Genomic DNA, 44,267 nt, shown 5'->3' on the forward strand with positions numbered 1-44,267 from the left:
TGTCGGGGTCCCCGGCGGAGCACTCGTCCCCGTCCTCGGCCCAGCCGGCCTTGCCGGCGCTGCCGTCGTCGGCGTTCGCGGGGTCGGAATCGAAGAGGGATCCCTGGCCCGGGCCGCCGTCCCCGAAGGCGGTTCCGGGCGGGTCCTCGCCGGTGGCGTCCAGCAGGATCTCCAGCAGCGCGTTCAACGCGCGTTCGGCGGCGACCAAATCCATGCGGGTCGCTTCGAAGCCGAGCTGCTGGGCGGTGGTCGCCAGTTCCAGGGCCAGGCGGGGATCGGTGGTATCGGAGAGGGTTTCGCGCAGGGCGGCGAAGGTGTCCAGCAGGCTGGTGCGCAAATCCCGCAGCTGGGTGCCCGATAGTTCGGGCAGGGCGGCACCGGGCGCGGGACGTACCTGGGTCAGTACGTGGTGCAGGCTGGTGAGGCCTTGGGCCAGTGCGGTGGTGTTCATGGCTCCAGTGAACGCCGACTGATCGTGCGGCGGTTGGGGGTGGGGTGCGGATTGTGGAGAAGTGCCGGAAAATTTTTTTGCGGGTTCCGGACATGCCACGCGGCACCATGGCGTGTGGGACACGGCACTGGACGCTGTCCGGCGCGGATGCGGCGGGTCGACGGAGCGGTCGAACATCGATAGAACACTCTGTGACCTGTAGATACCGTGTGCGGCGGAAGCGCCGGGAGGCGGGGGAGGAGCGGGCGATGTGGACAAGCTCCCATGCCTGTGCGCCCCATGAAAGCGTCGTACGTACTAGACTGGATGGCATGGTGGAACAGTCTGAAGAAACCCGCGGTGGCACGGCCACGATCGAACGCACCGAGACGACCCAGAGCGTCGAGGCCGGCGATCACGAGCGTTTTGCGCACTATGTGCAGAAGGACAAGATCATGGAGTCGGCGCTGTCCGGCGAGCCGGTGATCGCCCTGTGCGGCAAGGTCTGGACCCCTGGCCGCGACCCGAAGAAGTTCCCGGTATGCCCGGAGTGCAAGGAAATCTACGAATCCTTGATGGGGTAGTGCGGCGTTTCAAGCACGCACTTCCTACAACTTCTGCACGCGGCCGGGAAAAGGGTAAATGACGCAGGCACTTTTTGACTTTGGTGACAAGCTTCCTCTGGAAGACAAGCTACCGGTAGCGTATCCGGAGCGAGCGGCCTGGGGCACCGGGCCGAAGCTCCGCGCCTGGCAGGCCGAGGCGCTGGCCAAGTACTTCGAGGCGGAGCCCAAGGACTACATGGCCGTGGCGACCCCCGGAGCGGGCAAAACCACGTTCGCGCTGCGCTTGGCCAAGGTGCTGATCGACTCCGGCAAGATCAACCGAATGATCGTCGTCGCGCCTACCGACCACCTGAAGAAGCAGTGGGCGGACGCGGCGGCGCGCGTGGGCATCGCGCTGGATCCGAACTACAAGAATTCCGACGGGCGCCACGGCTCGCACTACATGGGCGTCGTCGTGACCTACGCCCAGGTGGCGCTCAAGCCCGCGGTGCACCGCGCGAAAACCGAGAACGCGCGCACCCTGGTGATCATGGACGAGGTCCACCACGCAGGCGACGCACTCAGCTGGGGCGATGGCATCCGCGAGGCCTTCGAGCCCGCCGCCCGGCGCCTGGCGCTGACCGGCACCCCGTTCCGTTCCGACGCGGCCCCGATTCCCTTTGTGCAGTACGTCGACGAGGGCGACGGCATCCGCCGCTCCAAGGCCGACTACACCTACGGCTACGGCAGCGCGCTGGCGGACCACGTCGTGCGCCCGGTGCTGTTCATGGCCTATTCGGGCAACATGCGCTGGCGCACCGCCGGCGGGGAGGAGATGGAGGCTAACCTCGGCGAGGGCTTCACCAAGGACGTCACCGCGCACGCCTGGCGCACCGCGCTTGACCCGCACGGCGACTGGATCCCCTCGGTGCTGCAGGCGGCCGACCGCCGCCTGTCCGAGGTGCGCCGCACCGTGAAGGACGCCGGTGGCCTGGTGATCGCCACCGACCACGAGGATGCGCGCGGCTACGCGGCCCAGCTGGAGGCGATCTGCGGGGAGAAGGTCACTACGATCCTCTCCGACGACCCGAAGGCCTCGGAAAAGATCGACGAATTCTCCGCGTCCGATTCGCGCTGGATGGTCGCTGTGCGCATGGTCTCCGAAGGCGTCGACGTGCCCCGGCTGTGCGTGGGCGTGTACGCCACCTCCACCTCCACCCCGCTGTTCTTCGCGCAGGCCGTGGGCCGCTTCGTGCGAAGCCGCAAGCGCGGCGAAGTCGCCAGCGTGTTCCTGCCCTCCGTGCCGGTGCTCATGGCGCTGGCCAACGAGATGGAGGTCGAGCGCGACCACGCGCTGGATCGCGAGGGCGACAAGGTCGAGGACGGCCTGGACGATGCGCTGCTGGAAGAAGCCAACAAGGAGGACAAGGCCAGCGACGAGCTGACGCGCAACAAGTTCGAGGCGCTGAACTCGCAAGCCTCCTTCGACCGCGTCTTGTTCGACGGCGGCGAGTTCGGCACCGGCGCCGACATCGGCAGCGACGAGGAGCTGGGCTTCTTGGGCATCCCCGGGCTGCTGGACACCGAGCAGGTCTCCGAGCTGTTGCGCGCGCAGCAGAACAAGCAGATCAGCCGCGGCGCCTCCAAGCCCGCCCCGGTCTCCGACCACCGCCGGATGATGGACCTGCGCACCAAGCTGTCCAAGAACGTGTCGGCCTGGTCCGCGCGCACCGGAACCCCGCACGCGCAGATCCACACCAAGCTGCGCACCGTGTGCGGCGGGCCGGCCGTGCCGCAGGCGACGGCCGAGCAGCTGCAGGCCCGGCTGGACAAGCTCTCCGACTGGTTCGTCGGCCGCAAATAAGCCGCCGGAACCGGGCGCACGCCGCCCGGCTTAAGTGGCATACTTCCTGCTATGACCAGCAGGAATCCCTCCATCGCCGTCCGGGTGCAGCGGCGCGACCGCTCCCGGGCGGCGTCCGCGTACCTGGGCATCGGACTCGGGCTGCTCAGCCTGCTCTCCGCGCTGCTGCGCCCGCTGCACTCGTGGCTGCACGGGCCGCTGGCGGTGCTGCCCGAATTCCTCATCCAGGTCTCCGCGATCTACGTGGTGTTCGGCTCCTTCGGCCTGTTCGTCCTCGCGCGCTACCTGCGCTCGGGCAACCGGGTGGCCTGGGCCGGATCGGTGCTGCTGCTGGCGTTGATCGCGGTGCTGCACGCGGGCAAGCGCGCTGACTGGCCGCTGGCGGCGCTCTGCGCGGCGGCCGCGCTCTGGCTGGGGCTGCAATACCGCGCCTTCCCGGTCTGGCCCGGGCGGCTGGCCTTGAAGCGCGCGCTGCTGGTGGCCGGGGCGGCGCTGGCGCTGGCGAGCCTGCTGGTCGGCGCGCTGGTGCTGCGCCTGGCCCTGGCCACCGACCAGGACCTGGGCTCCGGCGCCCGGCAGTTCGCCGCGGTGCTGGACGCCGAACTGCATGAACACCACCTGGCGCTGAGCTTCGCGCTGGTCGCCGCGGTGCTGCTGGGCCTGGCCGGGCTGCTGTGCTGGTACCAGTACACCGGCTCGCACACCGCCCCCGCCGATGCCGCCGCGCACCTGGCCGACCGCGAACGGGCACGGGAGATCGTCGCCCGCCACGGCGGCGGCACCCTTGACTATTTCGCGCTGCGCGACGACAAGCGCTGGTTCTTCCTGGGGCAGAGCGTGATCGCCTACGCGGTGCGCGGCTCGGTCTGCCTGGTCTCCCCGGATCCCATCGGGCCGGCCGCCGAGCGCGGGGAAACCTGGGCCGAATTCATGGTGTTCGCCGAGCAGCGCGGCTGGTCGGTCAGCGTGCTGGGAGCCGCGGAAAACTGGCTGGAGACCTACGAGCGCTCGGGCCTGCGCACGGTGTACCTGGGCGACGAGGCGATCGTGGACAGCGCAAGCTTCAGCTTGGCGGGCAAGAAATCCAAGTCGCTGCGCCAATCCCACGCCCGGCTGCTGCGCGCGGGCTACCGCGTCGAGCACGTGGACCCGCTGCGGCTGGATCCGGCGGTGCGCGCCCGGCTGGCCGACCTGGCCGGCGAGAGCCGGCGCGGGGAGGCTGAGCGCGGCTTCTCCATGACGCTCTCGCGCCTGTTCGACCCGGCGGACACCGGCCTGCTGCTGTCCATCGCCTACGACGGGGCCGGCACCCCGCAGGCGTTCATCCAGTGGGTGCCGGCCCCCGCGCTGCGCGGCTGGTCGCTGGATGTGATGCGGCGCAGCACCTCCGGGCAGCTGCCCGGCGGCCTGATGGACTTGTTGATCATCGAGATGCTCGGCAAGCTGGCGGGCGAGGGTGGCGGCGAGCTGGGGCTGAACTTCGCGGTGCTGCGCGAGGCGGTGGCCGGCGGGCAACAGGCAGCCGGCGGCTGGTTCGAACGCCTGGTCGCCAAGCAGGCTTCCAAGCACGCCCAGGTGGAGTCGCTGTACCGCTTCAATACGAAGTACGATCCGCGCTGGCAGCCACGCTACGCCGCGGTGGGCACCGTGGATTTGTGGCTCTCCCAGGGCCTGCGCATGGCCCAGGCCGAGGGGCTGGCCGAGCTGCCGGCGCTGCCCAGGCTGCGTCCGGAGCGTGCCTGATGCTGCCGGGGCTCACCGCGGCGCTGGCCGCCAGCATCGGCTACGGCACCGCCTCGGTGCTGGAAGCCGTGGCGGCGCGCCGGGTCGGCGGGGCGAAAGTCTACGCCCACCCGCTCTACCTCGCCGGGATCGGCCTGGACCTGTTGGCCTGGCTGTGCTCGCTGGTGGCCCTGCAGCATCTGACCCTGTTCACGGTGCAGGCGTTGCTGGCTGGATCGCTGGTGGTCACCATGCTGCTGGCGCGCTGGGTGTTCGCCAGCGAGCTGAGCCGCGCGCAGCTTCTCGCCATGGGCCTGCTGATCGCAGGGCTGGCGGTGCTCGCCCTGTCCACCGGAACCCAGCCAGCGCAGCCCGCCGCCCAGCCGCTGGTCTGGACGCTGGCCGGAGCGCTGCCGGTGCTCGCTGCGGCTCTGGCAGTGCTCTACCGCAAGCGGGCGCCGATGCCGACCGCGGTGCTCGCCGGGCTGGCCGCCTCCGGCGCTGCGCTGGGCGCCCGCGGGCTGGTGCTGGACGGCGGGGTGATCCAGCTGCTGCGCGAGCCGATGCTCTGGCTGGTGCTCGGCTTCGGGGTGGTGGCGATGGCCGGCTACACCCGGGCGCTGGAATTCGGCCACGTGGGACCGGCGACAGCGGTGTTCACCGTGATCGAGGTGGTGGTGCCGGGCATTGCAGGCATGCTGCTGCTGGGCGATGCGGCCCGCGAGGGCTGGGAGCTGGCCAAGTACGGCGCCATCGCGTTGAGCCTTGGATCCTGCCTGTGGCTGACCCTGGGCAGCCCGGGCGCAGGACTGCCGGCCGAGCCGGCGCTGAAGGCGGGCGGCTCCGAGAGGGAGCACGACGCAGCGGAGCACGGCGAAGGGAGCGCAGGAGAATGAACGAAATCCAAGACCCTGGCGGGGGCGCGGAACTGCGGCGTGCGAGGATCCGGGCGGCGGCGCTGGGCGCGGGCGCCGCGGCCTACTCGCTGGGCATCCTGGGGGAGGCGGTGCTTGGCTGGCCGCTGGATCCGCGCACCGCCATGCTCTCCGAGCTGGCGGCCCGGGACCGCTGGCATCGGGGGCTCTTCCAATGGACAGATATGGCCTCGGCCGGGTGCTACCTGGTGGCGGCCTGCGCCTCGCGGCCGGGGGACTCGGATCCGCCCGGGCTGCTGAGCGCGTCGCTGGCCGCCTTCGGGGCCGCGACCATCGGCGATGCGCTCAGCCCGCTGGACTACCCGGTGTCCTTCGACGATCCAGGATCCCCGCGGCGCGCCGAGCGCCCGGACGGTTCCGGAACCAGCGCCAGCCACGGGCGCCACTATGTAACCACGGCGCTGGCCTCGGCCGCTTCGATGGGGCTGGTGGCGAGCTACTGGCGGGAGTTCGGCCGGCAGCCAGGGGCCTCGGCGCGCCGCCGGCTGGCGGCTCCCGCGCTGCTGGGCCTGCTGGCGGCCAGCGCGGCGAGCCTGGTTTCCCCGAAGCTGCACCCGGGCACCGTGCAGCGCCTCTACACCCTGGGATTCAGCGCGCTGTGCGTGGACTTCGCCCGCCGGGACCTTGCCCGCAGCAATCCGGCCAGCAGCGACCCGGCCCACGCCGTCGCACCGCGCTAGGCGGTACCAGTCAGCGCAACGCAACAGGCCGCCGGAAAACCGGCGGCGGACTGCCGCAGGAGCGTGGAGGGAAAGCTAGCCCAGGGTCAGCACCGTGACCCCGGCGGCGCGCAGCTGGTCGTTCACCGCCGGCATGTTCTCCGGGGAAACCGCGGCGGTCAGTGGGGCGAGCACGGTGGTGGCGAAGCCCGCCGCGGCCGCGTCCAGGGCGGTGGCGCGCACACAGTGGTCGGCGGCCAGGCCCACCACGTCCACGGCGGTGATGCCGCGTTCGGTGAGCCAGTCGCCCAGCAGCGCACCGGACTCGTCGGCGGGGTCGGCGGCCGGGTCGAGCCGGCGCGCCTCGAAGCCCGAGTAGGCGGCGGCGAAGCGGCCCTTGGCGAAATGCGCGTCGACCTGGAGCCCGGCGATCTGCGGGTGCAGGGCCGCCCCGTCGCTCCCTGCCACGCAGTGCACCGGCCAGGAGTCGATGAAGTCCGGCTCCTGCGAGAAGTGCGCCCCGGGATCGATGTGCCAGTCCTGGGTGGTGGCGATCGCGGCGTAGCTTGCGCGGCGCGAGCGCACGTCCCCGGCGATGCCCGCGGCGACCAGGTTGCCCCCGGCCACGGCCAGCGCACCTCCTTCGCAGAAGTCCGGTTGCACGTCGATGATCAGCAGGGCGCGGTTCATGGCAGCCTCCTTGGGGCGTGGCGGTATAACGCTCGGGTGGATGGATCATAACGCCCGCCGCTGTGCGCGTGGTGGGCGTCGGGTGCGGGTTAGCTGCGCACCATGACGGTGGGGATGACCGGTTCGCCGCGCTGCAGCTTGCGGGCCTCGCCGGGCATTTCCTGGATCGAGGCGCGGTGCCGCGCGGCGGCCTTGGCCACGCCCTGCGCGCCGATGAACGAAGCATCGATCTCGCCGTTGACCACCAGCGGGACCATCAGGTCGCGCTCGGGTCCGCCGGTGGTGTACTCGGAGGTGGAGACGACCTCGGCGACGGCGCGGCCGCGCTCGTTCAGCTCACGCATCGCGTACTTGCGTCCGCCCACGCTGGCCTTGTTCGCGGCGGCCTTGGCCACCGGGATCCAGTCGCCGGCGTCGTTCTGCCGGGAGACCAGCTTGTAGACCATGGAGGCGGTCGGGTGGCCGGAACCGGTGACCAGGGCGGTGCCCACGCCGTAGGAGTCCACCGGGGCGCTGGCCAGCGCGGCGATGGCGTATTCGTCCAGGTCCGAGGTGACGGTGATCTTGGTGTTCCAGTTGCCCAGATCGTCCAGCAGGGCGCGCACCCAGCCGGCCTGCTGGACCAGGTCTCCAGAGTCCAGGCGCACGCCGCCCAGCTCGGGACCGGCCACCTCCACCGCGGTGCGCACGCCGGTTTCCACGTCGTAGGTGTCCACCAGCAGGATGGTGTCGCGGCCCAGCGAGGCGACCTGCGCTTCGAAAGCCGCGCGCTCGGTGTCGTGCAGCAGGGTGAAAGAGTGCGCGGAGGTGCCCACGGTCTTCAAGCCGTAGCGGGCCCCGGCCTCCAGATTGGAGGTGGAGTCGAAGCCGGCGATGATCGCGGCGCGGGCCGCGGCGACCGCGGATTCCTCGTGGGTGCGGCGCGAGCCCATCTCGATGCACGGGCGGTTCGCGGCGGAGGCGATCATGCGCGAGGCGGCGGAGGCGATGGCCGAGTCGTGGTTCATCACCGAGAGCAGGTAGGTCTCGATCACGCAGGCTTCGGCAAAGGTGGACTCGACCATGAGCAGCGGCGAGTTCGGGAAGTACAGCTCGCCCTCCGCGTAGCCGGTGATGGTGCCGGTGAAGGTGAAGTTCTCCAGGTACTTCAGGGTCTCGGCATTCACGACCTTGTTGTCCGAGAGGAACTTCAACTCGTCATCGCCGAAGTGGAAGTCGGCCAGTCCTTCGAGCAGGCGGCCGGTTCCGCCGACCACGCCGTAGCGCCGTCCCTCGGGCAGCCGGCGGGAGAAGGCTTCAAACACGCTCGGGCGGTGCGCCGCGCCGGAGGCCAGGGCGGCCTGCAGCATGGTCAGCTCGTAGTGGTCGGTGAAGAGGCTGGTGCGCATGAACGCTCCTGAATCGTGTGTGTGCTCTGGACTCTGCCGCCTCCCAGGAGGCGAACCAGCTTTTACTGTATAACGGCTGACCGCATTGCCGTGATTCGGGCCGGACGGCGCCGCGCTCAGGAAGCGGGCGTAAAATGGTTGGCATGACCGCAATGCCCGATGTACTTTCCTCCCCTGAAATCCGGGAATCCACCGAGAAGGCCTGGCGCCTGATCGTGTGGAACGACCCCGTCAACCTGATGAGCTACGTGTCCTACGTGTTCCGCTCGTACTTTGGTTTCAGCCCGGAAAAAGCCGAAAAGCTGATGCTCCAGGTGCATCACGACGGCTTCTGCACCGTGCGCAGCGGCGCGCGCGAGGCGATCGAGTCCGACGTGCACGCCATGCACGGTTTCGGACTGCAGGCCACCATGACCCAGGAGGCCTAGGCGTGGCGAAAGCCTTCAAGTACGGCTCGCGGGGCATCACCGGCTCGCTGCATTCGGCCGAGCGCAAGCTGCTGCGCGACCTCTTTTCCGACATCATCCACATGCTCGAAGAGCGCGCCGAGATGCACCGCCTGCCCGAGGACATCGATCCGCTGTACGCGCTGACCGGCATGCGCCCGGCGGACTTGAAGCTGCCGCCGATCAGCGACCCGGCGCTGGCCCGGCTGCTGCCCGACGCGAGCGATGACCCGCAGGTTGCCGAGGAGCACCGCCGGCTGACCGAATCGGATCTGATCGGTGAGAAGATCGGCCGGCTGCGCGAGGCGCAATTCCTGCTGGAAACCGACAAGATCGTGCTCGACCCGGCCGGGGCCCGGCGTTTCGCCCAGGCGCTGAACGACGTGCGCCTGGTGCTCTCCGAGCGGCTGGAAATCCGCAGCGAGGCGGACTCCGAGCGCATCTCGCAGATCAACGACGCTAAGGACGTGACCACCTCGGAGGAATACCTGGGCCTGGTCTACAACCTGGTTTCCTGGGTGCAGGACACCTTGATGCACGCGCTGATGAATGCGGAGTACTAGGACACGTGAACTCATTTTTCGCCACCGGACAGGTTTCCGCACCGGACGCCGACACCCCCATCGGCATCTTCGACTCGGGCGTGGGCGGGCTGACCGTCGCGCGCGCCATCATCGACCAGCTGCCGGGGGAGTCGCTGATCTACGTCGGGGACACCAAGAACTCTCCCTACGGCCCGCTGCCCATCGCCCAGGTGCGCGCGAACGCGCTGGGCGTGATGGACGAACTGGTGGACGCCGGGGTGAAGCTGCTGGTCATCGCCTGCAACTCGGCCTCCGCCGCGGTGCTGCGCGACGCCCGTGAACGCTACACCGCCCGCTACGGCATCCCCGTGGTCGAGGTCATCCAGCCGGCCGTGCGCCGCGCGGTGGCAGGCACCAAGAACGGCAAGATCGGCATCATCGGCACCCAGGCCACCGTGGGCTCGCGCGCCTACGAGGACGCCTTCGCCGCCGCCCCGAACCTGGAAGTGACCTCCGTGGCGTGCCCGCGGTTCGTGGAGTTCGTCGAATCCGGCATCACCGCCGGACCGGAGCTGCTGGGCATCGCCGAGGAGTACCTGGCCCCGCTGCAGGCCAAGGGCGTGGACACGCTGATCCTGGGCTGCACCCACTACCCGCTGCTCACCGGCGTGATCTCCTACGTGATGGGGGATTCGGTGACCCTGGTGTCCTCCGCGGAGGAGACCGCCAAGGACGCGTTCAGGGCGCTGACCAAGCATTCCCTGGTCCGCGAGGACGGGGCGACGGCGCGTCACGAATTCCTTGCGACGGGCAACGCTGATAGCTTTGGGATACTGGCACGCCGCTTCCTCGGCCCCGAGGTATTGCAGGTGCGCCATGTGGACCATGTGGCCGCCCACTATCCGACAGGAGCCATCGCGCGGATTACCCCGCAGATGATCGCCGCGTCGAAAGCGAGAACCGAATGAAGTTGACCATCATTGGATGCACCGGGTCGTTCCCGGGGCCGGGCTCTCCCGCGTCCTGCTACCTGGTGTCGGCCTTTGATGGCACGCGTGACTGGAAGATCCTGCTGGATCTGGGCTCCGGCGCGCTCGGCGTCCTGCAGCGCTACACCGATCTGAAGGACATCGACGGGATCATGATCTCGCACCTTCATCCGGATCACTGCATGGACTTGTGCGGCCTGCACGTGGCGATCCGCTGGGATCCCACCGGCTGGGGCCGCGAGAAGATGCTGGTGCACGGCCCGGCCGACACGGCCAACCGCATCGAGACCGCCTACGGGCTGCCCGAGGGCGACACCATGCACCAGGACTACAACTTCCAGGTCTGGGAGCCGCTGACGCCGGTGCACCTTGGACCGTTCACGATCACCCCGTACCCGGTGCGCCACCCGATCGAGGAGGCCTACGCCCTGCGCGTGGAGGCCCGCGAACCGACCCCCGAGGGCGAGATCATGACCAGCGTGCTTACCTACTCGGGAGACACCGACACCTGCCAGGGCCTGGTCGATGCAGCCCACAAGGCGGACATGTTCCTGTGCGAGGCAGCCTTCGAGGAAGGCCGCGACGACGCGATCGACGGCGTGCACCTGACTGGCAAGCGTGCCGGCGAAATGGCGACCGCCGCACAGGCCGAACGCATGCTGCTGACCCACATCCCGGTGTGGACCGACATCAACAAGGTGGTCGAAGAGGCTCGGGAAACCTACGACCGCGGCATCGCCGTGGCGGTTTCCGGTGTCACCTACGGCGTGTACTCGGGCAGCCTGAAGGACGGCAAGGATCCGGAGCTGTTCAAGGGCGACCGCGGCACCGACTACATCGTCTCGGAAACCGGTACACTGCCGGTGGTCAAGTACGAGAAGACCCGCAAGTTCCCGCTGCTCAAGCGCAAGAAGTAGCAGCGCGGCAACGCGCATCAGGCCCGGAACCGGTATCACCGGTTTCGGGCCTGATGAGTTAATGCGCAGGTGGTGAGCTTGATTACCAGTTAATGCCCCGGTGTTTCCTTGGTGCTAGCGTTAAATCAGCAGGGCAGGCAGGATTACCGCCGCCTTGCCGGTTTATTCACTGACCATGGACGCGAAACCTCATCGAGGACTTCCTGTGGCATCAACGTATTGGGAGAGATTTTCGTGTCCGCCACGCTTCGCCGGGTTGTTTACGTGGTCAGCTATGAGCTCATCGCCATAGTCGCGACCACCTTCGGCCTTTCGCTTCTCGGGTTTTCCGGATCGCATTCATCCACCGTCGCAGTCGTTTCCTCGGCGGTCGCGCTGATCTGGAACTACCTCTTCAACATGATGTTCGACGCGTGGGAGCAGCGGCAGGACAACACCCAGCGCACGCTGCGCCGCCGCATTGCCCACGCGCTGGGCTTCGAGGGCGGACTGGTGGTCATCCTGGTCCCCATCCTTGCGCTCATCCTCGGCGTCACGATTCTTGAGGCGCTGATGCTGGAAGCAGGCCTGCTGGTCTTCTTCCTGATCTACACCTTCGTTTTTGCCTGGGTCTTCGACAAGATCGTCCCGCGCGCCAAGCAGAAGGCAGCCGCGCCGTCCACGGAGCACTGCGCGAGCATGTAGCCGCTGGCTGGCGGCCAAGGCAATCGGCCATCCGGGACTTCCCAGAAGGGAGGTTCCGGATGGCCGACTGCTTTAACCAGATGGTGCCTGACCGGATCTCCTAGAACAGATCGCCCAGGGGAACTGACGGATCGGCGAGCTTGGCCGGATCAACGCCCTTCCGGGACAGGATCAGCGCCTTGAAGTCGTCCATGACATCCCAGATGTTCACGTTCATGCAGGCGAGCACCTGGTTCTGGGCATTGACCCAGAACGCCATGAATTCGCGCACCGACGGATCCCCGCGCACGATGATGCGGTCGTAGGACCCGTTGGGTGCGTGCCCGATGTATTCCATACCCAGGTCGTACTGGTCGCTGAAGAAGTAGGGCAGCTCCGTGTATTCGGTGCGTGTGCCGGTGATGCTCGCCGCCACGGCGGCCGGCTGGTTCAGCGCCGTGGCCCAGTGCTCCACGCGCACCCGGCGTTCGAGGGCCGGATGGTTGTGGTTCGCGATGTCGCCCACCGCGTAGATGTCCGGATTGCTGCTCTGCAGCGCGGAATCCACCAGCACGCCGTTCTTGGTTTTCAGCCCGGCGGCCTGCGCCAGCTCGATCTGCGGGGCGACGCCGATGCCGATGACCACCGCATCGGCCGGCACCACCTCGCCGTCGGCCAGCAGGACCCCGGCGGCCCTGCCGTTCTGGGTGGCGACCTCGGTGATCTTCACGCTGCAGCGCAGGTTGACCCCGTGGTCGGTGTGCAGCTTGGCGAAGTGCGGGGAGATCTCCGGGCCGAGCACCGCCAGCAGCGGCTGCGCGGCTCCCTCCAGGATGGTCACCTCGGTTCCTGCCCGTTGCGCTGCGGCGGCGACCTCGAGTCCGATCCAGCCGCCGCCGATGAGCACCAGCCGCCGGCCGGGCCCGAAGTGCTCGCGGATCGCGGTGGAGTCCTCGACGGTGCGCAGGTAGTAGACGTTCTGAGCGTCGGTGCCGGGCAGCGGCAGGCGGCGCGGGGCGGAACCGGTGGCGAGGATCAGGGTGTCCCAGTCCACTGTGTCCCCGGCCGAGGTCCGCAGCTTCTTGTCCACCGGGTCGAGCGCCACGACGCTGGTTGCCTGCCGGACGTTGACGTGGTTGACCGCGTACCACTGCTTGGGGTGCACCAGCGCCTGGTCGAACTCAGACTTGCCCTGCAGGTAGTCCTTGGAAAACGGCGGGCGCTCGTAGGGCAGGTGGTCCTCGCCGGCGAAGATCGTGACCGGCCCCGTGTAGCCCTGCAGCCGCAGGTGCTCTGCGCTCTTTGCCGCGGCCAACCCGCCGCCGACGATCACCAGATGTCCATCGGTGCTCATTGGATGTTCCTTTCACTAGGCGTACAGCCCGGGCAAAGCGCTGTCGAGCCGGAATCTCAGTTGTTCATCAGGCCGGAGAAGGACAGGAATTCCTGGCGTGCGCCGGCGTTGTCCCGCAGGTGCCCGAGCAGGGCGGAGGTCACCGTGCTGGTGCCCGGGATGTTGGCCCCGCGCAGGCTCATGCACGAATGCTCGGCTGAAATCACCACTCCGACCGCCCGCGGGCTCAGCACCTTGCGCAGCCAATCGGCGAACTGCTGGGTCAGCCGTTCCTGGGTCCGCGGACGGCAGGCGAAGTGCTCGACGATGCGCGCCAGCTTCGACAGGCCCACGCTGCGCTCGCCGGGCAGGTAGCCCACGCCGGCCCGCCCGGTGAAGGGGAGCAGGTGGTGCCCGCACACCGGGCGAACCGGATTATCGCGCAGCACCACCAGCTCGTCGTAGTGCTCCTCGTTGGGGAATGTCGTGAAGGTGAAGTCGCGCGGGGTCAGCATCTGCGCCCAGGCTTGCGCCATGCGGGCGGGGGTGCGCTGCAGATGCACCGCGCCCAGGTCCATGCCCAGTGCACGCAGGAATTCGCCGGCGGCGTGTTCGGCGCCCGCGAGGTCCATTTCCCCGGCCTGCTGAGGAGACAGCACCCGGGCGGGCAGGCCGGGAGCCTGCCCGCCGAGTTCCTCCACCTCGGCCAAGGCCTCGCCGAGTTGGTCGAGTGGATTCATGAGGTCCGTGCCTTCCGCTGGCGCGCACCGAAGGGCGGATCGAATTCCGCGGCGAGGCGGGAGAGCGCCAGCGCCGCGACGAGCAGCCCGACATCGCGCAGGGCGACATCCAGCACGCCGCCGAGCAGCAACAGGTTCACGATGATGCCAAGCAGCCAGAGGGCAACGATGTAGCTGGCATAGCGCGGCTTGATCGCGATCGCGATGCCTGCGATGATCTCCACCGCCCCGACCAGGTACATCGCCGTGGCCGCCGAGAACGGCAGCAGCGAGAGAACCCACGGGGCCAGGTAGTCCGGCCAGTAGGTCATGACGTTGAAGAACTTGTCCACGCCCATCAGCAGCGGCAGGAGGACAAAACCGATACGCAAGATCCAGAATGCACCGAACGACGGATCACTGAAGATCCGTGTACCAAAAGTTGCCGGGGCCAGGGACGCAGGGAGACGCCCGCTGTAGGCAGCATTCATGATCACCACCCTCTAAAACTAATGTATGTGCATCTTAGAATTCTCCGCTTAACCCTATTTGTCAAGATCTATTGTTGATAGAATTCGGTCATGTCGAAGATGCAGAAACCCACGTCCCAGCAAATGCTCAAAACGCTGACGGATCCGGTGCGCCGCCGCCTCTTCGACTACGTCCTTTCCCGCAGCGAGCCGGTTAGCCGGGACGAGGCGGCGGCCGCGGCCGGGATCAGCCGCACGCTGGCCGCCTACCACCTGGACAACCTGAGCGAGGCCGGGCTGCTCGCGACCACCTATGCCCGGCTGCAGGGGAAAACCGGGCCCGGCGCCGGCCGTCCGGCCAAGCTCTACGAGCCTGCGCAGCAGGAGATCTCGCTGACCGTGCCGCCGCGCAACTACCGGCTGCTCGGAAGCCTGCTGGCCACCGCTGCCGCGAGCGATAGCAGCGGCGTCGTGATGGGTGCGCTGCTGGCCGCCGCGCGCAGCGAGGGGATCGAGCTGGGGGAGTCGGGCGAGGACTTGATGCAGCTGCTGCGCGAGCTGGGCTACGAGCCGGTGCAGGAGGAGAACGGCGGCATCACCATGGCCAACTGCCCCTTCCACCTGGTGGCCCAGCACCAGACCCAGATGGTCTGCTCGATGAACCAGGAGCTGATCTCCGGGGTGCTCGCCGGATGCCGCTGCGATGCGCGGCGCGCCGAGCTCAGCCCCGCCGAGGGGCGCTGCTGTGTGGTGATCCACCCCGAAGCGTAGGCCCGATGTGCGCGGCGGAGCCCGGCCAGTGGATAGGATGGAAGCATGACTTTACGTGCCGACGGCCGAGGCGCCGCGCAACTTCGAGACATTACCATCACCCGCGGCTGGTCCGCCCAGGCCGAAGGCTCGGCCCTGATTGAATTCGGCAACACCCGCGTGCTGTGCACCGCCTCCTTCACCCAAGGGGTGCCGCGCTGGCTCAAGGGCGAGGGCACCGGCTGGGTCACCGCCGAATACGCCATGCTGCCGCGCGCCACCAACACCCGCAACTCCCGCGAATCCGTCAAGGGCAAGCTCTCCGGGCGCACCCATGAGATCTCCCGCCTCATCGGCCGCTCGCTGCGCGCCGTGGTGGACACCAAGCAGCTGGGTGAGAACACCATCGTGCTGGACTGCGACGTTCTGCAGGCCGACGGTGGTACCCGCACCGCCGCCATCACCGGTGCCTACGTGGCGCTGGCCGAAGCCATCGAGTGGGCGCGCGCCCAGGGCATCCTCAAGTCCGGTGCCACGGTGCTGACCGACTCGGTGGCAGCGATCTCGGTGGGCATCATCGACGGCACCCCGATGCTTGATCTGCCCTACGAGGAGGATGTGCGCGCGGAGACCGACATGAACGTCGTGGTCACCGGCTCCGGCGACTTCGTCGAGGTGCAGGGCACCGCCGAGGGCGCGCCGTTCAAGCGCGCCGAGCTGGACGCGCTGCTGGACCTCGCCCTGGGCGGCACCAACGAGCTCGCGCAGATCCAGCGGGAGACCCTGCGGGCCGCCCAGTGAGCGCGCCCGTGCTGGTCCTGGCCTCGCACAACGCCGGCAAGCTGCGCGAACTGCGCGAGCTGCTGCGCGGCAAGGTGCCGGGGCTGGACGTCGACACCCAAGTGATCGACGCGGCCGCCGCCGGGGCCAGCGACCCGGTCGAGGACCAGGTCACCTTCGCCGGCAACGCGCTGAAGAAGGCCCGCGAGGTCGCCGCCTCCAGCGGGCTGATCGCGCTGGCCGACGACTCCGGGCTGAGCGTCGACGTGCTGGGCGGCGCCCCGGGCATCTTCTCCGCCCGCTGGTCGGGCGTGCACGGCGACGACGAGGCGAACATCGACCTGCTGCTCGCTCAGCTGGGGGATATCGGCGCAGAGCACCGCGCCGCGCAGTTCGTCTGCGCCGCCGCGCTGGCCACCCCGGCCGGTGCCGAGCACGTGGAACTGGGCACCTCGGCCGGAGTGCTGCGCACCCAGCGCGCCGGATCCCACGGCTTCGGCTACGACCCGATCTTCGAACCCGAGGGCTCCGGCAAGACCATGGCCGAGCACACCCCCGAGGAGAAGAACGCCATCTCGCACCGCGCCCGCGCGTTCGCCGCGCTGCTGCCGGTGATCATCGACGAGGTGACCAGGGCGCTCGCCGCCCGCTAGCAGCCGGCCGCAACATCACAATCCGGCATCCTTCCGCCTCGCAGTGGCGGGATGCCGGATTTTTTCCTGCCCCTGGATGGTTCAGGACTGGCCGGAGTCGGGGTCCGCCGTGTTTTACGTCGCCTCGTCCTGCCGGGAACCGCGCTGCGGAGCCTGCCCCGGAACCAGACCCGGCGCCTGGCCCGCGCCCGAGCCGGTGTCCTTGGTGAAGTAGGCGCTGATCGCTTCCGCCTCCGATGCCACCGTATCCGCGTCGACCAGGTCGTCTGCCTGGCTGGTGAGCAGCGCGCTCCAGGTGTCCAGGATCTGCTGCGCCGCCCCCGAATCGTAGAGCTTCGCGGTCAGTTCGGTTTTCGCCTGTTCGACCTTGGCACTGAAGTCCGTGTTGGCCAGGAACCGGGTGACCAGCGGATTGTCGTTCGCTGCGCGCGGGCGCCCTGCCTGGAGATCGCCCTGCCCGTCGCCCTGCGCCCCGGGGTCGGCAGATCCGCCTGCGTCCTGCTGCCCGGGGCCCTGCCCGTCCTGCGGTGACAGGCCGGCGGGCATCTCGCCCTTGGCCAGCTGCTGCAGCACCTGCAGCAAGGTGGTGTCCCCGGTGAGCTTCATGCCTTCGGGCAGGGCCGCGCCCTCGGGCAAGATTCCCTGCGTGATCTGCGCCGTCGCCGCCTGCACATCCGCGCCGGCGGGAAGGAAGCGTTCGAGCATCGCGTCGGTCCCCGGGCCGCTCCCGACTGGGCCGTCGGCGTCGCCGCGAGCACCGCCCATGCCACCCATGCCGCCGAAGGACAGGTTCTGGTCCCACGCGACCACGGTCATCGTGCCGCTGGAGGTGTCGTAGCGCAGGAACGAGTTGTTGCCCGGCCCGTCGATGTCATCGGAATTCGCGACCAGGTCCTGCATCGCAAGATAGGTCGCGAACTGGTCGACGTCCAGGTGCTCGGCCAGCTGCGCGGCGAAGTCCGCGTCGGAGGAGTTGTTCACGAAGTCTAGGAACTCGGCGATCGGCGTCAGGTCCTCGGCCCCTGACTCCACGCTGAAGGCGCTGTCGTAGTCGCTGCCGCTGGCGCCTCGGTAGGAGTAGTCGCCGCTGGAATCGGCCTTGTAGGTGATGCCTTCGCCGGTGAACACCGCCGCGCTGTACAACTCATCGGAGGGATTGTCGATGACCAGTCGGAGCTGGGCCGCGGAGCCGTTCAGCGTGAACCGGGTGGCCGCCGCCTGCTCGGTGGCCAGCCCCGCCTCGCCGAGCAACGCCAGCGCCACTGCCTCGTTCAGCGAGGTCTGCGAGGTGTTGGTGCGCACCACGAACTGCGTGCGGCCCGCGTAGCTCTGGCCGTCGACGAATTTGTCCAGCCGGATCTGCCAGGGCAGGTCCTGCGGGTCCGAACCGGTGTCCGCCTGGCGCAGCGTGGAATTGCCCTTCAGCCGCAGGCCGGCGTTCAGGAATACGGTGCCGTCGATGGTGACGGTTGCGCTGATCCATTCCTTGGACTGCTCCGACTCATAGGCCTCCAGCGCTGCGGCCACGTCCTGCTCGTCGGCCTCGACGTTGATCTCGTGCACCGAGTCGCTGTTGAAGAAGCTCGCGGTCTCGGCGCTGACCTGGGTGTTGACGATGCCGTCGGAGGCCTGGGCGCCGGGGACCGGGCTGCATCCGGCCAGCGCCATGGCGGCGATGGACAGCGTCGCGGCCATGGTCATCAGGTTGCGGGCGCCGCGCCGGGGACCGTCGGGGGCGGAATGCGTGAATTTGTCGCGGGGATACATGTTCCGTGCTCCTAGTCCTGGAGGGAAAACTCGGTGGTGATCTTGTATTTGGTGCTCTGGTGCCAGCGGTTCGCCGGGAGCCCTGCGTGCAGCAGGCCCATTCCGGTGGCGAACTTGGAGATGCGCGAGGGGCGCACCCCGTGGCGCCACAGCAGCCGGTCGACCTCCCCGGCATTCAGCGCCGACTTGGTCTCCAGCACCACCTCGTTGCAGCGCAGCAGGCCGCGCCCGAGCGGATCGGCCCAGCGCAGCTGCTCGTCGATCGTGACGCGGCTGCCGGATTCGGCCCGGTAGAGCGTGGTGCGCCGGTAGGAGGACTCGATGACCGGTGCGAGCAGTTCCACGTCGATTCGGCAGTCGCCCAGTTCGTGCTCCAGCGTCTGCCGGACGTAGTCGCGGGCTTCGGCGTCCAAATTGCTGCGTTCAGCCGGGTTGTGTTCGATGCGCTCCTTGACCGTCTGCTCCCGTGCGCCTTCGGTCTTGACTTCCAGGAAACAGGCTCCGGTGTCCAGATAGCTTCGGGTGCGGACCTTGAAGCGCCGCCGCCGCGGGTGGGCCGCGAGGTGGAAGCTGGCCAATTCGGGGGTGTCGAAGTAGACCGACGAGTACCTGAAACTGCGCAGCTGGTCGATCTGCAGCACCTGGGCCCCGGCGGCCAGCACCGGGAGCAGCTGACCTGCTTGCGCTGCGGTGAGGATGTACTTGCGGTCGACACGGGTTTGCAGGGCCGCGTTGTCGTTGAGCTCCTCCAAGGTGATGGAGGGAAGCTGATGGACCCAATCCGTGACGATTTCCCGGTTCATCGCGACTCCTGGGAGATGACTTCGTGGTTTTCGGCGGTCAGTGCGGTGCCGGCCGGCTTCGTGCGCGGCAGCGGCGGAACGGGTCTGGCCGAAGCAGGGCCGCCAAGCCCGCTGGACGGCGCGGCGGCGGAGAAGCGGACCTTGACGATCGTTTTGTCATTGACCAGGTCCACCTGCTGCACCGTGCACTGGTGGATCCGGGCACCGGGAAGCACCGAGGACAGATAGGCGTGCAGCTCCTCGTCGCCGCCCACGGCCCGGTCCAGGACGATTTCCTGGTGTCGGTAGCGGGGCAGCACCTTGGAGCCGTCGGCGGCGAACATGACCAGCAGGATCAGCGTGATCAGCGCGATCGGCAGCCACAGCGGATCCGGGGCCATGCCCGCAATCAGGCCGATGGCCAGGGCACAGAAGTAGTAGGCGATCTCATGCTGCTCAAGCTCGGTGGAACGCAGGCGGATGATCGACAGAACGCCGAACAGGCCGAGTCCCATGCCGATGCCGACGGAACTGCCGGATAGGGCCGCGGCCACGGCGAAAACGCCGATGTTGATGCCGAAGTAGGACACCACCAGATCGCGTCGTCGATGCCGGGGCAGGTAGAGGCCGATGGCCAGCACCGCGATGGCTACCAGGTCCACGGCGGCGAAAAGCAGGATATTCATGGGGTTTCTTCCTTGGATGGGACGTTGGGGAGGGGCGCTTTCAGCTTTGTACCAGTGACTGTGTGCTTTCTTTGGCTGCCTCCTGAAACACCTAAGGCGCAGGTCAGATTCGGGTCAACGGGCTTCCGGCGGAGCTCTTTGCTGTGAATGGAATCGCTGGATTTTTGCGGGAATCCGGGCGTTGGACGACTTTGCTTGAGCAAGCAGTTTAAGAATTCTTAGAATCCATTCGCCCCGAGGTATTGCGTCACCATTGCCAAGGTCCTATGGTTAGTTACATGAGTAACGAACCCACTAAGTGAGGTGTGGGATCGGGCGTGGAGAGGAGCAAAGATGATCGATGATTCCAAGCCGATCTTCATGCAGATTTCCGAACTGATCGAAAACGACATCATTTCCGGAACCCTGCCCGAAGAGTCGCAGGTTCCATCCACCAACGAGTTCGCCGCCTTCTACCGGATCAACCCGGCAACCGCCGCCAAGGGCATCAACAGGCTGGTGGAAGAGGGGCTTTTGTACAAGAAAAGGGGCATCGGAATGTTCGTCGCCCAGGGCGCGCCGGCCAAGCTGCGCAGCAGCCGCCGGGAACACTTCGCCAAACAGTTCGTCACCCCCTTGACCGCCGAAGCGGCCAAGCTCGGGATCGAAATGGATGAACTGATTGCCATGATCAAATCAACCTCGGCCGGTTAACACCGCCGGACTTAGAAGCACAGGCAGGAATGAGCCATGAGTGAAACACCAGCCATCACCACCCGGGACCTGGCCAAGACCTACAAGGATGTCAGGGCGCTGGATGGGGTCAGCCTCAATCTCGCGCCGAACCGGATCTACGGGCTGCTCGGACGCAACGGAGCGGGCAAAACCACGTTGATGTCCATCCTCACCGGGCAGAACTTCGCGGACCGGGGCACGGCTGAAATTTTCGGGCACACACCCTTTGAGCATGACCCCACCTTGGCGCGGCTGTGCTTCATCCGCGAATCGCAGAAGTACCCTGACGATTTCAAGGTCCGACAGGCATTCAGCGCCGCGGCTATCTTCTTCGAGAACTGGAACGAGCAGCTCGCCCAGGACCTGGTGAAGGCCTTCAACCTTCCGCTCAATCGGCGGATCAAGAAACTCTCGCGCGGCCAGCTTTCCGCGGTGGGCGTGATCATCGGGATGGCCTCGCGTGCCGAGATCACCTTTTTCGACGAGCCCTACCTGGGACTGGACGCCGTGGCCCGGCAGATCTTCTACGACCGCCTGGTCGAGGACTTCGCGCAGCACCCGCGCACCATCGTGCTCTCCAGCCACCTGATCGACGAGGTCGCCAACCTGCTGGAGCACGTGATCGTGATCGACCAGGGCAGGATCATCATCGATTCCGAGGCCGAGGATCTGCAGGGCGCGGCCGTCACCGTCACCGGCAGCGCCCAGAAGGTCGAGGAATTCATCGCCGGCTACCCGGTCATCCACCGCGATGCACTGGGCTCGCTGGCCAGTATTTCCATCCGCGCCCGGCTCACCGCCGAACAGCGCGCACGGGCGCAGATCCTGGGGCTGGAACTCAGCCCCGTATCGCTGCAGCAGCTGGTGGTCCGCAGCACGCTGAGCTCCCAATCGGACCGGGAACAGACTACCGAGAGGCAGGCCATCAAATGAGCCGCATCATGAAAGTCGCACGCATGCAACTGATCAACAAGTGGACGTTCATCGGCATCCCCCTGATCGTGCTGGCCGGATCGTTCCTGTTCACCTTGGCCGTCTGGTACCTGGTACGCCGCGGCGGAGGCGAAGGAACCCTCTACGGCGGAGGTGCCCAGGCGCCCATGTGGTACTTCCTGGCCCTCGGCATCCAGGCCCTGACGCTCACCTTCCCGTTCGCGATGGCCATGAGCGTCTCGCGGCGCAGCTTCTACCTGGGAACTCTCGCGCTGTTCGGCGGCTGCGCCATGGTGCTGGCAGTCTTCTACTACCTGATGGGCCTGCTGGAGGAGGCCACCGGTGGCTGGGGAGTGGACGGCCGGTTCTTCGCCCTGCAGTGGATCGCCGAGAACAACTGGCTGACGCAGATCCTGTTCTACTTCATGCTCACGGTGCTGCTGTTCATGGTCGGCTTCTACGCCGCGACGCTGTACATGCGCTGGCGGACCACCGGAGTGCTGGTCTTCACCATCGGACTGGGGCTTGCCCTGCTGGGAACGGTTGCGCTGATCACGCTGACCGAAAGCTGGCCCGAGGTCGGCCGCTGGCTGGCAGGCTGGACCGCGGCGGGGGTCACGGCACTCGGCGCAGGACTGGCCGTCCTGCTGGCGGGATCGTCCTACCTGACCCTGCGCAAGGCCACCATCTAGGGCACGGGAGACGAAGTCCTGGAGATACGGCGGACCGGGAAGCCTGTGCGGAATGCGGCAGGACCCCGGTCCGCCGTTGCCATGCCCGCTCGTCGTGCGGCCATGTGAGACGCCTTGCGGGGTGGATGCGGAAACCAGAAAGTAGTCGCGGTCCGGCAGGCCGTCCGAATACCGATGAAAACACTGGTCACCACGAAGATGCGGGGATCTGGAGCGGCACCTTGGCAACTCGGCCCGCAACCCGCCCGCCCACGAGAAGGTGCCGCCGGGAGCGCGCCCCACCGGGCCTGCGTCACAGCCAGGAGCTGCAAAGCAGAGTAAACTGTGTGGCGTGGCTTTGGACTTCACTGCAGTAGATTTTGAGACAGCAAACGGTTTTATCGGCTCGGCCTGCTCGGTCGGCCTGGTCAAGGTACGCTCCGGGCGCATCGTTGAAACCGAGCAATGGCTCATGAAGCCGCCGGCAGGGTTCGACCATTTCGACCCGCGCAACGTCTCCATCCACCACATCACCGCAGACATGGTCGCCGACGCTCCGCGCGTGGATACGAAGCTGCCTGACCTGCTGGACTTCGTCGGCTCCGACGTGCTCGTGGCGCACAATTCCGCCTTCGACTCCGGGGTGATCCGCGCGGCTTCCGAGGCCAGCGAGCGCCCGGTGCCGCAGATCGCGCACCTGTGCACCGTCAAGCTCTCCCGCAAGGCCTACGACCTGCCCAGCTACTCGCTGCCGTTCGTGGCCGAAGAAGCCGGCCATCCCATCGAGAACCACCACGAGGCGCTCGCCGACTCCGTGGCCTGCGCCTGGGCGATGATCGACATGGCCGAGCGCAGTGGCACCAGCTCGGTGCTGCAGACCGCCGACCACTACCGCGTGGGGCTTGGCCTGACCCAGGCCTGGAACCCGGGCGACGCGCTTTCCCGTGCCACCCGCGACGCGCAGGGCTGGCTTGCCTCCGGCAACCCGCTGCCCCCGCAGGGTGAGTTCGGCAACTGGCCGCAGGAAGGCCCCAACCCGCAGCCGAACCTGGATTCGGATCCCAGCCACCCGCTCTACGGCCAGGTCATCGTGTTCACCGGCAACCTGAGCCTGCCGCGGCCCAAGGCCAAGGAAATGGCGGCCGAGCACGGCGCCCAGTCGGCATCCCGCGTCACCCGCGCCACCACCGCACTGGTGGTCGGCGACGGCTTCGTCCCGCAGGATCTGGCCACCGGCCGGCTGACCAACAAGGCCAAACACGTGCTGCGCCTGCGCGAAAAGGGCCAGCGCGTGTCCATCATCTCCGAGGGCGAATTCCTGCAGATGGTCGGCGGTTTCGGGCTGACCGCCTAGGTGCCAGTTCACTGGGAATACCGCTGGTGTTCACCTCCGGCACGCCGCGCAGCTGATAGGTTTGCACTGAACTAGCCGCCGAACGAAGCACTGTGCATGATCGATTTTCTTTCCGAACCGCCGGCAGGTTTTGTCCTGTCGCTGGCGGGACTGCTTTTCGCCGCCTGCCTGGCCATCTTCCTGGCCCGGCGCACCCGCATGGCCCGTTGCGGCGCCTGCATCGCCGGGGCCGCGGTCCTGCTGACCGGCGCTGCAGCGCTGGCCATGCTGTGTCCGCTCTCCTTCCAGGGGGCCGCCTGCGGCATGCCCGCCGGGGCACTGGATCTGGGCGCCGCGGCCGGCGAATGCGGGATCGTCGCCAAAACCGTGTTCGACACCGCGCTGTGGCTGGGCCTGGCCGGAGCCGCCGCAGCGTTCCTCAGCTTCGCCCCGGGACTGCGCACCACGCAGCCGGGAAGCGCCGACCCGCACGGCACGCACGCATAGCAGGCCACCTAAAACAGAACGCCGCACACCCCGAAGGGTGCGCGGCGTTTTTTATCCGGGCTTGGTGCGGGCTAGACGAGCAGCGCCATCCAGCGGTCGTGCAGCTCGGAGATGATGTCATCCAGCGCGCTGGCTGGGCGTTCGCCCACCGCATCCGAGCCGTGGATGGCCGACAGCAGGGCCACCGCGTAGGCGTCGACCTCCGGATCGCGGACCACCTCGGCCTGGGAGGAAGCTGCCGGCATGGCGGCGATGTCCGAGTCCTCCTCGGCCTGCTCCTGCTCGTCCTCGGCGAAGTAGGCGTTGTAGGCGTCGACCGGCGACTGGCCGAGCCCCTCGCCGACGCGGGACACGATCTCGCGCAGCGCCTGCGCGGCGGTGCCTTGAAGCGGCTCCAGCAGCTGCTGCCACTCGGCGGCGGCGTCCTCGCCGCGTTCCATGGCGGAGCGGATGATCTTCGCGGCGGCGATGCAGGTCTCGGCGGCCTGGGCGTCGTGGGTGAGGTACGCGGCAGCGCGGGCCAGGGTCGCGGTGGTGCTCACCGGCACGCGCCCGAGCAGCGCGGCGATCGCGGCGCGCGGCAGCACGCCGGTGGAGTCGGCGCCGGGACCTGTCGGGCGCCCGGGCTGGCCCATGTCCTTGGAGTCCAGGCCGGCAAGGTTCAGCGGGTCGCCGGGGTGGATCGTCTCGAAGATCTCCACGCGGGAGAATTCCTCGTCGATCCAGCGGTTCAGCGGCTGCGGGGCGTTGTCCGGGAAGGACCCGGCCAGCTTGTTGTAGCCGCGCAGCGCGGCGAGCCACATGCAGGCGGCTTCGTCGCTGGCCACCCCGTCGTTGGCCCATTCGAGGGCTTCGAGCAGGCCGTCGGCCAGGTAGAGCGGGAGGATTTCGGTGGCACCGGGATCGATGTCGTCGCGGGCGTGGGTTGCGCCGTCGGCCAAGCCGAGCAGGATGGCGAACACCTTGTCTGAGTAGTTCTCTGGCAGGAGTGCAATTTCACCGGTTTCATTCACATCTCCCAGTCTAATGTCCTTTGTGTCGGTGGTTTTGCATAAGGTGGGTTTTATGCGATTGCTTCACACCTCAGACTGGCATTTGGGCCGCACCTTCCACGGCGCTTCTCTGCTTGAATCCCAACGGGCGGTCCTCCAGGAGATCATCGACATCACCCGCGAGCGGAACATCGACGCGGTGCTGATTGCCGGGGACATCTACGACCGGGCGCTGCCCCACGTGGATGCGGTGAAGCTGTGCAACTGGGCGCTGCGCGAGCTGGCCGGCACCGGGGCGCGGATCATCATGACCAGCGGCAACCACGACTCCGCCTCGCGGCTGAACTTCGGCGCGGACCTGCTGGACGCCGCCGGGGTGCACATCATCGCGGATCTCGAGCGCATGCTGCAGCCGGCGGTGCTCGACGCGCCGGACCACCGGGTGGCGATCTACGGCATTCCGTACCTGGAGCCGCGGATGGTCATGGACCAGCTGGGCGTGCAGAAGGCCACCCACCAGGCGGTGGTGGCCGCTGCCATCACCCGCATCGACGAGCACCTCGAACAGCTGCGCGCCGAGGGCACCGCGGTGGTCTGCGTGTCGCTGGCCCACCTGTTCGCCGCCGGGGGAGTCGGCAGCGATTCGGAACGCGAACTGAGCACCGGCAACCTGGACGTGGTCCAGGTGGAGCTGTTCGAGCACTTCGACTATTCGGCCCTGGGCCACCTGCACGGCCGCCAGCAGGTGCGCGAGCATGTGCGCTACTCGGGCTCGCCGCTGGCCTATTCCTTTTCCGAGGCGAACCACAAGAAGGGCGTGTGGATTATCGAAACCGGCCCGCAGGGGATTGCCGGCATCGAGGAGGTGCTGCTGGGTGTCCCGAAGCAGCTGGTGATCCTGCGCGGCGAGCTGCAGCAGCTGCTGGCGGACCCCGAGCTGGAATACGCGGTGGACGCCTGGTGCCAGGTCACGCTCACCGACCCGGAACGCCCTGCCGACGCCATGCAGGCGGTCCGCGGCCGCTTCCCGGACACCGTGGTGCTGAACTTCGACCCGCAGGGAATCGAGGACAAGGACAAGCCGACCAGCTACGCCGAACGGCTGGCCAAGGCAGCCAGCACCGAGGAGGTTGTTCAGGACTTCATCGAGCACGTACGCGAACGCGCCGCCGATGAAGCCGAACGCGACATCCTCCAGTCAGTCATCCAGCGCACCCGAGAGGCACAGGTCAGCCGATGAGAATCCACAAGCTGCAGATCCAGGCGTTCGGCCCGTTCGCCGAAACCGAGGTGGTCGACTTCGACGAGCTCGCCGAGGGCGGGCTGTTCCTGCTCGACGGACCCACCGGCGCCGGCAAGTCCAGCATCCTGGATGCCATCTGCTATGCGCTCTACGGCTCGCTGCCCGGCAACCGCACCGGCAGCCGCCAGATCCGCTCGGACCACGCCGCCGCCGGGCTTGAACCGCAGGTGGTCTGCGAACTGACCATTGGCAACCGCCGCTTCGAGGTGACCCGCTCCCCGGCGTGGATGCGCCCGGCCAAGCGCGGCAAGAACAAGGTCACCGAGCAGAAGGCAGTGAGCCTGCTGCGCGAATTCACCGGCGGCGCCTGGGAACAGCTCTCCACCCGCAACGACGAGGTCGGGCAGGTGCTCGGCGGGCTGCTGGGACTTGACCGCGACCAGTTCACCAAGGTCGTGATGCTGCCGCAGGGCGGCTTCGCAGATTTCCTGCGCGCGAAGGCCAAGGACCGCGAGGACCTGCTGGCCAACCTCTTCGACACCAGCGACTATGCCGCCATCGAGGTCGAATTCGCCGCACGCCTGGCCGCCGAGCGTCAGAAGACCGAGGCGCTGGAATCGACGCTGGCCGCCAGCGAGAATGCGATCCGCGCCGACGCCACTGGCTTCCTGGCCGTCCATGAGGTTCTCGAACCGGTTGCACAAACGGGTGGCGGCGCCGAGCCCGCCGTGGACATCGCGGAGGAAATCGGGGACGACCCGGCCGCCGAGGCAATCGGCGTGGAGCAGGAATTCGAGGCCTACCAGCAGCGGATCGTGCGAACCCACCACCGGCTCGCCGACGCCGCAGGCCAGCTGCGCACCAAGCTGTCCGCCGCGCGGGAGCGTTCGGCCAACCTGGCCGAGCAGGTCCGGGTGTTCGCCCGCCGGCAGGAGCTGGCGCAGCTGAAGGCGGCCTATGCCGAACAGCATCCGGCCGCGGAAGCCGCCGGGGAGAAACTCGACCGCGATGCCCGGGCCGTTGCCGTCAAGGCCTACAAGGAGCAGGCCGACCAGGCCGCGCAGAAGCACCGGGCCACGGCCGCTGCCTGGCGCGAGATCCAGGCCAAGCTTGCCAAGGAATGGGATGTCACCGGCCAGGCCGACGCCGACACCCAGCAGCGGCTGGCCAAGCTGCTCAAGAACAACGAAGCGGAGCTGACCCGGGCTAAGGACGCGGCCGCTGAGGAGGCCGGCCGTGCCGGGCTCGTGTCCAAGCTCGACGCGCTCACCGCCCAGGTCGCCGCCCAGCAGAGCGCCAAAACCGCAGCCGATCAGCAGCTTGCCGTCTTGCGCGCCGAACGCTCAGCTCTGGAAGAACAGGATTTGGACCAGGAATCCGCGGCCGCGCTGGTGCAGCAGCTGCGCGAATCCACCCAGCTGCTGGCCAGCCGTCTGGAGCATGCGAAGACCCGCGACAAGCTGGAAAAGACCGTGGCAACGGCCGAATCGGACTTCGCCGCACAAAGCCTGAAAGTTGTCGAGGCTGAAAAGTCGCTGGTTGCGCTGCAGCGCCAGCAGCTGGAACAGAGTGCCCTGCGCTTGGCCGCGGCGTTGGAAGACGGCCAGGCCTGCCTGGTCTGCGGCGCCACCGAGCATCCGAACCCCGCCCAGGCCGATGCCGGGGCGGAGCTGGTCGACGACGAGCAGATCCAGCGGCTGGACGACGCAGTCCGCGCCGAACGCGCCACACTGGATGCGGCCACCAGCAAACGAGACATCGCCGTCACCAAGTTCGAGGCCGCCAGCGAAGCGGCCGCCGGGCAGCCCGTCGACGTGCTCGGCGAGCAACTGGCCGCCGGCGCCAAGCAGCTGGAGACCGCCGAGCAGGAACAGGCCCGGATCGCCGCGGTGATCAAAAAAATCGATCAGCTGCGCACCCGGATCGAATCGGAAGCGGAGCGCGCCACGCAGGCAGCGGTGGAGCATGCAGCCGCGGTGAAGGCCGCCGAGGCGCTGGCCGAGAAGCTTGCGGACCTGGATGCCAAGCTGGAGAAGGTCCGCCAGGGCCAAGACAGCCTGGAGCAGCTGGTCGACAAGCTGCAGCGGGCCGTGGCCGACTACACCCGGGGGCACAACGCCGTCTACCACTATCGCGAGGCCGATGCGGCGGCGCTGAAGGCGGAGAACACCTGGCACACCGAGCGCAAGGCCGCAGGCTTCCCGGATCAGGCCGCCCACGAGGCCGCGCTGCTTCCTCAGGCCGAGCGCGCACAGCTGCGCGCGCTGGCCGCAGCGGATGCCGACCGGGCCAGCTCCATCACCACCCTGGAAGCCTCGGAGGACTGCCGTCGCGCCGCGAAGCTGGCCGCCGAGGGCATCGAGCCTCCCACCGAACTGGATCTCGAACTGGCCGCCGAGTCGGTGGCCCAGGCGGATGCCGATTTCGAGCAGGCCCGCGAGCGCGAAGTGCTGGCGCAGAGCACCGCCACCCGGCACGAGCAGTCGGTGGCGGCGCTGGAGGCGCTGAGGGCGGATTCAGGGCCGGTGATCGAGGCCTACCGGCGGCTTCGCGGGCTGGCCGACGTCATCCGCGGCGGGGGAGAAAACCTCTACAAGATGACGCTGAGCACCTACGTGCTCGCCGCGCGCCTGGAGGAGGTAGCAGTGGCCGCCTCCCAGCGCCTGGATGTCATGTCCGGCGGGCGCTACTCGCTGCACCACGACGACTCCAAGCAGGGCAACAACAAGTCGGGGCTCGGCCTGCGCGTGCTGGATGCCTGGACCGGCAAGCACCGCGAAACCCAGACGCTCTCGGGCGGCGAGACCTTCATGGCCTCGCTGGCCCTCGCCCTGGGGCTGGCCGACGTCATCTCGCACCACTCCGGCGCGGTTGACATGCAGACCTTGTTCGTGGACGAGGGCTTCGGCTCGCTGGACGCCGAGACCCTGGAGCAGGTCATGAGCGCGCTGGAGAACCTGCGCGCCGGCGGGCGGACCATCGGCCTGGTCTCGCACGTGGCGGAGATGAAGCAGCGGATCACCAACCGGGTGACGGTGGTGAAGACCCAGCATGGTTCGCGCATCGAACGCGAGGTGCAGCCGCTGGTGTCCATCTAGAACTGGACATGTCCGGTGGGGCTGGCTATGTTGAGGATAGTGCCAATCGGCATATTTGGGCAGATTGTGCGTCGGGGGGTGTGGGACGACGCACGCTTCGTCATGGAGTTGTGTTGTCTCAACATATCTTGTCGCGCGAAAATGCTGAGGAATCCGCGATGAAATCCGGATATTCGGCGCTGGTCCCCATGGTGGGACTGCCATACATTCCGCTGACCTTCCTGGCCCGCCTTCCGCTGGCCATGCTCACCATCGGTTCGATGACCTTGGTCACCGCCAACACCGGTTCCTACGGCCTCGGCGGCCTGGCCGCTGCGATGGTCGGGCTCGGCTCGGCCGTGGGCGGGCCGAGCATCGGCTACCTGGCCGACCGGCGCGGACAGCGTCCGGTGCTGCTGGCCGCCGCGGTGCTGCACACCATCTTGCTGGTCACCTTCACGTTGTTCGCCAATTCCGGCTCCGAGCTCGCGGTCGGAACCCTGGTCGCCCTGAGCCTGCTGGCCGGAGCCACCGGTCCGCAGGTCGGCCCGATGTCCAGGGTCCGCTGGATCGCCATGTCCCGCAGGCAGAACCAGAAACCCAAGACGCTGACCGCCGCCTTGAGCCTGGAATCCATGCTCGACGAGCTCGGCTTCGTGTTCGGACCGGTGGCGGTCGGCCTGCTGGCCTCGCTGGTCTCCCCGGTGCTTCCGCTGTATCTGGCCGCCGCGCTGACCATCGTGCTCGTGCCGCTGTTCGCCATGCACCGCACCGCCGGGGGTCTGCAGCCGGGAGCCGCCGCCCATTCCGCCGCCAAGGTGAAGATCACCGCGGGACAGGTGGCCGCGATCGGTTCGCTGGTGCTGAGCATGATCGCGCTGGGCACCGTCTTCGGTTCAACCGCCGCCGGCACCCTGGCCTTCGCCGGGGCGCAGGGCGACTCGAACCAGGGCGGCCTGCTCTACGGCGCCATGGGCGTCTCCAGCGCCATCGCCGCGATTTCCGTCGCCGCCTGGCCGCAGGGCTTCAGCCAGATCAGCCGTTGGATCGCCTGCGGCGCCGCGCTGAGCGTGCTCAGCTTCGGGCTGCACGTGGCCGATTCGACCCCCTGGATGCTGGCCGCGTTGTTCGTGGCAGGCTTCGCGGTGGGCCCGGTGATCGTGACCGTGATGACCCTTGGCGGCGAGGTCGCGCCGCCGCAGCGACTGTCCACCGTGATGACCATGCTCTCGGCGGGCATCGTCGTGGGCACCGCCATCGGCAACGGACTGGCAGGCCTGCTGGCCGACTCGCTGGGCTACCTCGGAGCATTCTGGGTCGCCACCGGGGGAGCCTTCGTGATCCTGCTGGCCGGCGTGATCATGAAGGTCCTCGCCTCCCGGGCCGCCTCCCTGAAGCGCGTCCGCTAGGACCTGCAGCTTCACGCACGAACCCGCCGATGGAATTTCCGGATTCCATCGGCGGGTTTGTTTTTCGCGCTCGTATTTCAGCCAGCGTGTCCAGCCGGCTGGCGCTTAGCTGCCCAGCTCCTCGGCGATGTTCAGCGCTGCTTCCTTCAGTGCGCGGATCACGCTGTTCCGGTCGGTGACGGTGCTGGCCGCGAATACCACTGCGAGCGACGCCGGGGTGGTGAGCGGGCTGGGGATCGGCACGGCGATGGACGCAACGCCTTGGATGACCTCGTTCTCGCTCGTGGCGTATCCGTCGATCCGGGCTTCGCGCGCCTGCGCCCGGTATTCGATCTTTGTATCCAGCGCCTGCCACTGTTCCTTGGTGTACATAGACTGGATGGCGATGCCTGCGGCGCCGACGTCCATGCCGTGCACGGATCCGGGCCGGTGCACGATGGCGCTGTGCGAATGCAGCGGTTCCACGGATTGCAGCGTGGTGCACAAATCGTGTTCCCACACCGCGAGGAACGCGGTCATGGAGAGCTTGTTGGCCAGCGTGGTCAGTTCGGGCGTCGCCGCGGCCTGCAGATCGCGCTGCACCGAACGAGCCAGCACGGCAAGTCCGGAGGCGGGTCGGATAAGCCCGGCCTCGTCCCGGCTCAGCAACCGGTGGTTTTCCAGCGTCCGGATAATGCGGTAGGCGATCGAGCGGTGCACTTCGAGCTCGGCGGCGACCTCGGCGATGGACAGGTAGGTCGATGAGGCGGCGACGATTTCCAGCACGCGAATGCCTCGGGAAAGTGTCTGTGAAGTTGGCATGTCGATAGTCATTCTGGCGCGGGGCGGACCAGGGACAGGGCCGGGCACCGTTGGTTCGAGCGAATGGGGATTCTGGTCCTCGTGTTCTCTATTAGAACAGATTGTCCGGACGGTGCGGTAATTTCGCGGGTAACCCGGGGATTTATCGTGACCCGGACCTCGCTGCCATGAAATATGCATCACTCCATGTTGTGAGGTGATTCACTTGTCGTTTATAGTGTTGTCTACGTAACTGTCCGAACGGTCGGTAACTTAATTCGCATCAAGGGATCATTCACTATGTCTCAGAACGTTTCGCGCACTCAGGAGGAGCGCCGGGTCCTTGCCGGCACCCTGGTGGGCACCACGATCGAGTGGTACGACTTCTTCATCTTCGCCCAGCTGACGGCAACGCTGCTGACTCCGCTGTTCCTCGCCCCGCTGGGCGAATCGAACCCGGGTCTGGCACAGATTCTCTCCTTCGCCATGATCGGCATTTCCTTCTTCTTCCGCCCGCTGGGCGCCATCGTCGCCGGACACCTCGGTGACCGCTACGGACGCAAGCGCATTCTGGTCCTGACACTGATCCTGATGGGTGTAGCCACCGCGTTGATCGGTGTGCTGCCGACCTACGCTGCCGTGGGCATCGCGGCACCGATCATGCTCGTGGCGCTGCGCATCATCCAGGGCTTCTCGGCCGGCGGCGAGTGGGGCGGCGCGGCCCTGATGGCCGTTGAGCACGCCCCGAATAACCGTCGTGGCTACTTCGGTGCCTTCCCGCAGATCGGTGTGCCCCTGGGCATGATCCTGGCGACCGGTCTGCTGTACGTCCTGCGCATTTCGATGACTCCCGAGCAGTTCCAGGCATGGGGCTGGCGCATCCCGTTCCTGATGTCCGTCGTGCTGATCATCGTCGGCTACATGATCCGCCGCGCGGTGGAGGAATCCCCGATCTTCAAGCAGATGGCACTGCGCAAGGCTTCGGAGCACACCCCGCTGAAGGAGCTCATGCGGAGCAACTTCAAGCAGGTGATCCAGGCCGCACTGATCTTCATCTCGAACAACGCCGCCGGCTACCTGGTGATCGCGTTCTTCATCTCCTACACCACGTCCGTGCTGAAGATGCCGGTCGCGCCGGTCCTGCTTGCGACCACCATCGGCTCGTTCGGCTGGCTGATCTTCACCTTGGTTGGCGGTTGGCTGTCCGACGTCATCGGCCGCCGCGCGACATTTGTGATCGGCTACGCGCTGGTGTTCGTCTGGATGATCCCGATGTTCCTGCTCGTGAATACCGGCAACATCATGCTCTACGGCGTGGCGGTCTTCGTATTGACCATCGGTCTGGGCCTGTCCTACGGGCCGCAGTCGGCCATGTACGCCGAGATGTTCCCGGCGCACATCCGCTACTCGGGCATCTCCATTGGCTACGCGCTGGGTGCGATCCTCGGCGGCGCGTTCGCTGCCACCGTGGCGCAGATCCTGCTCGAAGCCACCGGCAACTCGATCTCCATCGCCATCTACATCATGGTGCTGACCATCATCTCGGTGGCGGCTGTGCTGTGGGTCGGCGAGACCCGCGGGCGCAACCTGCACGTGGAGGACATCGACGAGGAGCTGGCGGCCGCGGCCGCCCACGAGGCAGAGGTCGAGCGCAAGCACCACTCGAACTAGTCTCAGCCGCCGATGCCGGCGCAGCTATCCAAGGCCCAGGCGGCCCGCGTTCGACGCGGGCCGCCTGGCCCTTTTCGGGACGTAAACCTGGGAGCAGATAGGGCTGCTTCCAGGAGTGGCTAATGGTCGGCCGGCGGCCGGCTGGTGGAGTTGCGTACGATCAGTTCGTGGCCCAGCGTGTGGGCCCGTGCTGGTTCCTCCTTGCGGATGGCGCGCAGCAGCATCGCAACGGCGAGTTCACCCTGCTCGTGCGGAAGCTGCCGGATGGTGGTCAGTCCGAAGAACTCGGCCAGTTCGTGGTCGTCCACGCCGACCACCGAAAGCTCGCGGGGCAACTGCATCCCCAGATCCCTGGCAGCTAGGATGGCGCCGATAGCCATTTCGTCGCTGGCTGCGAAGATGGCGGTGGGACGGGCATCCGGGTTTCCCAGCAGCTGCTTGGCCACCGTGTATCCCTGGGCCATCGTGAAGTCTGCGCCGACGCACAGAGCCTCATCGAGGTCGATGCCAGCTTCGGCCAGCGCACGTTCGTAGCCGATGCGCCGGTGGGAAGGGACACGGAAATCCACATCGGTTTCCGATGAACCACCGATGTAGCCCACCCGGGTGTGCCCCAGGGACAGCAGGTGCGCAGTGCCCAGCGCGGATACCGCTTCGTCGTCCACCTGCAACGTCGGGACACCCGGCAGCGGACCACCTACTCCGACCAGCGGCTTGTCCAGTGCGTGCAGGGCCACCACTTCGGTCTCGCTGAGTTCGACGTTCACTGCGATAACTGCGTCGACCCGTTGGCGCTGCAGGAAATCGGAGAAGATCTGGTGCCGCTGTGCGGGATCCTTGGTCAGCTGGTAGAGCGTGGTGTCGTAGCCCTCGCGCATCAGGGCCGTGCAGATGCCCTCCAGCACGCTGGCGTAGAACCAGTGGTTGATTACCGGTACCAGCACGCCGATGTTCCGGGTGCGCCCGGAGGCCAACCCCGAGGCGGTGGAAGATACCACGTACCCCAGATCGTGGGCGGCCTGCTGGACCGCGGCCAGCGCGCTAGGGGAAACGTTGCCGCGTCCGGAAAGCGCGCGCGAAACGGTCGCCACGGAGACGCCCGCGGCTCGGGCTACGTCCTTGATGCCGGCCAAGAAATTCCTTCCGACACAGTGGTGGATGAAAATACAATATAGGTTTGACTGGGCGCGACGGAACCGGGAAGGCCAGTCGCGCCCTGTTCACCAGACTACCTGCTGGGGCGATCAGCCGCGTAACCATACAGTGGATTCCGCTGCGATCTGCCGTTCCGACGGCTGAGGTGCGCTGGAGGCGATGACGGTCAAGTCTATGGTGCAGGCAGGCAGCTCGCGCTCGGAGCCTGCGAAGCTGGAGACCACCACCACGTCATTGTTCTTGAAGGCCAGAACGTCGGGGTCGCCGGTGTCCAGCCATTCCAGTGTCCCCAGCCCCAGATCGTGATTGCGGCGCAGTCGGAGCAGAGATATGTAGAGGTTCAGGGTGGAGTCGGGGGTCGCGCTTTGAACGTCCCGGGCGTAGTCTTCCCACCCCGCGGGCTGCGGCAGCCAGCTGTTTCCAGTAGGGGAGAAGCCCGCAGCGGGTGCTCCTGTTTCCCACGGAATCGGCACCCTGCACCCGTCCCTGCCGTAGCGTTTGCCGTTGGTGCGGAACCACGTGGGGTCCTGGCGCGCCTCGTCGGGCAGCTCGACGACTTCCGGGAGCCCGAGTTCCTCGCCCTGGTACAAGTAGGCTCCGCCGGGCAACGCGAGCATCAGCGTGCTGGCGGAACGGGCGCGGCGCAGGCCGATGGCGGGATCCGGGAGGTTCGGTGTCAGTGGGCCTATGCCCTCGCCTTGGGGATTGTCCTCAGTTAGCGCGAGCCTAGTTGCATGGCGGACCACGTCGTGGTTCGACAGCACCCAGGTGCTCGGTGCGCCGACTGCTGCGAACTCCTGCAGCGATTCGTCGATCGTCGCGCGGATTTGAGCGGCGTTGAAGCTACAGGACAAGTACGGGAAATTGAAGGCCTGGTGCATTTCGTCGGAACGAACCCATTTGGCCATCAGGGATAACGGGCTGACCCAGGCTTCCGCGCAGAGCACGCGATCACCTTCGTATTCATCCAGCACCTTGCGCCAGTCGCGGTAGATTTCATGCACGCCATCTTGGCCCCACCACGGGGCCAGCTCCTCGGTGCCGCCCATCGACGCAGCGGCCGGGTCTACCACGTAATCCGGCAGCCCATCGGATTTGATCAGTCCATGGGCTACATCCACCCGGAAGCCGTCCGTTCCGCGGTCCAGCCAGAACCGCAGCACGTCGCGGAACATCTCCCGGACCTCATCGTTGTGCCAGTTGAAGTCCGGCTGCGAAGAATCAAAGATGTGCAGATAATATTGCCCCGGGGTGCCATCTGGGTTGACTGTCTGCGTCCACATGGGACCGCCAAATACCGATTCCCAGTTGTTCGGAAGCCCCGCATCCGGCGCATCGTGGAAAATGAAACGTTCACGCTCCGGGGACCCCGGTGCGGAGGCTAACGCTTTCTGGAACCACGGATGCTGATCCGAACAGTGATTCGGCACCAGATCCACGATGACGCGCAGCCCCAGCTCGTGGGCGTGGGCAATCATGGCATCGAAGTCTTCCAGCGTCCCGAACAGGGGATCCACATCGCAGTAGTCGGAGACATCGTAGCCGGCGTCTTTCTGGGGGGATTTGAAGAAGGGGGACAGCCAAATGGCATCGACCCCGAGGTCTGCCAAGGATTGCAGCCGTGCAGTGATTCCTGGTAGATCACCCATGCCGTCGCCGTTCGCATCAGCGAAGGAGCGCGGATAGATCTGGTAGATCACCGAAGAGCGCCACCAATCGGTAGCCGCCTCGGGCTCTCGGGTCTCTGCGAGGGAGCGGATTTCAGTCATGACGGTAACCATAAACGAATTTTCGGCATATGTAAACGCTTACATTATCGGCCTAGTAGACGCCGCTAGGTGTTGCCTGTTTTGGGGAATCTGGCGCGAAAATGACTGATTTACATGAATTTCTTGTCAAAAAGCATGATCTATGCCACTCTGGAAACGCTTACATTCGAGTTGTCACTCGCACTCGAAAGAACCGACCGGCCCATACCGCGGTGACTCGCAGTCGATCCGGTCCTCTGGACAAAGTTGTCACGAAAGGACACCCCCATGATGGTGAACAAGCGCTCCCTTCTTCTGGGTGGGGCGGTGACCGCAATTGCGGCGCTATCCCTGACCGCCTGCGGTGGTTCGAACAGTTCAACCCCGCAGCCTTCGGAAACGGCTGCGCAGTCCTCGCCGGCCGCCGCCGAAGCAGGATCGCTGACCGTGTGGGTCGATGCCAACCGCGAGCCGGTCCTGAAGGATGCCGCAGCGGATTTCCAGGCCAAATCGGGCGTCAAGGTCGATCTGGTGATCAAGGACTTCTCCAAGATCCAGGAAGACTTCCTCAAGCAGGTACCAACCGGCAAGGGCCCGGACATCACCATCGGTGCCCACGACTGGCTGGGCAACCTCGTCAACAACGGCGTAGTCCAGCCGGTCGAGCTTGGCGACAAGAGCGCGGACTTCCAGGATGTCGCCATGGACGCGATGAGCTATGAGGGCAACACCTATGGCGTCCCGTACGCAACGGAGAACCTCGCACTGCTGCGCAACAAGGATCTCGCCGACAAGGCCCCGGCAACCTTCGACGAGATGATCGCCGAGGGAGAGAAGGCGGGCACCGAATTCCCGTTCCTGGTACAGGTATCGGAGCTGGGCGACCCGTTCCACGCCTACCCATTCCAGACCTCCTTTGACGCTCCGGTGTTCGGAACCGATGAAAACGGCGCCTACGACGCCAGCGACCTGCAGATCGGCAACGAGGGCGGCCTGGAGTTCGCCCAGTGGCTCGCCGACCAGGGCGAAGCGGGAACCTTGAAGACCTCCGTGGACGCTGACATCGCCAAGGAGAAGTTCATTTCCGGCGATTCGCCCTTCCTGCTGACCGGCCCGTGGAACGTGGAAGCGGCCGAAGACGCCAAGATCGACCTGGCCATCGACCCGATCCCAAGCGCCGGCGGCGACGAAGCACAGCCATTCGTGGCAGTCCAGGGCTTCTTCGTCTCCTCCAAGACCGAGAACCTGCTGGCAGCAACGGAGTTCCTGACCAATTACATCGGCACCGCCGAGGTCCAGACCAAGCTCTACGAAGTGGGCAACCGTCCGCCGGCCAACAAGGAAGCCTTCGAGGCGGCCAAGTCCGATGAGACCATCGCGGCCTTCGGCGCGGTCGGCGAAGACGGCGTTCCGATGCCGAACATCCCTGAAATGGCAGCCGTGTGGGAATTCTGGGGCGTCGCCGAAGCAGAGATCATTTCCGGCAAGGCCGAACCGGCCAAGCGCTGGAAGCAGATGACCGCCGATATCGAAAAGTCCATCTCAAAGTAACACCGCCGCACGTGCGCGTGCCGGACGTGTCGGGGCGGCAATTTGCCGTCCCGACACGCGACCACATCCTCGGCACGGCCTACGCCGTACCGCAAGTTCGCCGACCTCCGACCCAGGAACAAGCCACAGATGTCACTGACCCACCAGAAGCCGCCGCACAGCAGCGAGCCTGAGCAGGCCGACGCGCTGTCCCCGGCCGCCAAGCGGCTGTCCACCGCAGCATCAACCTCCACCGGCTTGATCCTGGCCAAGATCGCGATGATCGGCATCGTGGACGCCACCGCCATATTCGCGCTGTTCACCGCGATCGGCCGCGAAGCCTGGGCGATCGCCGCGGTGGTCGCCGTGATCACCGCGGCCATCAACGTCGTGTATTTCAAGCGGGGCTGGCTGCCGGCCAAGTACCTGCTGCCGGGCACCATCTTCCTGCTGATTTTCCAGGTGTTCGTGATCGGCTACACCGGCTATATCGCCTTCACCAACTACGGTTCGGGCCACAACTCGGACAAGGACGACGCAGTCATGGCGCTGCTCCAGTCCAACCAGAGCCGCGTCCCGGACTCCCCGGGGCTGCCCGTGACGGTGCTGGATGACGGCGGTGAATTGTCGCTGCTGGTCGAGCGCGACGGGGTGCAGATGGCAGGCACCACGGAGCAGCCGCTGGAGCCGATCACCGCGGATGAGCTTGCCGGATACACGCAGCTCAGCTTCGCCGACCTGCTCGGCCGCCAGCAGGAAGTCACCTCCCTGGCGGTGCCGATGAGCGATGACCCGGCCCAGGGGTCGCTGCGCACCTCCGACGGGCGCACCGCCTACCAGTACACGTCGAACCTGGTCTACGACGAGGCCGCCGGAACCATGACGGACTCCACCACCTCGGTGGTCTACAGCGACACCGGCGTCGGCGCCTTCACCGCCCCGGACGGCACCCAGCTGATGCCCGGCTGGTCGATCAACGTGGGCTTCGACAACTTCGCCAAGGCCTTCACCGACTCCTCCATTCGCACCGCCTTGGGATCGGTGACCGCATGGACCTTCGCCTTCGCCCTGCTGTCGGTGGCCACCACCTTCTTCCTGGGCCTGTTCCTGGCGCTGGTTTTCAACGACCTGCGTATGAAGGGCCGCAAGATCTACCGAGTCATCTCGATCCTGCCCTATGCCTTCCCGGCGTTCCTGGGCGGCCTGGTCTGGGCAGGCATGCTCAACAAGGATTTCGGCTTCGTGAACCAGGTGCTCTTCGGCGGTGCGCCGATCCCATGGCTGACCGATCCGTGGTTGGCGAAGTTCTCCGTGCTCTGGGTCAACCTCTGGCTCGGCTTCCCCTACATGTTCCTGGTCTGCACCGGGGCGCTGCAGTCGATCCCGGATGAACTGGCCGAGGCGGCCAAGATCGACGGTGCCAAGCCGTTCCAGGTCTTCCGCCTGATCAAGCTCCCGCTGCTGCTGGTCTCTGTGGCCCCGCTGCTGATCAGCTCGTTCGCGTTCAACTTCAACAACTTCAACGTGATCTACATGCTCACCGAGGGAGGACCGCGGCTCGAAGGGGCAGGGCTCAACGTGGGCTCCACCGACATCCTGATCTCCATGGTCTACAAGGTCGCCTTCGTCGGCTCCCAGCGCGACTACGGCCTGGCCAGTGCATTCTCCATCATCATCTTCGTGCTGGTCTCCGTCATCGCGGTCATCAGCTTCAAGCAGACCAAGGCTCTGGAGGAGCTGAACTAATGTCGACGCAAACTCCCGTCCAGCAGCCCGCAGCACGCCGCAGCTTCGGAAAATGGTTCGCTACTACCGGTTGGCGCCACCTGATCGGCGTGGCGCTGTGCATCTACGCGGCGTTCCCGCTGCTCTACGTGCTCTCGGCGTCGCTGAACCCCAACGGAACGCTGCTCTCATCCAACGGGTTGTTCACCCAGCTCGGCCTGCAAAGCTATGTCGACCTGTTCCGCAACGAGCAGCGGCCCTTCGCCGCCTGGTTCGGAAACACCCTGCTCATCGGGTTGACCACCGCCGCCGCTTCGGTATTCCTCGGCGCACTGGCGGCCTACAGCTTCTCGCGCATGCGTTTCACCGGGCGCCGTTTCGGATTGGTCAGCCTGCTGGTCGTCCAGATCTTCCCGCAGCTGCTGGCAGTCGTGGCCATCTTCATCCTGCTGACCTCGCTGGGCGATGTGTACCCGGCCCTGGGGATCGACAACAAGATTGCACTAATCATGGTGTACCTGGGCGGAGCGCTCGGCGTGAACACCTACCTGATGTACGGATTCTTCAACACCATCCCGGTGGAGATCGACGAAGCCGCCAAGATCGACGGCGCCGGCCACGCCAGGATCTTCTTCACCATGATCCTGCGCCTGGTCGCACCGATCCTGGCCGTGGTGGGGCTGCTGTCATTCATTTCCAGCACGTCGGACTTCGTCATCGCCTCGGTTGTGCTCGTCTCGCCGGAAAACCAGACACTTGCGGTGGGACTGTACTCCTACGTGTCCGAGGAGTTCACTTCCAACTGGTCGGTGTTCGCCGCCGGGGCGGTACTGGCGGCGCTGCCGGTCATGGTGCTCTTCCTCTTCCTGCAGAAGTACATCGTGGGCGGTTTGACCGCCGGCGCGGGAAAATAGCGCGTCGCCCCCGTGCAGCTGGAGCGCGCCGCGCGAACCGCCAGACGATCGCCAACTCTCAGGCTGGCCACGTAAGCTGGATGGATGCAATCTCATCTGCCGCGGGCCGCGCGCAACTATCTTGAACAGCTGCGTCGGGAATTGAGTTTTCTTTCCGACGCCGAGCGCACCGAGATCCTTGCACATACCCGCGAACAGATATCCCGGCTACCCGGCAAGGGCCGGCGCAAGTCCGAACTGCTGCGCCGCCTGGGGGAGCCGGCTGCGGTCGCCGCCGGGTTCACCCCTACCGAACCAACGGTGCTGAAGGTCAGCAGCGGCCGCCAATTCCTGACCCGCATTCTGGCCTGGCCGATCTTCGCGCTGTCGGTGCTCACCGCCGCGCTGCTGGTGCTCGGTTCGCAATTTGTTGCGCTCGCCGAGCCGTTGTCCTTCGGCTACGTCGACGGCACGATCTTCGGCACCCTAGCCGAGCTGGAATTGTCGCTGGGCTCCGCGGTGATGATTTTCGCCTTCATCCCGGTGCTCTTCAGCCTGCTGCCGCTGGTTGTCCACGGAATTCCCGGCCTGGTCCTGCAGGTCATTGGAGCGTTGGCGACCACCGCCGCCTGCGTACTGGGACTGGCGAGCCTGGGCGCGTTCCTCCTCCCGCTGGCGGTGCTGCTCTGGGCGCAGGTGTTTACCCCGCTGCTGATGATGCGCGGATCCATGGCCAGCCCCGGTCCGGCCTGGCTGATCTGCGCTTCCGCGGCCCTGCTTGCGGCCATCGGCTACACGACCTACCGTGGCCTACAGGGCTTCACCGGGAATGCGTGGCTGATCCTTGTTCCGGCGGCGGCGCTTGCGGCCCTGGCGCTGCTGCTTCCGCTGCGGCGGCGCTGGAGCCACATCGCATTGATCGCCACCGGCCTGCTGGTCATGGTCGCGGGCTTCATCGCGGCGCTGCCGACCACCTACGAAGCGCCGCTGCTGTGGCCGTGGCTTGCCGGGGCGATGTCCTTCGCCGGCGGCCACCTGGCCCTGGCCGCCGGCATGTGGCATGAACGGGCGCGAAACCTGCTGGCGCTGTTGTAACCAGGGGTCGTTGCCGGATGATGGACGATGAACACCGTGAAAGGGTAGCCAGATGAGCGACGTGGATCGCACTGAAGACGATACTCCGGTGAAGCGGGGGCGGGGACGCCCGCGCAAGGACGCCTCCCAGGTTCCCATCACCAAGGAAGCCATCGCTTCCGAAGCGTTGAAGATCATCGGTTCCGAAGGCTTTACCGCGCTGACCATGAACGGCCTGGCGGGACGGTTCGGGGCCACCTCGCGGGCGTTGTACAACTACGTGAGCGACCGGCAGGAGGTCGTGAACATGGCGGTGGAGCTTTTCATCCGCAGCACGCCGCTGCTGGAGTTCGACCCGGTCAATTGGCGTGACACCGTGCGCAAGTTCTACCGGGTCAGCCGAGCGCTGTACCGCACCTATCCGCTGGTTGCGGTGGTTCCGATCTCCGAGCGCGTGGAGGTGGACGGCGGACCGCGCTACATCGAGATGATGGAACGGCTGCTGCGGTTCTACACGGACATGGGCTTCGAGATGCCGCAGGCGCTGACCCTGATCCGGGCGTTCAGCCGCGACATCATGTCATTTGCCCTGCAGGCGGACTACTTCCTGGACCGTGTCCCGGAAGGCCGGAACGACTACATCTCCCGTGTGGTGCCGCAGGCTTGGCTGGAGCGCTACCCGGAGGCCGAGGCCCCGCTGGTACGCGAATCCCTGAAACAGCCGCGCATGGACAGCGACGACCTGTTCGAAGAGCTGCTCCAGCTGCGCATCCTCTCCATCCAGGGAATGCTGGACGCGCTGCCAGCCGCTGACTGACCAGAGCAAACGCCAGCCCCGCAGCAGGTGCGGGGAATATCCCGGTGCCTCCGGACGCTATACCCAGCGCGTGCCATGAACCGCCCGGCGGCTTCGGCGCGCACCGAACCAGCTCCGCCAGCCGTTGTCCGAAAGTTGCCATGCCTGCCATCCAGCCCCCGCAAGACCCCCCGTTGGCTGCCGAGGTTGCGCCCGCCGCAGCCGCCATTCCGGCGCCTGGGGCGCTTTCGCCGGCCGGACGCTGGAAGCTGCTCGGTGTGCTGCTGGCCGTCATGTTCATGTCGCTGGTCTCGGTCAGCATCGTCAACGTGGTGCTTCCCTCGATCGAAACCACCCTGCAGGCCACCGAGGCCGACATGCAGTGGGTGCTCGCCGGCTACGCGCTGACCTTCGGCGTAGTGCTGGTAGCCGCCGGGCGTGCCGGGGACCTGCTGGGCCGCGGCATGATGTTCATCGCCGGCGTCGTGATCTTCACGCTGGCTTCCGTGCTGGCCGGGCTGGCCGCCGACCCGCTGATGCTGAACATCGCCCGCTTCGTCATGGGCGTCGGCTCCGGCCTGCTCAACCCGCAGGTCATGGGCCTGATCCAGCAGCATTTCACCGGCGCGGAACGCGGACGGGCCTACGGGCTGCTGGGCACGGTCATCGGATTCTCCGTGGCCATCGGCCCGGTGATGGGCGGGGCGCTGATCAACTGGCTGGGGGCCGAGGCAGGCTGGCGCTCCACGTTCCTGATCAACGTGCCGATCGGGATCATCGCGTTGCTGCTGGCAGTCATCTGGCTGCCGCGTCCGCTGTTCACCAAACCCTCCGGTCGGCTCGATCTGGATCCGGTGGGCGGGCTGCTGCTGGCGCTGGGCATCTTCGCCTTCCTCTTCCCGTTCGTGCAGGGTCGCGAGAACCCGTGGCTGTGGGCCCTGCTGCCGGTGGCGCTGCTGTTCATGCTGCTGTGGATCGCATGGGAGAAACGCTACAAGGCGCGCGGCGCGGCCCCGATGGTGGACCTGGCGCTGTTCAGGGTGCGCAGCTTCACCAACGGCACAGTAATCGCCGGCCTGTACTTCATGGGCGTGTCCAGCGTCTGGGTGCTGGTGGCAGTCTACACCCAGCAGGCGCTGGGCTTCAGCGCGCTGCAGGCAGGGCTGATCGCGCTGCCGGCGGCCTTGCTCTCGGCGCTCAGCTCGAACGTCGCCGGCCGCTACGTGATGACCGCCGGGCGCCGGCTGGTCATCGGCGGCACGCTCAGCGCGCTGTTCGGGCTGGTCGTCACGGTGGCCGTGGTCGAGCTGGAGGCGCGCGGGATCGTGAGCATCTGGTGGATGCTGCTCTCGCTGGCATTCATCGGCGCCGCCCAGGGCTTCATCATCTCCCCGAACCAGGCACTGACCCTGATGGAGGTACCCGTTCAGAACTCTGGCTCCGCCGGCGGGCTGATGCAGACCTCGCAGCGCGTGGGCACCGCCGTGGGCATCGCGGTCATCACCGCCGTGTTCTACGGCATGAACCAGGTTGTCGGCTACCCGCTGGCGATGACGCTGTCCTTCGCCGCCACGGGCCTGCTGGTGATCGCCACGCTCTGGGTCGCCGTGGCCGACTGGCGCCACGACCACCACGGAGCCCAGCCTCAATAGCAGGGCTGGCACCGCAGGCCGAAACGACGCTCCGGGTCTGCGATTGCACTGGTCAGCGCGCTAAGCGTGGCTTAAGCTGGAAGACATGAAACGACTTGCAGGATTGATGGCAGCAGGAGCGCTGGCGCTGAGCCTGGCCGCATGCGGATCGAGCAGCGGCCCGGCCGAACAGGCCCCGGCGAGTCTGGACGGCACCTGGGGCACGGAGGCCGAAGGCCAGCCGTGGCTGAACCTCGGCTCCGACGGCAAGATCAGCGGCAGCGACGGGTGCAACAACCTCATCGGCCAGTGGACCGAAAAGGACGGCACCGTGGACTTCGGCGCCATGGGCAGCACCCAGATGTACTGCGAGGGCGTCGATTCCTGGCTCGGCGGGGCCGCCACCGCCACGATCTCCGGCGACAAGATGACCTTCTCGGATGCCAAGGGCGACCAGATCGGCACGCTCACACGCAGCAAGTAGCCGGGCAGGGTCCATCTGGTCCCTAGCTGCTGCGGTATCCGGAAATCATGGGGCACTCGAACGGGTCGCGGCCCGAAAGCCCGACCTTGTTCAGGTAGGAGATGACCTGGGCGTAGGACTCGCGGACGCTGGCCACGGTGTAGGGGATCCGGTGCTCGGCGCAGTAGCTGCGCACGATCCTTGAAACCC

41 protein-coding genes and 1 pseudogene are annotated in these 44,267 nt (G+C 66.8%); 29 read left to right on the forward strand and 13 right to left on the reverse strand.

All coding sequences use genetic code 11. The features are described from left to right. Positions 1-451 (reverse strand): hypothetical protein (locus C1H84_RS17280; RefSeq protein WP_220124926.1); only part of this gene is annotated, 451 nt, incomplete at its 3' end. Positions 452-762: 311 nt separating this feature from the next. Here C1H84_RS17280 and C1H84_RS17285 point away from each other — a divergent pair. From C1H84_RS17285 to C1H84_RS17305, 5 genes are read left to right on the forward strand one after another with little or no spacing between them, the layout of a single operon-like run. Next, positions 763-1,014 (forward strand): DUF3039 domain-containing protein, encoded by a 252-nt coding sequence (locus tag C1H84_RS17285; RefSeq protein WP_047118761.1) that lies wholly within the window; start codon positions 763-765, stop codon positions 1,012-1,014. A gap of 58 nt (positions 1,015-1,072) precedes the next feature. After that, positions 1,073-2,839: a DEAD/DEAH box helicase gene (locus C1H84_RS17290; protein WP_047118762.1), complete on the forward strand. Its 1,767-nt coding sequence runs from the start codon at positions 1,073-1,075 to the stop codon at positions 2,837-2,839. 51 nt (positions 2,840-2,890) lie between these two features. After that, the gene (locus C1H84_RS17295) at positions 2,891-4,582 is read left to right on the forward strand and encodes a bifunctional lysylphosphatidylglycerol flippase/synthetase MprF (protein ID WP_146956198.1); all 1,692 of its coding nucleotides are present in this window, start codon (positions 2,891-2,893) and stop codon (positions 4,580-4,582) included. After that, complete coding sequence (locus C1H84_RS17300; RefSeq protein ID WP_113608128.1) at positions 4,582-5,457, forward strand: hypothetical protein; 876 nt, start codon at positions 4,582-4,584, stop codon at positions 5,455-5,457. The genes C1H84_RS17295 and C1H84_RS17300 overlap by 1 nt, the downstream gene beginning before the upstream one ends. Next, complete coding sequence (locus tag C1H84_RS17305; RefSeq protein ID WP_113608129.1) at positions 5,454-6,176, forward strand: DUF998 domain-containing protein; 723 nt, start codon at positions 5,454-5,456, stop codon at positions 6,174-6,176. Before C1H84_RS17300 ends, C1H84_RS17305 begins: the two co-directional genes overlap by 4 nt. Before the next feature lie 75 nt (positions 6,177-6,251). On the opposite strand, the gene C1H84_RS17310 is transcribed toward C1H84_RS17305, so the two are convergent. Next, entirely contained in the window at positions 6,252-6,845 is a 594-nt protein-coding gene (locus C1H84_RS17310; RefSeq protein WP_047118764.1) for an isochorismatase family protein, read from the reverse strand. Between the two features lie 89 nt (positions 6,846-6,934). After that, positions 6,935-8,233 (reverse strand): nicotinate phosphoribosyltransferase, encoded by a 1,299-nt coding sequence (locus tag C1H84_RS17315; protein ID WP_113608130.1) that lies wholly within the window; start codon positions 8,231-8,233, stop codon positions 6,935-6,937. Positions 8,234-8,376: 143 nt separating this feature from the next. On the opposite strand from C1H84_RS17315, the gene clpS reads away from it, so the two are divergent. The 5 genes and pseudogenes from clpS to C1H84_RS17340 all read left to right on the forward strand — a co-directional run bounded on the left by clpS (position 8,377) and on the right by C1H84_RS17340 (position 11,793). Next, a complete protein-coding gene (gene clpS / locus C1H84_RS17320; RefSeq protein WP_113608148.1) occupies positions 8,377-8,661 on the forward strand; it encodes an ATP-dependent Clp protease adapter ClpS in 285 nt (94 codons plus the stop codon). A gap of 2 nt (positions 8,662-8,663) precedes the next feature. After that, positions 8,664-9,242 carry a DUF2017 domain-containing protein gene (locus tag C1H84_RS17325; RefSeq protein WP_113608131.1) on the forward strand — a complete coding sequence of 193 codons (579 nt, stop codon included), beginning with the start codon at positions 8,664-8,666 and terminating at the stop codon, positions 9,240-9,242. 5 nt (positions 9,243-9,247) lie between these two features. Further along, the gene (gene murI, locus C1H84_RS17330; protein ID WP_053797803.1) at positions 9,248-10,171 is read left to right on the forward strand and encodes a glutamate racemase; all 924 of its coding nucleotides are present in this window, start codon (positions 9,248-9,250) and stop codon (positions 10,169-10,171) included. Continuing rightward, positions 10,168-10,962: pseudogene (locus C1H84_RS17335) on the forward strand (MBL fold metallo-hydrolase); the annotation flags it as partial. The gene murI and the pseudogene C1H84_RS17335, both read left to right, overlap by 4 nt. 381 nt (positions 10,963-11,343) lie before the next feature. Continuing rightward, on the forward strand, positions 11,344-11,793 hold the full coding sequence (locus C1H84_RS17340; RefSeq protein WP_113608149.1) for a PACE efflux transporter: 450 nt from the start codon (positions 11,344-11,346) through the stop codon (positions 11,791-11,793). Positions 11,794-11,893: 100 nt separating this feature from the next. On the opposite strand, the gene C1H84_RS17345 is transcribed toward C1H84_RS17340, so the two are convergent. The 3 genes from C1H84_RS17345 to C1H84_RS17355 are packed head-to-tail and all read right to left on the reverse strand — an operon-like array spanning position 11,894 to position 14,315. Next, a complete protein-coding gene (locus C1H84_RS17345) occupies positions 11,894-13,126 on the reverse strand; it encodes an NAD(P)/FAD-dependent oxidoreductase (RefSeq protein ID WP_113608132.1) in 1,233 nt (410 codons plus the stop codon). Positions 13,127-13,182: 56 nt separating this feature from the next. Continuing rightward, on the reverse strand, positions 13,183-13,845 hold the full coding sequence (gene folE / locus C1H84_RS17350) for a GTP cyclohydrolase I (RefSeq protein ID WP_113608133.1): 663 nt from the start codon (positions 13,843-13,845) through the stop codon (positions 13,183-13,185). Then, entirely contained in the window at positions 13,842-14,315 is a 474-nt protein-coding gene (locus C1H84_RS17355) for a hypothetical protein (RefSeq protein ID WP_244910940.1), read from the reverse strand. The genes folE and C1H84_RS17355 overlap by 4 nt, the downstream gene beginning before the upstream one ends. Positions 14,316-14,405: 90 nt before the next feature. On the opposite strand from C1H84_RS17355, the gene C1H84_RS17360 reads away from it, so the two are divergent. The 3 genes from C1H84_RS17360 to rdgB are packed head-to-tail and all read left to right on the forward strand — an operon-like array spanning position 14,406 to position 16,477. Further along, complete coding sequence (locus tag C1H84_RS17360) at positions 14,406-15,065, forward strand: helix-turn-helix transcriptional regulator (RefSeq protein WP_113608134.1); 660 nt, start codon at positions 14,406-14,408, stop codon at positions 15,063-15,065. A gap of 45 nt (positions 15,066-15,110) precedes the next feature. Then, positions 15,111-15,845, forward strand: a complete 735-nt coding sequence (gene rph / locus C1H84_RS17365; protein ID WP_113608135.1) for a ribonuclease PH — start codon at positions 15,111-15,113, stop codon at positions 15,843-15,845. Continuing rightward, positions 15,842-16,477: an RdgB/HAM1 family non-canonical purine NTP pyrophosphatase gene (gene rdgB / locus C1H84_RS17370; protein ID WP_113608136.1), complete on the forward strand. Its 636-nt coding sequence runs from the start codon at positions 15,842-15,844 to the stop codon at positions 16,475-16,477. Before rph ends, rdgB begins: the two co-directional genes overlap by 4 nt. A 114-nt stretch (positions 16,478-16,591) precedes the next feature. Here the strand turns inward: rdgB and C1H84_RS17375 are convergent, their stop codons facing one another. The 3 genes from C1H84_RS17375 to C1H84_RS17385 are packed head-to-tail and all read right to left on the reverse strand — an operon-like array spanning position 16,592 to position 19,712. Continuing rightward, positions 16,592-18,244, reverse strand: coding sequence for a CotH kinase family protein (locus tag C1H84_RS17375; protein WP_113608137.1), 1,653 nt, complete (start codon positions 18,242-18,244; stop codon positions 16,592-16,594). Positions 18,245-18,255: 11 nt separating this feature from the next. Continuing rightward, on the reverse strand, positions 18,256-19,047 hold the full coding sequence (locus C1H84_RS17380; protein WP_113608138.1) for a polyphosphate polymerase domain-containing protein: 792 nt from the start codon (positions 19,045-19,047) through the stop codon (positions 18,256-18,258). Beyond that, positions 19,044-19,712, reverse strand: coding sequence for a DUF4956 domain-containing protein (locus C1H84_RS17385; RefSeq protein ID WP_113608139.1), 669 nt, complete (start codon positions 19,710-19,712; stop codon positions 19,044-19,046). The genes C1H84_RS17380 and C1H84_RS17385 overlap by 4 nt, the downstream gene beginning before the upstream one ends. Positions 19,713-20,045: 333 nt before the next feature. Between C1H84_RS17385 and C1H84_RS17390 the strand changes: the two genes are divergently transcribed. From C1H84_RS17390 to C1H84_RS17410, 5 genes are all read left to right on the forward strand, one after another. Further along, positions 20,046-20,405, forward strand: a complete 360-nt coding sequence (locus C1H84_RS17390; protein WP_047118773.1) for a GntR family transcriptional regulator — start codon at positions 20,046-20,048, stop codon at positions 20,403-20,405. Positions 20,406-20,441: 36 nt separating this feature from the next. Beyond that, complete coding sequence (locus tag C1H84_RS17395) at positions 20,442-21,359, forward strand: ABC transporter ATP-binding protein (RefSeq protein WP_113608140.1); 918 nt, start codon at positions 20,442-20,444, stop codon at positions 21,357-21,359. A gap of 8 nt (positions 21,360-21,367) precedes the next feature. After that, entirely contained in the window at positions 21,368-22,051 is a 684-nt protein-coding gene (locus tag C1H84_RS17400; RefSeq protein ID WP_231735970.1) for a hypothetical protein, read from the forward strand. Positions 22,052-22,382: 331 nt separating this feature from the next. Then, a complete protein-coding gene (locus tag C1H84_RS17405) occupies positions 22,383-23,384 on the forward strand; it encodes a 3'-5' exonuclease (RefSeq protein ID WP_047118776.1) in 1,002 nt (333 codons plus the stop codon). A gap of 96 nt (positions 23,385-23,480) precedes the next feature. Next, the gene (locus C1H84_RS17410) at positions 23,481-23,870 is read left to right on the forward strand and encodes a hypothetical protein (protein WP_053797806.1); all 390 of its coding nucleotides are present in this window, start codon (positions 23,481-23,483) and stop codon (positions 23,868-23,870) included. 71 nt (positions 23,871-23,941) lie between these two features. Here C1H84_RS17410 and C1H84_RS17415 read toward each other — a convergent pair whose 3' ends face one another. Next, the gene (locus tag C1H84_RS17415; RefSeq protein WP_052772310.1) at positions 23,942-24,883 is read right to left on the reverse strand and encodes an ADP-ribosylglycohydrolase family protein; all 942 of its coding nucleotides are present in this window, start codon (positions 24,881-24,883) and stop codon (positions 23,942-23,944) included. 52 nt (positions 24,884-24,935) lie between these two features. Here C1H84_RS17415 and C1H84_RS17420 point away from each other — a divergent pair, with 52 nt between their 5' ends. From C1H84_RS17420 to C1H84_RS17430, 3 genes are all read left to right on the forward strand, one after another. Continuing rightward, positions 24,936-26,102 (forward strand): exonuclease SbcCD subunit D, encoded by a 1,167-nt coding sequence (locus tag C1H84_RS17420; protein WP_113608141.1) that lies wholly within the window; start codon positions 24,936-24,938, stop codon positions 26,100-26,102. Further along, positions 26,099-29,203, forward strand: coding sequence for an AAA family ATPase (locus C1H84_RS17425; protein WP_113608142.1), 3,105 nt, complete (start codon positions 26,099-26,101; stop codon positions 29,201-29,203). Before C1H84_RS17420 ends, C1H84_RS17425 begins: the two co-directional genes overlap by 4 nt. 158 nt (positions 29,204-29,361) lie before the next feature. Continuing rightward, a complete protein-coding gene (locus tag C1H84_RS17430) occupies positions 29,362-30,591 on the forward strand; it encodes an MFS transporter (RefSeq protein WP_231735969.1) in 1,230 nt (409 codons plus the stop codon). A gap of 105 nt (positions 30,592-30,696) precedes the next feature. Here the strand turns inward: C1H84_RS17430 and C1H84_RS17435 are convergent, their stop codons facing one another. Next, positions 30,697-31,392, reverse strand: a complete 696-nt coding sequence (locus tag C1H84_RS17435) for an IclR family transcriptional regulator (RefSeq protein ID WP_113608143.1) — start codon at positions 31,390-31,392, stop codon at positions 30,697-30,699. Between the two features lie 279 nt (positions 31,393-31,671). Between C1H84_RS17435 and C1H84_RS17440 the strand changes: the two genes are divergently transcribed. Further along, entirely contained in the window at positions 31,672-33,042 is a 1,371-nt protein-coding gene (locus C1H84_RS17440) for an MFS transporter (RefSeq protein ID WP_053797810.1), read from the forward strand. Positions 33,043-33,161: 119 nt separating this feature from the next. Here the strand turns inward: C1H84_RS17440 and C1H84_RS17445 are convergent, their stop codons facing one another. Both C1H84_RS17445 and C1H84_RS17450 read right to left on the reverse strand, forming a co-directional pair. After that, entirely contained in the window at positions 33,162-34,175 is a 1,014-nt protein-coding gene (locus C1H84_RS17445) for a LacI family DNA-binding transcriptional regulator (protein ID WP_113608144.1), read from the reverse strand. A gap of 111 nt (positions 34,176-34,286) precedes the next feature. After that, a complete protein-coding gene (locus C1H84_RS17450; RefSeq protein ID WP_113608151.1) occupies positions 34,287-35,966 on the reverse strand; it encodes a glycoside hydrolase family 13 protein in 1,680 nt (559 codons plus the stop codon). Positions 35,967-36,233: 267 nt separating this feature from the next. Between C1H84_RS17450 and C1H84_RS17455 the strand changes: the two genes are divergently transcribed. The 7 genes from C1H84_RS17455 to C1H84_RS17485 all read left to right on the forward strand — a co-directional run bounded on the left by C1H84_RS17455 (position 36,234) and on the right by C1H84_RS17485 (position 44,078). Beyond that, positions 36,234-37,496 carry a sugar ABC transporter substrate-binding protein gene (locus tag C1H84_RS17455; RefSeq protein WP_113608145.1) on the forward strand — a complete coding sequence of 421 codons (1,263 nt, stop codon included), beginning with the start codon at positions 36,234-36,236 and terminating at the stop codon, positions 37,494-37,496. Between the two features lie 129 nt (positions 37,497-37,625). Then, on the forward strand, positions 37,626-39,221 hold the full coding sequence (locus C1H84_RS17460; protein WP_053797813.1) for an ABC transporter permease subunit: 1,596 nt from the start codon (positions 37,626-37,628) through the stop codon (positions 39,219-39,221). Next, positions 39,221-40,114: a sugar ABC transporter permease gene (locus tag C1H84_RS17465; RefSeq protein ID WP_053797814.1), complete on the forward strand. Its 894-nt coding sequence runs from the start codon at positions 39,221-39,223 to the stop codon at positions 40,112-40,114. Before C1H84_RS17460 ends, C1H84_RS17465 begins: the two co-directional genes overlap by 1 nt. Before the next feature lie 84 nt (positions 40,115-40,198). After that, positions 40,199-41,188 carry an HAAS signaling domain-containing protein gene (locus C1H84_RS17470; RefSeq protein WP_146956200.1) on the forward strand — a complete coding sequence of 330 codons (990 nt, stop codon included), beginning with the start codon at positions 40,199-40,201 and terminating at the stop codon, positions 41,186-41,188. Positions 41,189-41,240: 52 nt separating this feature from the next. Then, positions 41,241-41,984, forward strand: coding sequence for a TetR/AcrR family transcriptional regulator C-terminal domain-containing protein (locus C1H84_RS17475; RefSeq protein ID WP_047118788.1), 744 nt, complete (start codon positions 41,241-41,243; stop codon positions 41,982-41,984). Between the two features lie 173 nt (positions 41,985-42,157). After that, the gene (locus C1H84_RS17480; protein WP_235359887.1) at positions 42,158-43,615 is read left to right on the forward strand and encodes an MFS transporter; all 1,458 of its coding nucleotides are present in this window, start codon (positions 42,158-42,160) and stop codon (positions 43,613-43,615) included. Between the two features lie 85 nt (positions 43,616-43,700). Further along, positions 43,701-44,078: an META domain-containing protein gene (locus C1H84_RS17485; RefSeq protein WP_113608147.1), complete on the forward strand. Its 378-nt coding sequence runs from the start codon at positions 43,701-43,703 to the stop codon at positions 44,076-44,078. Positions 44,079-44,267: the final 189 nt, after the last annotated feature.

The sequence above is a fragment of the Glutamicibacter soli genome, from assembly GCF_003309065.1.
In the GTDB taxonomy this organism is placed as follows: Bacteria; Actinomycetota; Actinomycetes; order Actinomycetales; family Micrococcaceae; genus Glutamicibacter; species Glutamicibacter soli.

Excerpts from the sequence above, each read along its gene's own strand:
- C1H84_RS17285 (WP_047118761.1), top strand. The coding sequence starts at position 763 with ATGGTGGAACAGTCTGAAGAAACCCGCGGTGGCACGGCCACGATCGAA.
- C1H84_RS17290 (WP_047118762.1), top strand. The coding sequence starts at position 1,073 with ATGACGCAGGCACTTTTTGACTTTGGTGACAAGCTTCCTCTGGAAGAC.
- C1H84_RS17295 (WP_146956198.1), top strand. The coding sequence starts at position 2,891 with ATGACCAGCAGGAATCCCTCCATCGCCGTCCGGGTGCAGCGGCGCGAC.
- C1H84_RS17300 (WP_113608128.1), top strand. The coding sequence starts at position 4,582 with ATGCTGCCGGGGCTCACCGCGGCGCTGGCCGCCAGCATCGGCTACGGC.
- C1H84_RS17305 (WP_113608129.1), top strand. The coding sequence starts at position 5,454 with ATGAACGAAATCCAAGACCCTGGCGGGGGCGCGGAACTGCGGCGTGCG.
- C1H84_RS17310 (WP_047118764.1), bottom strand. The coding sequence starts at position 6,845 with ATGAACCGCGCCCTGCTGATCATCGACGTGCAACCGGACTTCTGCGAA.
- C1H84_RS17315 (WP_113608130.1), bottom strand. The coding sequence starts at position 8,233 with ATGCGCACCAGCCTCTTCACCGACCACTACGAGCTGACCATGCTGCAG.
- clpS (WP_113608148.1), top strand. The coding sequence starts at position 8,377 with ATGACCGCAATGCCCGATGTACTTTCCTCCCCTGAAATCCGGGAATCC.
- C1H84_RS17345 (WP_113608132.1), bottom strand. The coding sequence starts at position 13,126 with ATGAGCACCGATGGACATCTGGTGATCGTCGGCGGCGGGTTGGCCGCG.
- folE (WP_113608133.1), bottom strand. The coding sequence starts at position 13,845 with ATGAATCCACTCGACCAACTCGGCGAGGCCTTGGCCGAGGTGGAGGAA.
- C1H84_RS17355 (WP_244910940.1), bottom strand. The coding sequence starts at position 14,315 with ATGAATGCTGCCTACAGCGGGCGTCTCCCTGCGTCCCTGGCCCCGGCA.
- C1H84_RS17360 (WP_113608134.1), top strand. The coding sequence starts at position 14,406 with ATGTCGAAGATGCAGAAACCCACGTCCCAGCAAATGCTCAAAACGCTG.
- rph (WP_113608135.1), top strand. The coding sequence starts at position 15,111 with ATGACTTTACGTGCCGACGGCCGAGGCGCCGCGCAACTTCGAGACATT.
- C1H84_RS17375 (WP_113608137.1), bottom strand. The coding sequence starts at position 18,244 with ATGTATCCCCGCGACAAATTCACGCATTCCGCCCCCGACGGTCCCCGG.
- C1H84_RS17380 (WP_113608138.1), bottom strand. The coding sequence starts at position 19,047 with ATGAACCGGGAAATCGTCACGGATTGGGTCCATCAGCTTCCCTCCATC.
- C1H84_RS17385 (WP_113608139.1), bottom strand. The coding sequence starts at position 19,712 with ATGAATATCCTGCTTTTCGCCGCCGTGGACCTGGTAGCCATCGCGGTG.
- C1H84_RS17390 (WP_047118773.1), top strand. The coding sequence starts at position 20,046 with ATGATCGATGATTCCAAGCCGATCTTCATGCAGATTTCCGAACTGATC.
- C1H84_RS17395 (WP_113608140.1), top strand. The coding sequence starts at position 20,442 with ATGAGTGAAACACCAGCCATCACCACCCGGGACCTGGCCAAGACCTAC.
- C1H84_RS17400 (WP_231735970.1), top strand. The coding sequence starts at position 21,368 with ATGAAAGTCGCACGCATGCAACTGATCAACAAGTGGACGTTCATCGGC.
- C1H84_RS17410 (WP_053797806.1), top strand. The coding sequence starts at position 23,481 with ATGATCGATTTTCTTTCCGAACCGCCGGCAGGTTTTGTCCTGTCGCTG.
- C1H84_RS17420 (WP_113608141.1), top strand. The coding sequence starts at position 24,936 with ATGCGATTGCTTCACACCTCAGACTGGCATTTGGGCCGCACCTTCCAC.
- C1H84_RS17425 (WP_113608142.1), top strand. The coding sequence starts at position 26,099 with ATGAGAATCCACAAGCTGCAGATCCAGGCGTTCGGCCCGTTCGCCGAA.
- C1H84_RS17430 (WP_231735969.1), top strand. The coding sequence starts at position 29,362 with ATGAAATCCGGATATTCGGCGCTGGTCCCCATGGTGGGACTGCCATAC.
- C1H84_RS17435 (WP_113608143.1), bottom strand. The coding sequence starts at position 31,392 with ATGCCAACTTCACAGACACTTTCCCGAGGCATTCGCGTGCTGGAAATC.
- C1H84_RS17440 (WP_053797810.1), top strand. The coding sequence starts at position 31,672 with ATGTCTCAGAACGTTTCGCGCACTCAGGAGGAGCGCCGGGTCCTTGCC.
- C1H84_RS17450 (WP_113608151.1), bottom strand. The coding sequence starts at position 35,966 with ATGACTGAAATCCGCTCCCTCGCAGAGACCCGAGAGCCCGAGGCGGCT.
- C1H84_RS17455 (WP_113608145.1), top strand. The coding sequence starts at position 36,234 with ATGATGGTGAACAAGCGCTCCCTTCTTCTGGGTGGGGCGGTGACCGCA.
- C1H84_RS17460 (WP_053797813.1), top strand. The coding sequence starts at position 37,626 with ATGTCACTGACCCACCAGAAGCCGCCGCACAGCAGCGAGCCTGAGCAG.
- C1H84_RS17465 (WP_053797814.1), top strand. The coding sequence starts at position 39,221 with ATGTCGACGCAAACTCCCGTCCAGCAGCCCGCAGCACGCCGCAGCTTC.
- C1H84_RS17470 (WP_146956200.1), top strand. The coding sequence starts at position 40,199 with ATGCAATCTCATCTGCCGCGGGCCGCGCGCAACTATCTTGAACAGCTG.
- C1H84_RS17475 (WP_047118788.1), top strand. The coding sequence starts at position 41,241 with ATGAGCGACGTGGATCGCACTGAAGACGATACTCCGGTGAAGCGGGGG.
- C1H84_RS17485 (WP_113608147.1), top strand. The coding sequence starts at position 43,701 with ATGAAACGACTTGCAGGATTGATGGCAGCAGGAGCGCTGGCGCTGAGC.